The organism is Sphingobacterium athyrii (assembly GCF_003071065.1).
Lineage (GTDB): Bacteria > Bacteroidota > Bacteroidia > Sphingobacteriales > Sphingobacteriaceae > Sphingobacterium > Sphingobacterium athyrii.
In genome coordinates, this window is sequence record NZ_QCXX01000001.1 from 1,371,029 (window position 1) to 1,428,699 (window position 57,671).

The window sequence follows — 57,671 nt, forward strand, 5'->3', positions numbered from 1 at the left end:
GCCTGTTTAAGTTTTGGCCAATTTCGTTTTAAAAAACTGTCATCACGGCTCATCTGATGATCCCGATAGAAACGGAGAATAACACCGGCCTGCCCGTCTATCGCAGGTCGTTTTTCGTATTCGGCACGGAAGATAATTGCACCGGTTTCGGGCTGAAAACCAACACCGAGGTCGGTAACCTCCCTTAAATTACGTTCAAGATCAGGAAATATACGCCCCATGGACTGCCCATATTGCCACACGTGGGTGCAGGTCCCCGCGCAGGCGCCGACACCTTCCCAGCCCCAAAACCTTCCCGAAGCAAAACGCATCGTATTCGCTGTTGCTAAAGTCCCTATATTAACAAAAGTACGGTCCATAAACCAATGGGGTAATGTTGAATCATTCCAGGTCTGTTGCCAAGCAATGGTTTCCCCATCGAGCTTTTCTCGATGTGTCAGATAGTAGTCCAATACTGCTGCAGCATCACCGAATTTGGCGCCGTACCAATAACCATTATGGGCATCTTTCAAATGTGCCCTTAACTTGGGATGTGGATTATTAAAATGCCAGGAGATCGCATACGAAATCTGACTCGTCCCATTTGGCTCTATAATACGCCGAACGGTATAGGCTCCCACTTGTAGATCCGAAAAATCAACGACTGAATCGGTAGTATCAGATTGCAATAAGTGCGGCGCGACAGGCCAATGCTGCACTTTGGTATGCACCTGTGCCTGCGGATCCAAGCATGTAAAAGCCATCGTACCATAGTCGCCGGCCAGCAAAGCACTGTCAGGTACTTGTTCACAACTGTAGTTTAGGACTTTTAGGCCTGCCTGATCTAAAAGGCGGGATACTTTACGGACCATTGTAAGATCTTTACGCCCCTTAAACACACCGTTTTCCATCCAGCCCGTTAGGGTTATTTCGACCGCTGTATTCACTTTACTTCGCAATTCAAGATGAAAAGTCGTTAACGGTAGAGAAGAATTGTCCTGATCTAGCGGAATAAATGGCGAATAGGCTGTCAGCACAACTTCCACAGGGAAGTTGGAGCTGCTATAGGTAACCCGACAGGTCGGATAAGTCGGTTCAAATACAATCTCATCCCAGTGATTTTCCCGAAGTTCTTTGACGACCTGTTTTCCTCCAACGTTGACAGATAGTGCAAAACCTTGCTCCATACTGCGCAGATTGTCCGCAATGGCAGGCTCGATATACGCTGACCCATCACGTGGACGGACTGTCACCAGCTCATTCCCATTATTCCATTGTACATTTTTGGGTTCTATCCCTTCGTATTCACCATCGTAGGCAGTATTAAATATCTGCCATAACCACAGGCGTCCATCGCCACCGATATATACAGTACCGGTGTGTAATCCACCGACGGGCATACCAATATAACGCAGTTCATTTTTACTCTTTCGATAGGCAATTTTCTCGCCCCTATGATACAAAGATGCGAGCCATTGCTTATCTATATCCTTATGCTCAGGGATATTATGTAGAGGATTGTCCCAGGCAAATATTGATTTTGACCATACGTTAAACTGACTTGTCAGTACACCAAGACCAATTAAACTTGTTTTCTTAAAAAAGCTTCTTCTATCCATACGTTTTATATAATGACCATCCCGGGTTTTGCGGAAGTAAATTTTTGTTTCTATCTATTGCATGCTGAGGAACTGGACAGTCGGCAAAACCTTGATCAGACTTGGCATATTCTGTTTCGTTGAATTTAAGATACAAATAACCGGTGACTCCACCACCCTCCCTATTAATTTTTTTGATTTTATTGTAGGCTGGATAGAGCTGATATGCAACTTAAGCCATTTGATTTCCTGATATCCATTGCGCGTTGCTCTTATACCCGATGTGTTTTATGATTAAATTTACCGTAAAAAGCTAAAAGCCCTGGAAAATGGTAACAAAAACGCTAGCCATGGCCTGCTTGAAAATTAAGGCTGGAATAGCCTTAAGAGACCACGAGATAATCATTTGTTGGGGAAATATCATGTATTACGCAAAAACCACTTAATTTTTTTTTCGTATATTATCTCACTATGAAAATAGTAGATATAACTAAAGAGAGATTAAAGGATGCTCAAAATGATGGGTATACTGTATTAATTACAAAGTTCAATTCAGATCCACTATATCCTACATGGATCTTTGACAAGATCGCCGATGAAAAAATAGAATCAAACAAAAAAAAGCTCAACGAGAATTACCAGTTATGTTATTCTATTCGAGAAGCTATTAATACAATCGACAAACGGCCTTTTATCGGAAAATTGCAGTTGACGAATTAGGCCTTAGAAATAATTGATCCAAGATAATGAACATCTTGTTTATTGTCTTTGAAAACTTATCCAGCTAGCGGCTTTAACGACAGAAATATTTGTTCCTGAATACATTTTAAAAATCGGCTAAGATGAGCTGGGCTTTGAGAACCCAGTTCATAGGCCGCTTCTTTCGCTGACTTAATATATGGGGTATTTTGACTGTTGAAAAGGGCGCTTTAATAAGTCCAGCCTGGAAGAAAATTTCGATTCCGTTGCCTGTATGCACTGATAAAATTTGGTCAAAGGTGATGAATGGATACTAGAACCCCATGGTAATTATACCATGGAAATTGATCAGCAAAAAAATAAGTATTAAAAAAGCAAGAAGTTCAATTACAGCCCCAAAGGTCACGCGGAAAAAATACAAAAAACAGTATGTAATAAATTATATAATCAGGATATGAACAGAATTACGAAAGAGGATGTTACCGAAGCGGAAAACCAGCTTTTCTTGGCCCAGCTAGCAGGCGATGCAGATGCTCTTGACCAACTATTGCACGATCAACTTATTGCACTTACACCGGCGGGACAGACGTTAACCAAAGAAATGGACTTAGACGCACATAGATCCAAGGCAATGATTATTGAAGACGCTTCAACTGAGATTGATGCGATTAGGATAATCGAAGATACTGCGCTTTCTGTCGTTACGATGACAGCAAAAGGAAGCGTAATGGGATCACCACTGGCAGGACAATTCAGGTATTTTAGGGTTTGGAAAAACATTGGTGGCACATTAAAAGTCATTGGCGCGAGTTTCATGCAATTACCTGAATAAAACAAATTAAATATTATATCAACGATTCATGCGTGAGATGCTTCGCCAATTCGAACAGGTTTGGCGATATCACCATATCTTGGATTTATTGAAAATCATGTTTTTACTGCTTAGTTTAGTTAAGGCAAATTTTGACAATGTATTACTATCCCAAAAAACGGATTAGTTTTTTTTTAAAAAAATTTAATGAAAAGTAGATACGTAATGATTATAAATCCCAGGGACGTAATAGTCTTCGATAAAGAAAGATCAAAAAACAATGTCTTTATTGCCTGATCCCCATAAACGGGTATTTCTGACAAAACCTGGTCCTTTGAAACGGTACTGTACACCGACAATTTCAGTAGGCGCATTTTTGATCATGGCCATGTATGCCTGTTTGTCATTGATCCAAAATCTAATTTGCTGGTTTTTACAGTCTATTTTCAGCTTGGTCCATTTGGAGAGATCACAGCCAAATCCACTGAGATCATCCTGTTTACTATCCGTATAAAAACCGTCGGCAATAAGAGCGATATCACCGATACATGCGGGGTTTACAAGTGGCACGATAATGATATCATTTTTTGATTGCAAAAGTACTTCCACACGCTGGCAACTATTTGCCCCATTGGCCGTTTCAGTCTTTAACTCTGTTTCAAAGCTAAAATTATTCGTCATCACGCCGGTTATATCCTTTTGGTTGTAAAGCCGGACCGGTGGAGCATCTGCCAATAGGTCGACCTTATATCTTTCTAGAAGCTCTTTGCCAACCGCAATTTCATTCGGCTTAATAATATCAGCTTTTCTAAAATACAGGGGTTCTTTTCCCCAGTCTGCCTCTATCAGCCCCAACCAGCCATCAGTTTTAATCTGTATATCATGTTCACGGACAACTTTATTTCCGACCATCAATTTGGCCCGAAAGTAACCGGGATAATAATATATAGAAGAGTGATGTTTACCATTTCTGTCTACAGCGACCTTACGGCGGGTATCCCAGCTTTGAGCAATGAATATTGTATCTTGCATATTCGTTTCTGAAGCGTCGTAATCAAATACGACTGAATTGGGTAAGCCTTCCGTCAATATAGTCTTTGACGAAAAATGGAAAGCGTTAGTAGGAGATGAATGTTTACTAAGAACAAATTTTTGGGTCAAAAACCCCATCAGGACCAGCCCTAGAACAGGGAAAATAATCTTAAAAAATAAATGTCCATACTTTTTTCGGGCAGTCTTAAAATTTTCAAAAACAGCTTCCTTCGGGACATCCATTTGTGTTGACCGCTTTTGAGTGTATGTATTGCGAAAAGCCCGCCAGTCTTCATAACCGATAAACTGCGACAAGGTATTCAGGGTCGTCAGCGATGGCGCACTTTGATAGTCGGCCCTACCAAAAACCCGTTTTAGCGTAGAGATACTAAGTATTACTCCCGTTCTCTCCTGAATTTTACCCGAAAGCTTTTCAAAATCGACGGTACTCCAAGTGGAAGTTTCGCCCCATTCAAGTTGATTTTGAATTGATTCTTTAAGGTAATGAAATAATTCAGACTGGTTTACATTTATCATAATTCACTGTATACAAACACCTTAAAAACACAACACTACCTTGAACAAACTTGAACAAACTTGATGCAAGGTTGACTTCAGGAAGAAGATGTCTAAGCACTAAATTTATCAAAAAACTTTATTAACATGAAAAAAATAATTTTGATAGTAGCTGCACTTTTGGCGACATTGTTCGAAAGTTATGCCCAAGAAAAGAAAAGTAAAATCCCCGGAACACAAAACATTACACTAAGCGCGGAGAAATGGGAGTTTCAACCCGGAAAAGTTGATTTCTTAGAGTTTAAAGGACGTCATACGATGAAAATAGCGCCAGCATCAGGACCAATAGTCATTAAAGATCTGATATTCACAGACGGCACTATCGAATATGATGTAATTCCGGCAAAAACGGAGTTTGCAAGTGCAATCTATTTCCACCGAAAAAATGAGAAAGAGCAGGAAATCGTCTATCTGCGTGTTCCCAAAATGACTGATCCATTCGCCAATGAAGGCATTCAGTATTGCCCGATTTTAGACGGTGTAAATATGTGGGACATGTATCCACAATATCAGTCTGCTGCGCAGGCCAAAACAGATGAATGGAATCATATTAAGCTGGTCATTTCAAGTATGCAAATGCAGGTCTTTGTCAATAATACCCTTAGGTTAACGATTCCTAAATTAGAAGGTCGTGAACGCTCTGGAAGTATCGCCTTCGATGGTGACTCCTATATTAGCAATATTGAGATAAAACCCGATCAGACCGAAAACCTGGCGCAAACTGAAGGCGCAGACCTGAGTAGACACGAAGCAAATTATATCAGGAACTGGTCGGTAGCTCAACCCGCACTTTTAGCCGAAGGAAGGGAGCCAACCACTGTCAGCGACCTACCGAAAGATGACTCTTTTGTAGAAAAAATAGCAGCCGAAAGATATGGGCTCGTCAACTTAACACGACGCTTTGGCGGCAGTGAAAAACGTAGGATAGTTTGGCTAAAAGCTATAATCAATGCAAAAGAAGCCACTCAGACTAATCTTCAATTGGGATTCTCAGATGAAATATGGGTTTATCTAAATGATCAGATCACTTATACGGACAAAAATATTTTTAGACAGAATATGAAAAAGTATCCGGATGGGAGGATATCGGTACAAAATGGAAGTACTAAATTAAAGCTCAAGAAAGGGGAAAATCAATTATTAATAGGCGTGTCCAATGACTTTTATGGTTGGGGAATAATTGCCCGGTTGGAAAATTTAGAGGGAATTGCAGCAATAGAACCTTACGAAGTAAAAAAACGGGTCATCGAAAATATTGAACGGTATTTAGGTGTGTACACAGCTGAAATATCTCCCACAGTCAAACTGACCTTCATACAAAAGGATGAGAAGCTAATTTTACAGACTTCCGAACAAGATAGCACCCCTCTAGATTATATAGGGAACGATCTTTTCAAAATGGGTCTTGGAATAGAATGGCAATTTAAGCCAGATTTGAAACAGGTGATAAGGCGAGAAAACGGGTTTGAAATGAAGTTTGCAAAAGAACAATAAATTGGATCAATTCTGCATAAAAACCTGTTTAAAATTAAAGGACGAAAGTAAAGTTCAGCTGGAATTCCATTTTCTTCAACCTTGGGTGCCTTTTAAAAGACACCCAAGGAATACCAATCAATCTTCCCTTACGAAAAGCCTTTCAATCCCCCACTGCCACATCGACCTTTTTTCTATTTTTATATTGTCAAGATGTAGACGCCGAAACTTAATGGGAAATCGCAAAGCAGAGTTTACGGTCTAATTTTAAAGTCAATTCTTTATACGTTTAGATCTGTTTGAACATAGCATACTAACGATCAAATCATTTCTCCCAAAGCGATAATACCTTCCTCCAGATCTTTTTCAGAAAGCGATCCATAGCCAAATCTTAAACCATTAACGGTTTCATCAAAACTATAAACATCGGGATTGATGATGTTGATTCCTTTATCTTGCAGCTTTTTGGAAATATCAAACCAATCCACTTGCTTATTGGGTACGACCCAATAAGCTAAACCACCATCGGGAATAGTATATGTTGCTTTATCTTTGATATATTTATTTAACACCATTGCCGTAAAATCTCGCTTAGCTTTATAGTAATTTGTAGCCTTTTTTATATGCCGCTTAATTGTACCTTCTTTGATCAGTTGCAAAACAGCCTGTTCCATAATATTATCACCCTGCACATCAATAATCTTCCGTAAATTCCCTACTTTCTTAACTAGCATTCGGTCGTTGCTCGCCAAATAACCTATACGTAAAGCCGGTGCGACAACCTTGCTCATAGTACCGATATAAACGTAATTTTTCAGTTCAGTAAAACTTGATAACGGTAAGACAGGACGATATCCAAAATGAAACTCATTATCATAATCGTCTTCTATAATGGTAAAACCATGTTCATTAGAAAGCCGTATTAATTCCAATCTTCTTTTCAGGCTCATCGTTACGGTAGTCGGGTATTGGCGGTGTGGTGTAACATAAATTGCCTTGATCTTTTTGCCAGATTGCAAATAAGAAATAACATCCTCAATCAGCAAACCATCCTTGTCCACAGCTGCTGGCAATAGTGTAGCCCCCGCACTTTCAAAGGCTCTCCACGCTGGTGCATACCCCGGGTTTTCAATGATCACATGATCACCATCAGTAAACAACTGTTGTGCTGTCAGGTACATGGCCATTTGACTCCCACGAGTGATACAAATACTTTGCTCATCGACCTGCATCCCTCGTTGATGGTTGAGCATTTGAACGATAGTTCTTCTAAATTCCAGATCGCCCAGCTCATTGCCATAGCCCATCATTTGCCATCTCGCTTTTTGGTTGAATATTTGGCGGTATGCCCTTGCAAGCGCTGTAATGGGTGCAATTTTACTGTCGGGATATCCGTCATCAAACTGTAAGTGACAGTACCTATTTAAAGTACTTTCTGCTAAAGAAGTGACAGGGTTGTTTTTTTGAGTATCGCTGAAATCAGGTAATGTATCTGCGACAAAAGTACCTTGCCTTTCTTTGGATATCAGCCAGCCTTCAATAAGCAGCACATTAAGAGCCTCCACAACCGTATTTCGATTAATTTTCAGCAATTGCGCAAGGTATCTGCTGCCGGGTAGCGCATCGCCCGGTTTTAATCTACCCGAATGAATATCTTTTATTATAGCATCCGCTATTTGCAGATAAATAGCTTTATCCGATTGTTCATCTAACTGTATTTCAAAATTCCAATCCCTTAACATCTGGACTATTCGTTTTTATAAAAACTGTATCATTTTAATAGTCCAAAGATACAATACTTTTGTAATGCAATAGTGCAAAAAAACAGTAAAAAAATCAGTTATGTCAAAATTAGAATCACCAACAGAAGTTAAAAAATCAATTCATGCGGAGCAAAAACAATTCAGCTCTAAAGACTTCCATCAAACATTTGCAAGACCAACGTACATAAAACCCTCGCACCTCATTCACAAAAACGTTGAAAATGCAGGTGTACACAATCAATTTTCAGAAGAAAGAAAGCATCCTGTTTTCTTCGTGGATCTACCCAGTAAAAATGTCAGTCTAACCATCGGCGGTCTGTTGCCGGGACAGAAGACTCACCTACACCGCCATACCTATGAAACTGTATTGTATGTCATTGAAGGCAAAGGCTGGACCAGGGTAGAAGATGAAATTGTGGAATGGGAAGCAGGCGACGCCGTTTATATCCCATCTTGGGCTTGGCATCAGCACCAGAACCGCAGTGAGAACGAACCTGCGAAATACATCGCTTGTGAAAATGCGCCACAACTGCAAAACCTGGGTGTCGCATTGCGTGAAGAAGAAGGCCGAGATTTTTAATGTTTAAAAGCAACAGTATCTATGAATCAAGTACCATTTAAAGGTGTAATCGCTTATCCGGTTACACCATTTGACAACAACGAAAACATCGACATTCCGTTATTCAAAAAACAGTTAGAACGCCTGATCACATCAGGCTCCCATGGGATTGCACCATTGGGAAGCACGGGGGTAATGCCTTATCTTAACGACACAGAAAAAGAAGCGTTGGCCGAAGCCACCATGCAACAGGTGGCCGGCAGAGTCCCTACATTGGTGGGTGTTTCAAATCTGACCACGGAAAGAACTGTTTACCACGCACAATTTGCCGAAAAAGCAGGCGCAACAGCGGTAATGATTATCCCGATGAGCTATTGGAAATTGACCGATGACGAAATTGTAAAACATTACGACACGGTGGCTTCCAAAATTTCGATTCCAATCATGGCTTATAATAATCCCGCCACTGGTGGTGTTGATATGTCGCCAGCCCTGCTGAAACGCTTATTGGAAATTCCGAATGTAACGATGATAAAGGAAAGCACAGGCGATATTCAACGTATGCATTATTTGAGAAAAGAGCTAGGTGAAGGAGTCGCGTTTTTTAATGGTTCTAATCCGCTCGCCCTATCCGCATTTTCGGCCGGTGCTAAAGGCTGGTGTACAGCCGCACCGAACCTGATACCCGAACTTAATATTGCACTTTACGATGCCGTACAGGAAAATGATCTCGAGAAGGCGCAAAGAATATTTTACAAACAGGTCGATTTGTTGAAATTCATCGTAGCAAAAGGTCTTCCGCGTTCTATAAAGGCCGGTTTGGACATACTAGGAGTAGGTGGAGGTGGTTTTAAAAGCCCACTAAAACCACTTGGTGAAAACGAAATAGCGGAACTGGACAGAATACTTTCATCAATACAAAGTGAATTGGCTGTTTAGAATCAATACCAAAGCCCAAAGCAAGATAAGCTTCGGGCTTTGCGCATAAATGTTTCAGCAATAATTTAAAATAAATCCAAAAAACATATGAACATGAAAGAAAAAAATCCCCCCACCGAGGCAGAGAAATTGGACTCTGTGCAAGTGACATTGACATTGAACGGCAATACAAAGCATATCCAATGGAACAAACAGATGCCTCTGCTCGATGCGATACTCAATGCTGGAATTGACGTTCCGTACTCCTGTTGCAGGGGCAACTGCGGCACTTGTGTATGCAAATTAGAGGAAGGAGAAGTAAGGTTAAGAAGGAATTTTGTACTGTCAGAGATTCACCTCCGGCAAGGTTTAATTTTAGCTTGTGTTTCTGCTCCGATAAGTAAAAGCATAAAGATAAACTATGATCAATTGTATTAATTTACCAAACAGAAAAATATGCTTTGCTCTTTTTAAGAAAAGAAAAAGTATATTATTTTTTTGCCGATCCGTTAGCGCTTTCACCGATAAAAACAAGCACTTCACCTAAATAACATCAGGACGAGTTCTAAAAATTATTTAAGTTAGATGCTGAACATAAAATTACAGCAACAGCATTTAAGCACCCTAACTTTGAAAATGGAATCCCGATGAAAAAACATTTTAGTATAGCATATTCTTGCGATAAGTCCGCATATCAACGTGTTAAAGAAAGAATACATATAAAAGCAATTTTGTCATTACTTTTTTTAGTATTTGCGACCAATATAATAGCTCAAACTACGGAATACGCAACAAAAGATATAAAATTTAAAAGTAAAGGGATAGAGTTGGCAGGAACTATTTTTAGCGCTCCAAATTCAAAAATCGGAATTGTATTGGTGCATGGATCCGGACAGGAGCTCAGATTGAATGCATTTGCAACTTTCTTGGCTAAAAATGGAATATCTGTATTAGCTTATGATAAGCGAGGAGTTGGTAAATCCGGGGGGGAATATGCGGGTCCGGAAGTGGGCACAAATAATATTGACTCAGCAAACCTCGATCTCCTGGCGGAGGATGCTAAGGAAGCAGTTTTAACACTCAAAAATTATTTCGGACATCAATTAACACATACTGGTCTCTTGGGGTTCAGCCAAGCCGGATGGATTATTCCTTTGGCATCAAATAAGTCAAAAGAAGTGGATTTTACGGTCATATTTAGTGGGGCAGTGGTTCCAACCAGAGAACAGCTCCGTTTTCAGTTTTTTACTGAAGGAAAGGCAGATTTCTGGACGAATCATACCGAGAAAGAGGTAAGGACGCATATTCTAAATGCCCCAGATAAATATAAATTTATTACAACAGACCCTCAGCTGGCCCTTAGCAAAACAACGGCACCGGGGCTCTGGCTTTTTGGCGGACAAGATGTGCAAGTTCCTGTCGGCTTATCTATAGATCATCTTAATTTACTTAAAATTGAAGGAAAACCGTTTGAATATTGTCTATTTCCTGAAATGGGGCACTTTCTAACATCTTCAGATTCTTCAGCTCCAATTAAAATAGCGATAAATTGGATTAAAAATCAAAGTCAAAAATTTAAAAATCGTTTATGACTATGCTGGCAATCGGCAGTTCACTACAAGCAACCAAACATCAATACAGTATATATCCCGAAATAAGTTTGCCATGACCTATTTTCTCTATGAATTGCGTATCTGTAGGGCATGTTTAGAGTTTATTTCATTCCTGAAAAAGTCAACAACAAATGGAAAGATGCAAAATCTGAGGATAAGGCGATTTACAATTTTACAAGAAAATTCACTTTTTTAAATTTGACCGCGTAAATTTATATACATGCGCGCTATAAAGGATATATCACAACTTCGCCCTGGTATAAAAATGAAAAAATATACTTTTTTTCTGGCTTGTGTTTTACTCAGTTTTTGTATCTCTTGCCGGGATATCGGTAAACTGGTCAATAAACAAAAATCGAGCTCTTATTTTATAGATTCAAAAGGACAAATTGTTTATTGTCAGAATGGGAATTGGTTTAGTCTGGGTGTATCGCAAATGCAGGCCGATGCGGAATCTTTTGAGGTATTGGCAGAGGATATTGCAAAGGACAAAAACGCGGTATACTTTCGTGGGATGACCCAAAAGCTGGTGGACAGGAATTCCTTCTATGTCGATAATCAGATTCCTAAAGATCGTTTTCACGTCTATTATATTGATCAAGTCTTGGGCTTTAATATCATCGATGGAGCGGACCCAAAGACGTATGAACTCATAAAAAATCACACGAACTGGGCTCGGGACAAAGATCATTATTTCTACGCGGATGACATGATACATGTTGATCGACAAACTTTCAGCTTCGTCAATGACTATTTTCTAAAAGATAAAGATTCCGTGTATGTTTCTCCAAATATCGGAGACTTTAAGTCGGTTGTAGCTAATCCGGGAAATGTCGAAGCCATCAACAAGTACTACATGAGAATCGGGAATACAATTTATTACCCTCCTTTTGAACAGGGTTCGGCTAGTATAGCAAAATCATTTAATAGCATACAGACGATTCGGGTACTTGATCTAGATGTTATTTGCGTAAACAATAAAACCATATTAATCCGCGGTAAAAATTTTAAATATGATCACGTCGATGTTCCCTCCTTTCAGCTATTTACTGTTGATGAAAAAACTGATTTTTATGCAGGTAACCCTTATTCAAAGGACAAGAACAATGTATACTTTAATCAGGAGGTAGTTCCGGGCGCTGACGTGAAGACATTTATCCTCATTGGCGATGATTTTGGAAAAGATGCGAAAAATGTCTACTATCAAAAACAGCTACTCAAAGACGTAGATGCGCCAAGTTTTAAAAAAAACGGAGACTTTTATAAAGACAAACGCGGAAATAAATTCAGTGCATTAACAGGAAATAAAGTATAAGCTATTGGTTTTCGTCTCTAACCAGATCCGTTCGACATACTCATCAAATGAGGTCGAATGTTATAAATCAAAACTACTAGAATTATCCCTATTTACAGGTGTAGATTTTGGTCCAATAGGTGGAATAAATGGTATCTGACCCCACCGCTCCTATTGAGGAAGAAACGGATTGTCTTTCCGCTCATGTTTCACCCAGATCAGTTTCGAAGTATTGTAGCCAATCTCCTGCGCAATTTTCAGGTAATTTGTTTTTACATCTTCGGGAATGGTTTTGTCTCTTGATAAGATCCATAGGTAATTTAAATCCTTTCCCGCAACTAAAGCATAGCGATAGTTCGTATCCAGAGCAACGACATTATAACCTGAATAGAAGGGACCAAAAAAACTAACTTTCAGAGCTGCTTCGCTTTGATTGCCTCTGAATTTGGCCAGTCCATCCGCTTTTACCCACTCTTTTTTGACCGTATTATATCCGCTATTCAATACCACAACATTACCATCGGTATTTAAACTATATTGGGCTGAAACATTATTGAGATCTTTTTCAAAACGTGAGTCCAATCGTGCGATCTCATACCATGCACCAAGATAACGATTCAGGTCAAATTTCTTGACAGGGTGAGCATTGGGCGGAATAGAAGAACATGCAGCCACAATCACCAAGGTAAAACCAATCATTATAATGGTTATCCACCATTTATGCATTTTGAACATGAGCGTTGTTTTGAAATTTTTTAAAGAAATAAAGAACCAATAAAAACTGTGTGTATCCATATACCGCATCCTCAATAGGTATGGTAAACACCCGAAAGCCTATAAAATCGGCTGGATTATAATTGACGATAGGCGATTCTAATCCAGTTCCAGTAAGAATGCCATTAACAGGTAAAAATCCCAGCATAAGAACTGTAAAGACTAATGAGGCCTGACTAATCCATTGTACCCGGAGGACAAAATGGAAAACCAACAACGTCAATATCGTAACCAGGGCGGTGACTAATGTATATATGCGATCGCTGTACCGAAGTGCTACAACGGCACAAACGATAATGCTTACAAAAACCACAATATTATTGAACGCACTAAGCGCTTTCAAATCGAAAAATTTATCGATACAGAAATAAGTAAATATGCAGGAAAAAGGAATAAAGATAAAAAACAACCATTCTTCCAAAGGTAATCCTGCAATAACTAATCCCACTGTATACCGAGTATCGAACCACCATACACCACGATGGGTAAACCACACGTCCCAAGCAATAAAAAAAACCGCAACAATTATTGATGCTTTAAAAAAAGGGATAAACGCTCGATCGAATCGGATTCGCCTATCGAATGAAGCTATAAAGCAGATAAATACCGTAAAAAATAGGATCAGGGCGTAGGTATACTGTATCATTATTTTTCTTTTTCACTATACATGTTAAAATATTTGATTGGCACATATAAAAAACCAAAACATTCGCCTTCTTCCTTTCCAAGATGCTTGTGGTGCTGTTTATGTGCTCGTCTGAGCGCCAGGAAATACCGATTTTTTGTTTTGCTCAAAAATTTGAAACGTTGATGTATAAAAATATCATGCACAAAGAAATAAGCCATACCATATAACATAATCCCCAGGCCAATGTAAAATAGATAATTATAATTCTCTAATGAGCCATAATACATTAACGCAATTGTGGGAAGAGCGAATATCACAAAGAAATAATCATTCTTTTCTAAAAACCCATTATTGCTATGATCATGATGATCTCTATGCAGTATCCAAAGAAAGCCATGCATAATATATTTATGAATCAACCAAGTAGCCCCCTCCATGGAAATAAAAACGATTATTACGATTAAAATATTCATGATACCCATTGTTTGATATTTATAAAAATGCTGCTTTGTAGCGCAAATAACTTTTAAATGCGACGTAAGCTTTTTCTGTATTGGCTATCCTGATCCTATTTTCCAAAATATCTTTAGAAGATTTCTTCCTGATTTTTGCAAAAAGAGAAAGGTAATACTTATAGGCCAGATAAACACCAAATCGGGCTGATTTAGGCAGTTTTTTTATACCCAAAAATGCCTCTTTAAATTCTTGATGGATTTCGTCTTCGATTTGGCCTTTTAGCTTATTATCGAACACTTCCATATTCAGATTGGGAAAGTAAGTGCGCCCGAGAATATGATAATCTTCTTTCAGATCACGTAAAAAATTAATCTTTTGAAATGCAGAACCAAGTTTCATGGCATAAGGCTTTAGCTCTTCATAACGTTGTCTATTACCCTCTGTAAATACCTGTAAGCACATCAATCCGACGACCTCTGCGGAACCATATATGTATTCATTGTATAACGCTGAATTATAATCCAACTTTTTCAGGTCCATTGACATACTGTGGAGGAATTGATTAATGAGATCACGGTCAATGGCATATTTATGAACAGTTTCCTGAAATGACTGTAATATGGGGTTCAAAGAAATTCTTTCTTCCAATGCACAATCTGTTTCCAGATGCAAGCGACTTAAAAGTCGTTTTCTATCGTAGCCTTGAAAACTGTCGACTATTTCATCGGCCAATCTCACGTAACCATAGATCGCATAAATACTGTTGCGAATATTAGGTTTCAGGGCCAAAATGCCTAGCGAAAAGCTTGTACTATATTTTTCGGTTGTCTTTCTGCTTACCTCATAAGCAAGTTCATCAAACAGCTTTTTCATGGTTTTATAGATTTAGATCAATGACTTCTTTAGCAACTATTTTTCCAGAGATAATGGATGGTGGTACCCCAGGACCGGGAATGGTCAATTGTCCTGTATAAAATAGATTATGGATTTTTTGATTTTTAATTTTCGGTTTCCAAACAGCAGTTTGCCTTAATGTATTTGCCAGGCCATATGCATTGCCCCCATACGCATTATAATCGTTAACAAAGTCCCTTACACAATAACTTCGCTTATATACGATCTGTTCATAGAGGTTGCCTGCTCCGGTATGCCGTTCAAGACGCTTAAGCATTTTTAATAAGTATTCTTCCCGTGTTTTATCATCATCATTAATACCTGTTGCTACCGGCATCAACAAAAAGAGGTTCTCCTGATTTTCTGGCGCGACATGCGTATCCGTTTTTGACGGACAACACACATAGAACAATGGCTTTTCTGGCCACTTTTTATCACCATATATACTCGCTATATGTTCATCCAGATCAGGTTCAAAGAAAAGTGTATGGTGGGTTAAGTTGGGGATAGTTGATTTCATACCCAAGTAGTAAATAAGACAAGAGGGTGCAAATGTTCTATTTTTCCAATACGAATCAGTATAGTTTTTTAAATCTTCAGGCAGCAGTGTTTCTATATGGTGATAATCGGCCGAAGCAACAACGAAATCAAACGCTATTTTTTTGCCATCAATAATGAGTGAAGTAATGGTTTTATTTTTAATTTCCAGCGCTTCCACATTGTGGTTAAAATGGAAGGTAGCTCCCTGTATTTGCGCTACCTTCTGCATAGCTAATACCAACTGATAAAAACCTCCTTTAGGGTAATGTGTGCCTAGCGCATATCCCCCATAATTCATTAAACTATATAGCGCTGGAATTTCTTTTGGTGAAGCGCCCAAAAAAATCACAGGGAACTCCATCAAAGTGCGTAATCGTTTATCTAAAAAATATCTGGCCACATAGGATCTGAAATTGGAAAGCAAATCTAGTTTAAGAGCACTAAACGCAATTTTGGGCGAAAGAAACTCTCCCCAACTATGACAGGGCTTGTTGACAAAATCACGCATTCCGACTTCATATTTAAATTTCGCGGACTGCATAAATTTATCCAGCTTGGAAGCAGCTCCGGGTTCAATGCTTTCAAATAGCAGTTTTAAGTCTTCATAAGATTCGGGGATACTGAGATTCGCAGAATCAAATACCATCTCAAACTGTGGATTGAGTGATACAAGATCAAAAAAATCCGAAGTACTGCAACCGAAGTCTGAAAAGAACGATTCAATAATATCTGGCATCCAGTACCAACTGGGGCCCATGTCGAAACGAAAGCCTTCGGGAGTCGAAAACTGTCTGGCACGGCCCCCGGCCTGTTCATGCTTTTCAAAGACATGAACCTCATACCCTGCTTTGGATAAATAGGCCGCGGCAGAAAGCCCAGAAAAACCAGCACCAATTACAGCTATCTTTTTTTTCATTTTCTTTGTATCTCTCTTCTTTTATTTTAGTTCATCCAGCAATCTGTCCGGTGCAATATTCTTTTCATAAATAGCTTGATGAAAATCACTTAATTTATTGAGTAATCGTATCAATTCCATTTTCTCGAGATGAGTTAAATCACCTGAAACAATTTGAGTCGCATGACGTATATTTTGCATTTGCCCCTCTAATACTTGCAGTCCCTTTTCTGTAATATTAATTAGCTTACTACGCCTATCCTGTTGCGAATCTTTTTGAGCTATCCATCCCTGCTTGATCAATCGGTTAACAATTGCTATACCGACTGGTTTCTCATGGATATTTCTTTTGATCAATTCCATTTTCGTCATCTCTCCAAATGATTTTAAGGTGATCAGGTAAATAAATTCCTCCTGCGTTGAAAAATCAGAGCCCCAAATAGCAGCTTTCGAATAATTCTTTGCGAATCTATTCATATGTACAATTAAAGTACTAATAACACTTTCTGGGCTACGTCCTTTTTCCTTACCCTCCCAAGTGGGCTCCACAACAGGCTGTACAGCCTGTTGTGCAATCCAAGCCTTAAATCCTTCCACTTGATTGCTGTACATATTTATTGTCGAATTCTCTTCTTCAAATTTTTCTATCAGCACTAAGACCTCTTTTAAAAGTTGATATTTCATACTCTTCGAATTAGAACATAAATATACTTATTTTAGTTTTAAAATTTTTAAAAAACACATAAATAGTATAAAAACATACTAATTAGCGATAGTTTGTTTGATAAAAATGGTCTGAGCGGGACGTTTCTAAAATAAAAAAGCAGGATCTATGTCCTGCTTCTTTATTTTAGAAATGTTCTATATCATTTATATAATTGATCCATTATTTTCATTGTCTCGTAAAATTCATCTAACAGCGTATCTTGACAGGAATATTGTGAGCATATGGTTGGGAACCCGGCAGTAACAGTCCACCTAGGCTCTTTTTATGTATGTACTCTTCCGACGTTACTGTATATCTTACAAACTTGGACATTTTACAAAAACAGGAGGAATTGTTTTTAATTCCTTGGTTTTAATTCCTTGGTTTAGGGAGTTCTTTAATCCAAATATTTTTAAAGTCTACGGGTTGCCCTTCACTCTGCAATGCGATAAACCCACTGCTCAACAACTTACCGTCAATCTTAATTTTTGGATCATATCCATTTGCTACGCCGCCTCCGATCTGTGGTTTGGAATATTCCAGGACAGTATCTCCATTAATAATATGCCTTATTAACGAGTCGCCCAATACGATCAATTCTCCTTTCACCCATTGATCGCCATCATAAGTTTTTGAAATTGAATTTAAACAATGTGAGGATGCCATCTTGCCTTGGTAGACCACATTAGTCCCTGGAGAGCACATATTACCAGTAGGTCGTGGTTGACCATCTCCCAATCCGCCCAAAAGTTGCATTTCTATGGATATTGGCCAATCCTGTTCTTTCAACATAGTTCTGGGATCCTGAGAATGAAACATAACACCGCTATTACGAAGCGTATAAGAAGGCGCACCTTTTTGAAGATCACCGACAAAACGATATTCAAATTTCAAATGATAATAAGAAAAGGGTGTTTTATAATATAAATGTCCAAACTGGTCGTTAAAATCACCGTATTGATCGTATCTAATCTTAATTATTCCATCTTCAACCCTAAAGGTATTGCCAAAATTCACGCCGACATCGTGATGATGAATTTTGACAAACCAGTTTTTAATGTCTTTTCCATTGAACAATGGTTTCCAGCCGTTGTTGTTATCTCGCTGGCCCTTCATTCCGGTACAGCCAGTAAAAATAGAACTAACGGCTAAAATTGCATAGATTAATCGTTTCATTTAAAAGTGAGCTATTGGGTTTAAATTGAAGACCAATATACGATATATTCCTTTAAGCTTTACAGTGAGCACTTATCCAATGACTACCAAACATTTTCAGAAATTAAGGGAAAGCTGTCCAAAGACTAAAACAGCTCCCATTGCAAATGTAGGGTAGCCTTCAAAATGATTTCCGTAAAACAACATCAACGTTTTTAGCTAAACAGTACTTATACAGTTTTATATTTCATCTGTTTCCAACGGATAGTTTTTATCTCAAAACTATTCTTCTTGATAATTTTCAGTTCTTATAAGCTCTCCTTGTTCATCATAAAATTTCCATTCGCCAGACTTTTTGCCATTCTGATAACGACCAAATTCTCTGAGCTTTCCATTTTCATGATAAAACTGGCTTAGACCTTCCGCCATTCCCTTTTCATATCTTATGTTTTGTAGCAAATTGCCTTTATTCCCGTATAATTTCCAGTCCCCAATCTTCTTGCCATCCTCATAGGCACCGATTTCCCATAACTCTCCATTAAGATTATAATGCTTCCATTCACCATTTTCCTTATTGTCTTTGTAGGTTCCGATTTTTTCCAACGTACCATTTTGATAGTACATTTTCCATTCACCCTCGGCGGCATAGCCATTGCGGTTTCCAATTCGTTTCAGCCCGCCATCGTCATAATATTCTCGAAATTCCCCTTTGGGATCTCCATTTTCATAGTTCCAGATTTCATGAAGATTTCCGTTGGTATGATAGACTTTCCATTCGCCTATGGCTTGTCCATCTTTATAATTTCCGATTTCGGCGAGCTTCCCCGTGGATTGGTATGTTTTGGAAGTCCCGCTTTTTTCACCATTTTCATATTGCCAGATTGCACGAAGTTGCCCGTTTTCATGATAGCTCTCCCATATGCCAGTTTTAATTCCATTTTCATATTTCCCCAGTTCTTCTAATTTTCCACTTTCATAATGGGACCTAAATTCACCGGTTTCTTTTCCGTTTCGGAATCTTACCATTGCTTCGGGTTTTCCGCTTTCATAGAACATTTTCCATATACCTGTCTCTTTACCGGTTTCATCGTATTGTCCTGTCGACCTTATCTTTCCACTGGGATAATGACTTTCAAACTTTTTCTGTGCAAAGGAGGAAAGATGAATAAAGAGTACGGCAGCAAGTGTGATTAGTGTTTTCATTAGATTTCCTGTCATTCGTCAAAATATGTTAGCTCTTATTTAAGCACAATAAAAAACAATTTCAATATATTACAGAAGAACTTTTTACAATCCGTTTCAACTATTTTAAATTTGGCAAAAAGCAACGCTTAATATCAAAAAAATCAGATCAAAAGTTGTAAAATCTCTTTTTTAAATTTGATGGGTTAAAAAGAGGAATAAGAGAATGCATTTAATGATAAAAAATCGTATTGAAAATATCTACCTCATAATGTGCGCTGTACATCGAATGTTTGCAGAATACTTGCAAGATATAGCTTAGCTTTATATATTTGCGACATCAAAAGAAATCCTAATGCGGAAGTGGCGTAATTGGTAGCCGCACCAGACTTAGGATCTGGCGCCGCAAGGCGTGGGGGTTCGAGTCCCTTCTTCCGCACATAAAAAAACTCCCGATTTTAAAATCTCGGGAGTTTTTTTTATTCCAAAATACTTTATATTTCGTCCCTCAGGTATGGTTTACATACTATTCGAAGAAAATACAAATGTCGATCAGCCCAAATATCATATTGAGCAAAATAAAAACAGGCTACCGGCTCGTCCCTAGCAAACTTTTCTTAAATAGCTCGACAAACTAAAACTAGTATCATCTTCTAGGCAGACCAGTCAAATGGTTTTGTACAGGGGTCGCACTCAAATTTTAACACCTTACCCAAGCTCTTTGCTTTTTTTCCCTTTTTCACAAATACATAAGCAAGGTCTACAGATTCTTCAACTTCATTGCCATTCTCATCCCTGCCTTTCAATACTACGGAATAATATGTTCCATCCGGATATTTTTTATAAAAGACTTCGTTAATGGTGATCTTTTTAGGTGTTTCATTATCACAGCAGCTGCACCACAAGACAACAACTGTTTCTTTTTTAAGGTATCCAACCGCCTTCTCCGCCTGAGCTTGTGTTAAGGCATGGAGTTGATCTGCTCTTGAAAAAAAAGCAGTACATAGTAATACAAAAAGTAAAATGGTCTTCTTCATCCGTTTAAATTATTTATAAGTGTTGGTCTCATCAATAGAAATGAGTTCGTTTACTCATTACATTGATATTTTAAAGTATTCGTGAACTCAATCGTCCGATTCACCCGGCTCATGCTGCCTTTGGCTGTTTCAGCTATTTAAATTTGTTTTTAGTTATGATAAAAAGTTTTAAATAATTTACTCAGCAAATATTATGCCTTTTCATAATTATTTGCAATGGTTCTTTTCTATGCGATCGTGATCTGATTTATAAATATTACGCGAGCAAACGTTAAATTAACGTCTGAAACTTTATACAAAAAAAATAAATTTTAACTTTGAGTATAAATTATAAATATTTAAATTTGCATCTAACTCGTATAATGAACTAAATACCGCAACTAAACCATCAATATAAATTAACATTTAGTTACCATGCAATCTATTCACATTAAAACTGAGAAAAATTTTTTCATTAAATTTTTCCAACACTTGTTTTTGATCTGTTTGATCTCAACGAGTCATTTTATAATCAGCTGTTCTTCCGACGACGACATCATCCAAGAAGAAATTGAAAACTCGACAGCCTGGATGGACGATCTCGAATCATCATTGGGCGTTGGCACAAAGAGTAAATTAAATACCTGGATTGAAAAAGGGCTCAATGAGGCGATGCTTAAAGAAGCATTTGCAAAAACCGGGAGCAAAGCTGATCTGTTAAAAAATCTTGAAACAGCCCAAAGTATCTACCATCAGCGCGTATATATTGCGGACTGGGACAACATACCCGGGATTGCTAAATCAAATTATGTAGCTAATGGTATGACAACGGGAAAGAAACATCCCCAATGGAATAATCCGGAGCTTGACTTACCAGCAGTTGAAGCAGCCAACTTTGTGAATGCGGAAGCAAAGGAGCTCCCTGCAGGAACGAAAATATATCGCGTGACTGGTGGTAATCCCGCTGGAGGATATTGGACGAAGAAGCAGCCTAAGTCTATTGGAGAAGTCATTGGTGGTACAGCTGTACAACCTGCGTGGAACAACTTTAGCAAATTCTACGTTTACACTGTACCTCAGCAGCAGGTATTAAAAGTTTGGGAGGGAATCACAGCAAGACAACCTATTGGTCAAGATATTGTAAATCCGCATCTTCCCGGAGGGGAAATCCAATTATTCTTACCTATCTTAGTCAGAGATGAAGCATTCAAAACATTGGTTCAAGAAATTCCATTACCATGGTAGATCTTAAAAAAGTACAAGAAGATTACCTATTGCTACTTCAATTAGTACAATCTGAAATGGCAATGAATACTTCCGTAGAATCTTTGTTTAATTACTTAAAATCCAAGGAAGGGCATTTTACCCATTTTGATCAAAATTTTAATAGCAAAGATTTACTTGAATTCATAAGAACTGTAAATCGTTATGCAGATGAATTTTTGTTTTCAGATCAAAACAATGCGCAGATACGTAAGCTAATGAACAGCATATACGAAAATTTGGGTTAGCAACATATAACATTCTATTTGACAACACTTAAATAGGGGGATCCAAAAAAACTGGATCCCCCTGCTTTTATTGAATTTCTCCTAACTTATTTCATCTTCATTTCAATCATGTAATTCTCAAAGGATTGCTTTTACTTTTTGGACATACAACTTACTTGCACCTACAATATAACGCGTGATAGCTATTATTTTTCCCAAACCAATGCACTGGCGCCGAGAATAGCGGCATCAGCTTCTTCCAGCTCGCTGAAAACGAGTTTCACTTTATTTCTAAATAAGGGAAAAAGATTTCTTTCCATATGTAATTTCGCTGGTTTTAAAATAAAATCACCGGCCTTAATCACCCCACCAAACAATAGAATAGCTTCGGGAGAGGAGAACATCACAAAATTTGCCAATGCCTCACCTAATTTTTGCCCGGTATACCTGAATACTTCAATGGCTATGGGATCACCCTTCACTGCACATTCATGGACCGTTTTAGAATTTATCGCGTCTTCAGGATATTGATTCAACATCGACTCAGGAAATTCGGCCCTCATTTTCTTGGCTGTAATTGTAATCCCTGTTGCAGAAGCATAAGCTTCCAAACTCCCTTCAGACCCTGTACTCCAGTGCTTTCTTCCGCCCGGTTTGACAATAGTATGGCCCAATTCTCCAGCAAATCCATCATGCCCATAAATAAGCTTACCTCCGGCCACGATACCGCTTCCTACGCCCGTTCCCAAAGTAATCATAATAAAATCCTTCATTCCTCGCGCAGCTCCAAAAAGCATTTCACCATAGGCCGCAGCGTTTGCGTCGTTGGTGATGGTACAGGGAATTTTGAATTTGGCAGTCATTAAATCACTAAATCGGATCACACCTTTCCAAGGAAGATTCGGAGCATGGTCTATTGTACCTGTATAATAATTCGCATCGGGAGCTCCAACTCCAATTCCGTCGAAGCTATTTTCACCACCGAACTTTTCAATAAAAGGGTGAGCCTTTTCATATAAAGCGTCAATAAATTCTTCAACATGCTCATAATCATCTGTTCGTATGCTTCCTTTTTTAAGAACTTCCCCACGATGATTGACCACCCCGAATTTAGTGTTTGTTCCTCCGATATCTATTCCTAACGCTACACGTTTTGATAAATCTATTAATGACATTGCTATTCCTTGTTTCTAAGTTCAAAATTGTAAAAAAGATAGTATTTTACGGGGAATTAAACAAGAGATTAGTTGAATAGTTACAGAAAAGAACTATTTATCCAATGTTTTTTTCATTACAGGTATCCGGACATCATTTTTCAGCTTCTTTCTTCCTTCCTTCGCTGCCTAATCAAACAACAGAAAACAAAAAAATTTGAGCAACCTAGTCTGAACATATACAATTCCGCCAAGATAATTTGTTATTGAAAGCGGAAAAGATATAATATTTTAATAAAAATCAAATTCAGCAATCCAAGCATCTCAAAAAGTCGTAAATGACAATAAGTACAGAAAATTATAAACTAAAGACTTTTGTTATGGAAAAGATGACAGATAACAATGAACCACTATTGAATCATCGTAGTGAACTAGAAATGAAAGATCTCAGAAGAAGAGATTTTCTAAAATTTGCAGGAGCAGGTGCTGCATCACTCGCTCTTCTCGGGCTATCGAGCTGTAAAAAAGACCATGATGACGACATGGACAATGGCGGGAAAGGCATGTATTTTGGCAGTGGTGACATTGCAATATTGAATTATGCCTATGCTCTGGAGCAGCTCGAAGCCGCCTTTTACATTCAGTTGGTCAACAATCCTTATTCTGGGATCACGGATCTGGAAAAGGCTTTTTTTACTGACATCAGGGACCACGAAATTGCCCATCGCGAGTTTTTCAAAGTAGCATTGGGAGCCAAGGCGATATCCAGTCTTGAATTTAATCTGTCCGGCATTAATTTCGCCAGTCGCGCCAGTGTTTTAGCAACGGCAAAGACATTTGAAGATCTCGGTGTCTCTGCTTACAACGGTGCGGGTTGGTTAATTAAAGATCCGAATTATTTATTATTGGCCGGTAAGATCGTTTCTGTCGAAGCACGACATGCAGCATGGGTTCGCGACATGATAGATAATGGCACTTTTGCCAACCAAGAGGTGGTAGATTCGAACGGACTAGATGTAGCCAAGAGCCCAAGCGTCGTCTTGAGTGCCGCAGCCCCATTTATCAAATCTAAAATCGATGTAAAGGATCTACCAACTTATTAATGTACCTAAAATTTGATTATCATGAATCTTTTAAATGTTTTTGAACAAATAAATACGATAGATCCTGAATTCAGCGATCGTATCAGTCCGCGACGGGAAGCTATTAAAAACCTGGCTTCGATGAGCAAAAAAGTAAGCTTGGCAGCATTACCATTTTTTATTGGTGAGCTCTTCAAAAAGGCTTATGGCGCCACGGCCCCCACAGATGTCAACGGTGTTCTTAATTATGCTTTAACGTTAGAATACCTTGAAGCTGAGTATTATACAATGGGTGTTGCTAAAGCAGGCCTCATTCCATCTGGAAAACCCCTTGGAGCAATTACCACGATCCGTGATCATGAGGTCGCCCACGTTAATTTTCTAAAACAGGTACTGGGCAATAAAGCTGTCTCAAAGCCTACTTTTGACTTTACAGCTGGAGGTACCTTTGGCAATGTCTTTAGTGATTACGACACATTTTTAGCTGTTGCTCAAGCCTTTGAAGACACTGGAGTACGGGCATATAAAGGACAGGCAGGCATATTATTAGGAAATAGAGTGGTGCTGACTGCTGCATTGCAGATCCACTCTGTTGAGGCTAGACATGCGTCACATATTCGTCAGATGCGACGTGCTCGTGGTGGCGGTGCCGCCGATCAGAAACCCTGGATTACAGGAAGCAATGACACTGGAATCGGGGCAGTAGTAAACCCTATATATGCTGGTGAAAACAATGTGATACAGGGAGGAGTCGATATCACAACCTTATCCGGTTCGATGGGAAAAATTTCAACAAGTGCGGCAACACAGTCTTTTGATGAACCACTTTCTGCCGAAGCTGTACTTAATATTGCAGGTTTATTTATTAAAGCTTAACAAGAGTCGTCGTTAACCTGTTTTGAATGCCCTGGTTTATTTAAAAAACCAGGGCTTTTATTTTTGCATCAGCGCTTCCCTAACAATAGATTCTTTATCCGATATTTTCGGCATAATACAGATCAGAAAAAATCTTTGATAGTTTTGAAGGATCCTCCCGCCAGGCATTGTACATCCCTTGCCCCATTTCATCAGGTATAATATCCAAATTTCCTTCGTCTACAGATTTCAATATCTTAATGGCAACACTATCAGGATCAGGCATATCCCAATCACTCCCCTTGTTCATATCCGTATCAATTGCTCCGGGATTGACTGCGTGTACATCGATTCCATCTTTGGCTAATTCGATGCGGACAGACTGTGTTGCAGAATAAAGGGCCGCTTTGGAGGCGGCATACCCAGCAATGGATGGTAAGGGGGAGTACGCTGCAATTGAAACGATGTTAATGATTTTGGCCGGACGATTTTTTTTCAAGATAGATGCAAATGCGCGCATCATCTTTATTGTTCCGAAATAATTCACCTTCATATCATTGTCCATTCCCAACAGATCGCCATCTAAAATATTCCCCGTATTTAAAATACCCGCATTATTAATGAGGATTTCAGTGTCCCCGGCAACAGCAGCAATTGTTTTGATCTGTCCATCGTCTGTAATATCCAGGGATAATGCTATGACTCTATTGTCATCGAACGATGGCAATGTATTCAAGTCTCTACAGGTGGCATATACCTTTTTCACATCATGATCCAAAAGAGCTTTTACCAATGCTCGCCCTATCCCCCTATTCGCCCCCGTGATGAGAATAACTTTATCTTTAAAAATCTTCATATTGTTTTATGTATTAGTTAACACAAAGCTATTTTAAAAGATGCAAGCATAAAATCCGAAACTTGCTACATTTTTGTTCCCCATGATCATGAAGACTCAAAAGCCCAGAAAGTTATTTTTATTCTTGTTTTGAAATTCAGAAATCTCCACATGCGGTAGGCTATCCAATAGCATCTGGTCCTAAAAAATACAATCAGATAAAAACTGTAAAGAACAAGCTACATCATGTAAAAATACACCTACAATTGAAAAATGAGTTTCAATATAAAACTAACGCTACTTTAAAAAAAGTAATATTTGTTGTCGGTATCGTCCCGAAAAATAAGACACATCCCACAAATCAAAATAATGATGAAAACAAAAACTGATGATAAAAATCCAGAGCCAAAGAAAATCAGACTTCAATTAGCAATTTCCGAAATTATGAATGGCTATTTGTTATTGGATGAAGCAGTGGCCAAATATGACGTTCCAGCATCGAGCATTATCCAAGGTCTTAAGAAGATTCAGAAACTAAAGAAAGAGGCTGCACGCCCCAATCAGCAAGAAAGCCAGATCATAAAGCCTACTCCCCCGAAAAATGCGAAATAATGAGTTAATTATAACTCATATGTAAGATCGGATATGATTTTCCTTGTCCATCTAAAGCTGACTTTTTGACAACATTGAACCCCATATACTTATAAAAATCCACCGCCTGGGTATTTTGTTCATTTACATCTACTTTCGTCACATTTAAGCTCCCCATTGCATAAGAAATAAGTATTTTCCCAATACCTTTACCCCGAAAATCATTGTGAACAAATAACATTTCAAGGCTATCTCCCGAAATTCCCATAAAGCCAACTAAAGCTCCATTTTCTTCATATCCTAATAATACCACATGTTCAAAATATACGGGCATTTGTTCTTTGTAATAGCTAAAGTCTTCCTCTTTCAGAAAATCATGGGTGCTCTTTACTGCGCTCTCCCAGATAGCTATCAGATCCGGATAATCTACTACTTCAATTTTTCTAATCATAACGGCAAATTTTATAAGCACAAAAGGCTGGTTTGAGCTGTCGACGAAAAATCATATTACTTATTCAATCTGATATGACAACAAAAAATATTTCTCCCCCATTTAACTACTCCCGTTTAATCGCACAGCGATTTGTATCGCGTAAATCGACCTATGTGTTCTACTTATAGTTTTAAATTAAAATTAATGTAATAAAATTACAATTATTGCTATATTTCATATAATAAATTATTTCTATGACAAGGTCTACCGCATTCTTACTTAAAACAGCTTTGTTTTTCGGTTTTCTATCGAATGTACTTAGCATAAATACATTTGCTCAAAAAGCGCCAAAGATCTACTATGCTACTTTATCCGAGGGAGTAAAACTTTATGCAACTCCTAGTATACAGGCCGATGCCTTAGCGACTGTTGCTTATGGCTCACAAGTTACATTCAGTAATTCGGATATAGACCAACTGGAAATGGTAAACAATTCGTTGGTCATAAATGGCACAATGAAAATACACTTTAAAAACTTTCAATCCGATTTCTTCAAACAAGAAGTAACAAAACCAAACGGCCTGTAACCACTACCGGCAAAAAATTAAATACTTGAGCATATATGATATACAGAAATTGTGGCGTTTTTTCTTTTTTAATCAGTGTTTTAATTTACCTTATCCCAATGAAGGGAATAGCACAAATGGAATCTTTCTATCATGTCACACCGATGGCGATTGCAGGCTATTTCACAAAGACCATATTCCCTTTCAATCCTACGTTTATAAAGGCAAAAAAGGTAAAAAACATAACTGTTAAAAGTCGGGAAAATGGAATTTTTAATTGTTATACATTTAATTCCAATGGTCTTTTAATGAGCATAAGCATGACTCGGTACGATCAAGAGAAAAAGGATACCGTCTTTTACACAACATATAGCTATCAGGCAAATGGCTTTATTGCCAAAGAAGCGCGGATTGATTATCACAGTGGTATCGTAAAAATAAAGGTATACGGCTACGACGAAAAAAATCGTATTGATAACATCAGAATCTTTTCATTGAATGCACAGATGCCTAATCAAACGCAGAATAATGATCGGATGGGCGAACCAGTTGCCGGTATCGATCAGCTTATTCTTAAAGGATCATGGCCAGATGAAAAGCTGTTAAATAACATGATCCGTGAAAATAAGTTCTCTTCATGGCAGTATCGTTATTATACAGAAAACAAATTTGAGGTAGAAGAACGGACAGAGTTTTTCGATTTTATGAAAAATGGGGGGAGTCAAGACACCTGTTATCAAAAAATAACCTATTACCATTTAAATAATCATCCTGTCGCTCAATTCCTTCATTTTGGTTGCGCAGCTAAGACAATACCATCTGAACAATATGAATTCAAAGAAGGCCTCCTATCCGAAATTCATGAAACAGATGCAGACGTTGCACCTAAAAGTGAAAAATACAGTTACGATAAAAACAGAAATCTGCTTTCGATGCAAAATATCCGGAATGGGCAAAAAGTAAGCGAACTAATTATGACATATAATCAAAAGGGCTTTTTAACCACGATACAGCGAAAATCTGAAACTGCCAAAATGGCCCAATATTTTGAAGATCGCATCCTTGATCTGAGCTATACTTTTTATTGAAAATCATACTGATATTAACCATTTTTTTTCACCTGTATAAATTTCTTTTCCAATTGTAATGAAGCAATCAGATTTATTCATTTCCCTGTGTACATCTCTACTTGTATCGCTATATATTTAAATCTTGAAAATGAAGATAATCATGGCTCTAATTCTCAAATTGTAAAAGAAAGATGCCGCTTTGTAAATTCTTCGGATTTATTTTAAAGCAGTCATTAACTTAGGAATACCATATGAAATACGTAGCTATTTTAATTAAACTAGCACTAACGAAAGGGAACGATGTACCCGATTTGAAGAAGTTTATAATTATCCGCATAATTTTAGCCAACTATATAGTTTTGCAAAGAAGTACGGTCCAAAATCATCAAGCATAAATTTCTAATTGGTGCTTAAAAAATAAAAAACTGTACATTAAGACATAGCTATAATTTACACTACGCCAGATTGGGATGTTGCCAAGGCGTTCGATAAGGTCTTTTCAATAATTTGGTCGCTTCTGGATCATCGGTACATATTTTTTTTTCAGGATCATAGCGCAATGGTCTATTTAATTGCATCGAAATATTAGCGAGGATACAACAGGCTGTCGATATATACCCCTCTTCAATGTCAGCCACGGGCGGTCGATCATGTTCTATTGCAGACAATAGATCCAATAGATGTTGTCGTGTAGCTGGAGCTGTATGCAGTTCAATTCGAGGTTCCTCCAAATCTTCCGGAAATTTTTCTTTTTCATAAACAACATCTTTTTTAATGGGAGTGCCCTTACCTACTGGAATAAATTCATATTTCATCACACTTCCCTTTAACGTTCCTTTATCGCCATAGATAATAAACGCCCAAGGGTATTCGGGATCCACAGGACCACCCCAGGTACGATGTTGCCATACACAATTTAGCTCATCATATTCGAATACCGCTGTCTGTGTATCCGCAATAGTCGACTTTCCCTCCTGTTGCACGTAAATCCCTCCTGTCGCGCTAATTTTCTTTGGCCACTTGAGTTGTAACAACCAACGAACCGTGTCAAACATATGCATCCCCATATCGCCCGTAATACCATTACCGTATTCCATAAAAGTTCGCCACCATCCCCCGTGAGGTAAGCCATCGTAAGGACGTAAAGGAGCAGGGCCTGTCCACATCTCATAGTCAAGAAAATCCGGCACCGGTTCCACTGGAGGGTTTCCATTCCTTCGCATATGATAATAACAGCACATCTCCACATGCGATATCTTACCGAGTAATCCTTGGTCTATTACCTGCTTTTTAGCATCAATCAGATGCGCTGTACTTCGTCTTTGCGTTCCTACCTGCACCTTCTTATTATATTTCCGCGCGTATCGAAGTATCGCTTCTCCCTCCAGTACATCTACACTAATGGGCTTTTGTAAATAGATATGCGCTCCTGAACGTATCGCATCTATCGCCTGTCTTGCATGCCAATGATCAGGCGTACCAATCAGAATGAGATCGAATTGATTATCAGCAAGCATTTTCCTGTAATCTTTGTAGAGCTTTGGAATCTGTCCCGAGCGTTGGCGTTCCCCGACCAGTCGTCCCGCCTCCTGCAAATGCCGGCTATCCACATCGCAAATCGCAACTACATTGACATCGCAGACCTGCATCAGTCTAAATAGATCGCTTTTCCCATACCAGCCCGCTCCGATCAGTCCAACCTTGATATTTTTAGGCGGACGTTCAAAAGGCAATCCTTTAGCTTCTAAAGCAGATAAGGTAACAAAAGCACTTGTCCCCAGAATGAATTTTCTTCGGTTCAGTGTGTAATCAACCATAATTTATTGGCATATTGTTTAGTATAAGACAAAACAATAAACTGAACATAATGTTTGTATACAGGACATTCTGGAGAAAAAAGGCCATCAATATACCTATTTCGTCTTCTCGGATAAAAAAACAATGTGATCAACGATATGGATGACACCATTATCCGGTACTAAATTAGATGTACGGATTTGCCATTGGTTATTGGTCCCTTCATTGATAAGCCCGACATAGGTACTGGTATGGGACAAGTACATTATTTCACCTTTTTCAGTCGTATAAGCAATTGGTTTGTTACTCGGAGCCAAGACAGGATCGCTAAAATTCACTACCGCCTTTACAATATGATAACGCAAAATATCCTTCAATATCGGTACCGGAACAGCGGCAATATTGTCGTATTTATTTTCTTTTAGATATGCTGTAAAAGCTTGATTGGTGGGCAGAATAAAGGTCGCTTTTTCTGTACGTTCATACAATGTTTCATCCTTACATTGCAAGATAACTTGTTTCAGTAAGGACAACGAATCCTTCCCCTGAATATATGTCCATGCTGACATATTCAATTTACTATTGTCGTCCGCGTAGTCATATTCAAAGCTTTCTTGTATTTCGCAACTAGAGAACAATGACAGCGTACCAAAACCGCATAGAAAAAAAATAACGATATATTTTATCTTCTTCATAAGATTATCTATAAAATTCATTTTGTTGCAAATTTGGGTTTTTAAGAAGTTCACCTTCGTGTATTGGCCACAGCAAATTTTGTTTATCGGAGAGGCCATTGATCGGTTTCATTGTCGAAATAGCGGTTTCACTTCGCAGGAGATCAAACCAACGATGTCCCTCAAAACAAAGTTCTACAGATCGCTCGTGCAAAATACTAGCAACTAAACTTCCGAATTGGCTTTGCGCCTTATTTTGATCTAAAGCGGGAAGCCCTGCACGGATGCGGATCGGGTTTAGTAAGTCCAATGCTTCGACAGGCTGATTTAAATGGGCATGGGCTTCGGACTTTAGTAATAGGATATCGGCCAATCGTGTTAATACAATATTGCCGGCTGAGGGTTCTGGGCTCTCATCATTAAATCCTTGTCCAAAAAACTTCCATATCTTACGGGGCTGAATCTGAGACACATCGTAAATACGAGGCTTGCGAAGATCGTCGGGTTCGATTGATGCAATAAAACCCGCACTGGGTACATAATCACTATCCGATCCATTGGCATACCACACGCGGAGGTTATTGGGTTGTACTTCATTGTATCCGACCTCAAAAATACTTTCGGTACTACTTCCTTTTACAAAGATGTTATTCCAATCCTCAATTGGCACCAAGGCATATTGCGGGTCTGCGAGTACTTTTTCAGCCATTTCAATCGCCTTCGCATATTTTTTTTGCCACATATAGAGTTGCGTCAGAAAAGCATAAGCTGCTCCTTTGGTAATCAGTACACGGTTTCTGGCGCCCGAATAGTTTGTGGCACAATTCTCCGTTGCCAAAATTAAATCTGCTTCAACCTTGGCTAATACCTCCGCCTCAGTGTTCTTCTTGACAAATAGGTCCTGATCCAATCCCTCATATGGTTCCGTAACCAAAGGTACCTGCCCCCATATTCGAACCAAGTAAAAATAAGCTAGTGCCCTTAAGGCATGAGCCTGGCCAAGTAACTGATTTTTAAGTTCGCTATCTTCAGTTCCGAATGCCTGCGGAATATATTTGATCGCATAGTTCGCCCGGGATATAAGCGTATAAAAATTATCCCAACGTGCCGAATTGATAATCGGAGTCAGTGTGTTCTGTTGCAGAGCAGCAGGATCACCGGCATGACGGGTCATAATATTATCGGCCCGCCCTTCTCCCCAGTAAGCAAAATTCTGGCGAAAAAGAGATTGCAGGCCATTATAGATGCCATTGACACCAGCCTGCGCATCACTGGGCTTTTTATAGTAGCCCTGTCCAGAGACATTACTAATAGGTTCCTTATCCAGCAACGAATTTGAACAACCGATAACGGATAAAAATAGAAGAGAACAAAATGTATATTTTAACAATTTTTTCATCACAATTTATTAAAGTCCAAGGATTAAACCAAACATAAATGTGCGGCTTTGTGGATATGAGCCCTCATCCAACCCTACACGAAGACCAGAATAGGAATTGACGTCCGGATCAAATCCTGTATACTTTGTCCAGGTAATCAGATTTGTAGCAGTAACAAAAGCATCGAGCTTACGCAAACCGATACGTTTGCTCCAGGTGGGGTCAAAAGAATACCTCAAATTGATGTTTTTTAACTTCAGATAAGAACCATCTTCGACCCACCGACTTTGCACCCGACTATCAGATTGTTTTGGATCATCCCGGATCAATCGAGGAAAATCTGTTTGATCTCCCTGTTCCCGCCAGCGATTAAGAGCATCTGTAGACAGATTATTATAACGAACAATTGAATTTCGCTGATGATTCAACTCACTATAAATCTGATTGCCGACTGAATATTGAAAAAACACATTCAAATGAAAATTCTTATAACTAAAATCATTGGAGATCCCGCCGAAATACTTCGGTTCAGCATAGCCGATAATCTCGCGGTCATTTTGATCAATAATATTATCATTGTTCAGATCTTTCCAAATGGGATCTCCACCTTCAAATACAGGTCCATTCGCACCATTTGTTACCCCACTTGTATTGTCTTCATCACGTGCATATACACCAAGAAAACGCCAACCATAAAATACACCGATAGGCAAACCCTCCTGCAGAATATGGAAAGCACCATTTTGAATATGGCCGCCAGTCAGAAGATTCTTAGGCAACGATGTAACTTTATTTCTATTTAAGCTGACGTTTATATTTGTGTTCCAACTAAAAGCTCCCTCCAGATTACGGGTCTGTAGGCTAAACTCTAATCCTCGATTCTCAATAGATCCTATATTTTGTGTAATAAATTCAAATCCCGTAGTCCCAGGCATGGGCACATTATAAAGCAGATCTTTCGTTTTCTTCAAGTAGGCATCGGTAGAAAACAGGATTCTATTTTTTAAAAAGCCAAGCTCTAACCCGAGGTTATATTGACGCGTTGTTTCCCAAGTAAGGCTCGGATTGGGCATTACTGTCGGTGCAGCTCCCGAAAAATCCAAATAGTTCGTTCCTAAAGTAAACTCTCCTCTCGCAGCATAATCACCGATGGCCTCGTTTCCGGTACTTCCAAGGCTAAAACGAAGCTTACCATCGCTAAGCCAACCCAAATTCTTTATCCCTTTTTCTTCTACAAAACGCCAGCCCGCTGACGCAGAGGGAAAGAATCCAAAACGTCTGTTACGACCAAAACGGGAAGAACCGTCTGTACGAAGATTGAACTCCAACAAATATTTACCCTGATAATCATAAGTTACACGACCGAAATAAGAAAGCATGGCATGTTCGGAAGCAATATTTACACCTTGATTTGAAATGACAGATGCACCATTCAATGTACGGATATCATCACTTGGAAAATATTCTCCATCGAGACCTGTCCTGTCATAACGCCATTTCTGAAAACTCATTCCTAATACCGCTCCGATATTGTGTTCATTGGCTACATTTTTGGTATAGGTAAAATAGCTCTCATTGCCCCAGGTAAGGTTTCCGGAAGATCGTACAGCACCTTTATTATACCCCTCGCGGTAATCCAATATGGATGGCATAAATTCATCTTCTTTCATTGAAATATAATCCAGGTTTACATTGCTTCGGAATTTAAGATCTTTATAAAGATCAATTTCCAGATATTGGCTTCCAACGATGCGATTACTCTTGTTCAGGTTTGTTGCAAACAAAGCCATCCCAACGGGATTCCGCTGTCCGATCATATAACCATTCAGTGATCCATTGGGTAGATACATCGACATAATAGGTGGCCGTATCAGTAAACTCCGGATAATACTCAGATTCCCTGAACCCGCAGCATTTGTCCGGTTGTTGACTGCATTTGTATAGGAAATACTCTGCCCTATCCTGATCCGATCGGAAATCGTAAAGTCGACATTCAATCGGGAGGTAAATCGCTTGTAATTGGAATTCAATATCACACCATCCTGATCCAAATATGATGAACTCCAGGCATATTTTGTCCCTTGATTCCCTCCCCGTACAGAGAGATCTAACTTATATTGTTTTGCTGAACGCATCAACTCATCCTGCCAGTCTACATCGCCATTGTTCATGGGATTGAGCGAATCTATAACCGTATAAAATGGTTCCTCAGGATTTGCCATCCCACGATAGGAATCTAGAACAGCTTCTCGATATTGCCTCGCGTTCAAAACACTCAGTTTACGGGTTAGGGCACTCACTCCGGCAGTTGCATTCAAGATTACTTCGGGTCTGCCCTCAGCACCTCGTTTCGTCGTAATCATCACAACTCCATTGGCAGCTCTAGCCCCATAAATCGCAGTGGAAGCAGCATCTTTAAGAATCTCAATCGAAGCGATATCGTTCGGATTGATATCCGTCATCGGATTCAGCCCGGAATTTTCAGTACCGTTTAAAGAAGAAATGGAATTGGATTCCAGTGGAATACCGTCTACAACAAAAAGCGGATTATTACCCGAGTTCAATGAAGAACTCCCCCGAACACGTATGCTCATCTCCCCACCGGGCGCGCCAGAATTGGACGTAACCTGCACGCCCGCGGCCCGTCCCTGTAAAATTGAAATGGGATCCTGCAATGTTGTTTTGGCAATTTCTGAAGCGCCCACGGAAACGATAGATCCGGTTAGATTTCGTTTTTTCTGACGCCCATATCCCACCACAACAGTCTCTTCCATCAAATTGGAAACAGCAACTAGTGCAATCGTGTAACTTGCACGTGAGTCTATTTTTATTGTCTGACTCGAATAGCCCACAAATGAAAAAGTAATAGATTGCCCTATAGCCACATCATCTAATACAAAGCCCCCCCTTTTATCCGTACTCACCGTCACATTTTTTGTATTGCTGAGCTTTAAGGTGACTCCAAGTAAAGGCGACTTTGTGGTCGCATCAATCACGTTACCAGTGATCGTCTTTTGCTGAGCGCCCACAATCCCAGGAAAAATTAAAATACTGCACAAAAAAAATAAGGATAAAACATAATATGGTCCTTGAAGGTTACACTGGTTAGCACTAAATTTCATATGAAAACTTTAAGTTTATATCACATATTAACTATCGATAACGATTAATAAAAAATATTTTAATGAAAACATTTACATTAAAACATTAAGCATTATCAAATAATTAACGTTTATAAAAAAACAATAGTATGTGTAGCGCTAATTTTAGTAACATTTATGTGACGAAGCCACTTTCAAGAAACATTATATTGTCCCACTATCTATTCATGAATACTGTTTTCTTTCCCAACCAAGTCAATAAAAATTCCAAATGGGTTTTTCAAAATTTTGACGAACATCAAACCGCAGACTGCCTTGCTTGCGGAAATTATCATAATTTCGAATAGAAGGTATAAAGCAGGTCATAAAAAAGCCCTAGAGCGGGGAACTCTAGGGTCTTAGCCATATATTAACCTATTTTATGAAAAGTATTTGCATTAATAACGTATTATTTGCACAACTTATTTTGTACGATGTAAAAAAAAACAATAATCATAAAAAATCCCGTTTGTAAATCTACAAACGGGATTTTTTCACGCTAAATATTTTATTATTTAATCGATACCGCAAAGGCGTATTCATCTGGAGGAAGACATTGCGATGCATCACATGCTTGCCATTCTACCGTACCTTTTACTGTTGCTGCTCCTTTTTTCAAAGCAACCTTTTGTTGAAAGATTACTTCATTTGTAAAATATCCTACATCCATTTTAAAAACCTCTTCGTGCTTTACTTTTGGTTTTGGTTCTGCAGTTTTACCTGTTAGGGCGTAATCCGCTGCTTTAACAAAATTAAATGAAGTCGGAATAGGCCCCCCATCTTTTACATTTTGCGAATAGATATGCCAGCCATTTTGAATTGTCGCCTTGACATAGACTATAGCCTCTTTGTTATTTAGTTTTTTACTGGCTACAGTCCATTTTACAGGTTTGTGAATTTGAGCAAAGGCGCCAGTTACCATAAAGATAACCGCAGTCATTAACAATACTAATTTTTTCATTTTTTATATTTATTTTGGTTTATTGCGCAAGATTTCCATATTGGTCTCCAACAACTTTATTTCTTAGGCGCCAATATATTTTACATAGGCTTTATCAATTTCCGACAGAAACATTAAAAGAGTTACATTGAATAAAAAGACAAAAATATCCACAACAATATTCGTTATAAACAATATAAAAGACAATAACATACAGCTAAATCAAAAAATTTTATTGAAAACAGCAGGAAAAACAACATAATCTACACTTCGATACTATTTTTTTAATCTTCTTACCTGATTTTTTTTGTCTTCTAAAAAAGGGAAAGCAATAGCAACTCAGTTATCATTTTACCCAAAGACCTTTATTGCGATTATAAAGTTCGTAACAACAGATTTGTTACGTTATAAGATGCGGGAAAAATAATCTTTGGCACAAAAATCGCAATATTTAAAATTCATAATTTAGGTTAATAATTGGTTAGGTTAAAACGCTTGAAGTTCCCCACTTCAAGCGTTTTTTACATCACACAACCGTAATATACTAACATTCAAAAAAATTAGAACACACTCAAACATAATTCAAATCGCTGCAAACACAGCAGAAAAGAACGTTTTAAACAATTAATTCCCCTTCCCCATGCTGACATAGTGCTGTCAATATCCATGATTATCTTTGTCATAGAATAAAAAAAAACAGAACAATCTTTCATTTGTTCAAATGAGTGGATAAAAATTAAGAGCATCGTATCAAAAAGTATTAAATTAATAGATTCAAAAACAAGATGAATACACTTCAACAACTAAAATCTGAACTTGAAAATGAGTACCAGATCACCAAAAATTTTATCGAACTTTTTCCTGAAGGCAAAAATGACTATGCTCCACATGAAAAAAGCATGAAAATCATGCCCCTTGCTACCCATCTCGTGGAGGTGTTCGAGTGGCCAAGTACAATTTTGAAAACGTCCGAACTGGATTTCGCTGATGGCGGGTATAAGCCTACAATCCTCTCAACACGGGAAGAGTTGCTCAATAAACTAGACCAAGATTTCGAGGCTGGTAAAAAAGCTATAGAAAATGCAACGGAAGAGGATTTAATTCCGACTTGGACGATCAAGAATGCAGGCCATCAATTGGCGAGTTGGACAAAATATGAAGCAATCCGTCATTCTTTAAATCAGATCACACATCACAGGGCGCAATTGGGTGTTTATTATAGGCTGAATAATATTCCCTTACCGTCAAGTTACGGACCTTCTGCTGATTCACAGAACTTTTAGTATAGTCTAACATACTAAAGTTTTTTGAATGAATATGCATAAAAACAGTCCGCGATCGACCTTCACTTATGATCTAAGACTGTTTTTATATAATTTCGCTATGCTCCTGGAAAGAGACAAGTTCGCTATTGGGAGCTTCATCCGAGCATGCGGCGTGCCGTAGTGGGGACAGCGTCAGGATGAATCCGTGGTGTTTCCATAGTGTGTCCGAGGTGAGTCCGTGTTATACTCTCTAAAACCACGTTCACATGATGGCCAGACTATCCTAACACCTGCACTCAGGTATGCTTAAAGCTCGAATCAGACACGAATAATTCTCAAATAGTTACCGAAAATAGTTCAGATACTTGGACTCGCATGCCGGAAACACGGTCTTTTGAGGTTAATAACCGTCCTGTATCCATCAATCACACGAAGCGTCAATATAATGGCATAATTTTTGAAAAAAAATCAATTAACCAATTAGCGAATTATACTAAATAAGCTAGAGGTTCAAAGCAAATATAAGAAGCAGCATATTTAAACCTTGATTATGATTATTTTCGGAACAAGAACAAAGTTACTACAAAACAACTCCAATGCAGCTGTTGGGACTTGCAATTATTGCAACACAGTCGGATCCTTATATGCCTACAAACAGGTAAAATATTTTCACATCTTTTGGATCCCCATTTTTCCATATCGTACAGAGATTATTAGCGTATGTAATCATTGCAAAAAAGTGAATTACCAACGTGAGATTGATCCCCAAACCCTTGCAACAATCCGTTCAAGTGGTATGCCGAAGACACCCGTTGGATATTTTTCCGGATTAATCCTAATCGGCCTTTTCTTCGGATCTGCGGCAGCAGCGGGAATATCCGGATCCATTAAAACAAAAAAATACCTGGAAAGTCCGGCCGCTGGTGATGTATATGAAATCAAACGGAAAGAAAACGGAAAGTCCATGTACACGTTATACCGCGTGGCTAATGTCACGACGGATTCCATTACTTTCGATGTCAATGACTACGAAGCAGAGGGAACAAAAGGTCTTCGTAAATTGAGAGAACAACGCGGTGATAGTTATTCAGAAAAGATTACTTTAGCCCGCACGGAGGTGGTCAAAATGGAAGCTGACAATCAAATATCTACGATAGAAAGAAAATAGAACCGGTGCTTATGCAAAAATCCGTTCTTAAATGAAAAAACTTATTATTCTAGTAAGCCTTATCCTGCTGAAATTTATCATTCAGTATCAATTGATAAGTTCAATATATGACTTACATCGGGATGAGTTTCCATTAATTCCATTACAAACAGCTATGCAAGAGAATTTGGAACTGTGATTTTCACATTCATCAATGCAAAAATCAATATCAACCAACGAGTCAAGAACGAAGTCGAACAAGAACAACGACAACATATGCTGCCCGTTAAATAAAACGTAATATAGGACCATCAAATGAAAACATTATTATGGCAGGGAATCGCTTTCCCCTCTTTAGAGTATTTCAGCATACATGAAAATGAAGATTATCATGTTGTGGCATCAAAAATAATAGGTTCCTATCAGCAAAAAATTTATTCGGCCTCCTATCGACTGATTATAAATAAGCAGTGGGAGATCAAGGAGTTTTTTATTGATTCCGAGGTCAATGCTGTCAAAAACACCCTCACCGGGAGAAAAATAGATACCAATTGGGAAATCAATCATTCCGTCGATCCGAACTTCAAGGGTTTTCAATATATAGATATCTCTTTGACTCCATTTACGAATACGTTGCCAATAAACAATCTACAGCTTGAAATTGGTGATTCAAAAGAAATAGATATCATGTATGTCGACCTGATCAACAGCGATATCAAACCTGTTCGTCAACGTTATACAAGGACAGATTTACACGAGTATCTGTATGAAAATATAGTTAGTGATTTCACCGCTCATATTCAGGTAGATGAGAACGGTTTGGTCCTCACCTATCCCGGTTTATTCGAAAAGATAGCGGAAAACTAGTCTCGATCATCCCAAAGCAGAGCCAACGTAAAAACTTCGCTCAATGTGATTCTGTGCTGTCCGACCGACAAACTGAACAGAACGCTTATAGGCTTTATTATAGTGTTATTAGTATAGCTTTTTTATTACCTTCTTTTACGCAAAATATATCTATATTGGCTCCGAGTTTTTTCATACCAAATAGATAAATTCTATTGGGCAAACTCCTAAACACACAATCTATTAAGAAATCACAAAAAAGAACTTTCATGTTTAAAGCTATTTCACTGATCCTTTTATTATTTGTATGCTATTGGCCGCAAACCAATTTTGCACAAGAAAAAAAACCTATCCCCCAGCTGATCCCTTTTCCCGAACAACTGGAATCATCTGCGGGTTTCTTTCAACTAGCGAAGGGAGAACTCTCCTATACTATTGATCCCGACTTCTCCACAAATTCTTTAGATCATTGGATAGATCGATCGCTGTTCGGAAACATCTCCAAAAAAAAGACAGCGCATGCCAACGCAGCACTGAGATTGATTAAAAAAAGTAAGATTTCCAAGGAAGGTTATGAACTAACAATTGATCAAAGAGGAATTGAAATCTCTGCTTCTACCGATCAAGGGATTTTTTACGGATTACAGACAATACAACAGCTGTATCTTCTAGCTAAACCCAATGGCAGTATTCGTTTGCCATATCTGTCAATTAAGGATCAGCCAGCATTTCAATGGCGCGGTGTGGAACTAGATGTAGCGCGGCACTTCTTTTCAAAAGATTATCTATACAAATTTATTGATCTCCTGTCATTCTACAAATTCAACAAGCTTCATCTGCATCTTACAGATGACCAAGGTTGGCGTATCGAAATAAAAAAATACCCGAAGCTAACATCACAGGGTGCCTGGAGGACATATAACAACCAAGATTCGGCCTGTTTTGTCAAAGCGAAAGAGAATCCGGACTTCAATCTGCCTCAGGAATTCAAACGCATCAACAATGGACGTGAAGAATATGGCGGTTTTTACACCCAGCAAGATATCAAAGATATCGTGGCCTACGCCTCAAGCAGACATATCGAAATTATTCCGGAGATAGACATGCCGGGGCACATGATGATCGCAACCCAAGCCTATCCTGAATTATTGTTGGACAGTCAGACGGCGGGCTGGGGGAAACAATTCTCTGTACCGATCAGTCCCTGGAAAGAAAGCAGTTATACATTTATTGAAAATGTGCTCAGTGAAGTCATTGCGCTTTTTCCATCTCCCTATATTCATATCGGCGCTGACGAGGTAGAAAAAGATTCATGGTCGAACTCAGAAGCGGCCAAGACATTTATGAAAGAACAAGGCATCGCCAATCTCCATGACTTACAAAGCTATTTTGTCAAACGTGTTAATAATTTTATACGTTCGAAAAATAAACGTAGTATAGGTTGGGATGAAATACTTGATGGTAGCTCCGATACATCAATGACGGTCATGTATTGGCGGGGATGGGTTAAAAACGCAGCTCGGGAGGCGGTCAATCGTGGTCATCGAGTAATCATGACACCGACCAATCCCCTGTATTTTGACTACCTGCCTAATAGCAGCAGCCTCGATGCCGTCTATAATATGTCCGTAATCCCCTCAGACATCTTAAAGGAAAAATCAGGTCTAATCCAAGGAGCACAGGCAAATATATGGACGGAAATGATCCCATCGACAGCACGGTTAGAATTTATGATTCTGCCCAGGTTGAGCGCTCTGGCGGAACGGGTCTGGACTAACAAGTCATTATATGAAAGCTATAGAACTAGATTAATCGCCCACTTTGGGCTTTGGAACAAGATGGGACTACGCTACCGTATGCCAGATTTAAAAGGCTTCGCTGATAATCAGGTGATTGTTGATGGACAATCCATCTTGAAAATTGAAAATGAACTTCCGGAAAATGCTATCCATTACACTATTGACGGAAGCTTACCAACTCAGCATAGTCCCGTGTTAACTGATTCACTTATCGTCAAAAAAGAAGGAACCGTACGCTTCGCAACAATATCTTCTTCGGGAGCAAAAAGTGAATTGTATCAAGTAAACTTAAAAAATGACTCCTGGAAACGGGGAGTCTCTGAAGGGATAAAGAATATAAGTCCAGGATTAACCGCAACGTTTTTTAAAGGCACGTTTACAAACACAGCGGCAATAACGGGCGAAACAGTACGCAAAGAAATTATCGAAAATATCCATTTGAGTGATACCATCAAAATGCCTGCCTTTGGCACAAAAATTTGTGGTTATTTATATGTAAAAGAAAAGGGAATTTATAATTTCTATTTCACTTGTGACGACGGCGGTGTCTTGCGCATTCATAATCAGGTGGTCGTAGACAATGACGGACAACATGCACCAATCATGAAAAGTGGACAGATCGCCCTCGAATCCGGATATCATCCGATAACCGTTGACTTTTTAGAAGCCGGCGGAGGCTTTACACTAAAACTTCAATATAGTGTTAACGGTTCTAAAGTCACAGACATACCCAATGATTGCTTCTTTCATAAAAATTAGATAAGGCCGCCCCCAATAGGGCGGCTTTTTTTATATCTTTTGAAAATTTATTTTTTCCTTGTCATCCAGCCCATATAAATAGCTGATTGAAAAAAACGCACCGGAGCCTCAAAGCCTGCTTCAACACATAAGGCGGCAAGCCGGTCCTCAGGCACATGCAAAAGTTCCTTCTGTATCCTATTCAATCGATGATCGATCTGTTCTTCGGTAATATCATCAGGCAATAGGAGTCTTAGAATTTTCAGATTTTCCCTGATCATCCGTTCATCCCCGGTGATATCCAGCATCACAAACAATGCTCCTGAGATTAGCCTATCACCGATTTGCTTCAGCAATTCTAATTTGCTCCCATTATCTTCAAGAAAATGAAGAACCAACAATAGTGTGGCCGCATCGTATTTTCTGTCAACCTCCAAATCACTGACTAACGCTTCAATAAGCCTAACGTTCGTATATCCCTCAAGTTTCTGTCTGGCTTGCTGAATCATTTCCGGCGAAGGATCTATACCTGTTACATTCCATTTCTTTTCCTTAGCTACAAGTTGCTGGATCTCATTACCGGTTCCACAGCCAACAACCAATATTTCGCTCGGGTCCGAATCCCAAAACAACTTGGGTAAAAAATCCAAAAAATACCGGTAATTTGGTATCCAAGCTTCTACAAACTGATCGTAGCCACTTGCTCTTTCATTTTCAAATAATTCTACTTTGCTCACACTTCAAAAATATTACTGAACACAAACTAATTAAACACTGAATTTATTGCTACTATAAAGATAGCTGAATTGAGCCAAAATCTATTTCGATTACAAAAAAGTATATTTAAAAGACAATTCGACCAATGGCCGCTGGCTGTATTCATCGGGAATGGATTACCCGACAAGAATCATTATAATTGAAAAACACATCGTCTTCCATCGAGCACTGTATGGAATCAAAACTTTTACTATCTTTATTATACTTAGCCAGAGTTATGATAACGACAAATCTAGAGCGATCTATTTTAATCAGATGCAATTCAGACAATTTTGTTAAAGTCATACTCGAAAACATATTAACAATACAGTATGAGCTTTTTAAATTTCTTAAAAGGACAGCGTAGATTAAGTCAGATTGACGTCAGTGAAGACCAAGATTTTGTTGATCTACAATTAACCATAACAAAGAGCTGGAATGATGAAAATTTAAATTACATTATTCAGGCAAAGGGTCTTTGGGAAAAAGAAACCGTTGGCATCGAAGTCTCATTTCGACGTGATATGAAACTAGGAATTGTAAATACAGAAGTTGATAAAAAAAGATTTTATCAAGAAGGGGTTAGCTTTTACTCTATGGGGGAATTAAGTGATAATTTTACGAAGGCTTTAAGTGCATTGTTTAAAACTGAAGGTAGCTCTTTCAGGATGAATGAGACCGTAGTCTCTACGGCATTTGTGCTCAGTGGCCAGCCTGAATATTTTGACGAAGAGTATATAAAGACCAAAATTTTCTTCGACGACACAAACAAAAAAGAGAATTATGCAGAATGGTATGTGAATATTGACCTAAAAAATAGAATTCTAGAGTTAAGGGAAAAAGATCCGGAATACCGAAAAAATATCTTGAATATGTTGACGATTATTTAGTTTTCATATCAACACATCTTATGACAACTAATATTCATCGAATAAGCTCCGGATATCCGTGCCCCATCTTTGATCTCTTTTTAATACGCCAAATACTATTTATCCGTTAAAAACCTAGCCGTCATTAAAAGAAGTCGTTTAAATACCCGAATCGCATTCGGTATACAATGACGACTCAACCTTTTGAAATATTTGCTTATATTAACAAAAAGGGTATTTTTTACTCTAAAAAAAACAAGTATTTACCCTCTACCCTGCGTATTTGTTTTTATCTATTTTAGCCCTACCTTTTAAAGCTACCATATGTCCACTAAAACAATACTCATGCTCGATGATGACAAGCATGTTCTTGAAGTATGTACGATTATTCTCGAAACCATAGGTTATCGTATCGAAGTATCCGAGACTTCCCATGATATCATTGAAAAAGTGGAAGAAGTACAACCTGATTTAATTCTAATGGATAATTGGATTCCTAAAATTGGCGGTGTTGAAGCAACACGACTGCTTAAATCTCACCCCTCCTTCCGGGATATCCCAGTCATATATCTCTCAGCAAATACGGATATACAACAATTAGCCAAACAAGCAGGAGCAGACAATTATTTAGCAAAGCCGTTTGACCTTGAAGATTTAGAAAATATGGTGGCAGATTTATTATGTTGTTCTTAAGAATCAATTACGACCCCTATAGTTCTCGCGTTTCCCTCCCTCCCCGCTTCTGCTATCGGTCTCTATTTTTTTGATCTTTATGTTGGTTATAGGTCGTTCAAGATTTTAAATTTATTACGCTCACAGGCAATTTGAAATTAACGTGTTTATGCCTACTTTCGCAGTATACAATTAAAGATTAAAAACAATCATTTTTCCATGCCTGATCAACCATTAATCATTCACTCTAGCTCCTATCATATTCGTCAATTATTAGAGAGCGAATTTGCGTACTATAAATCAATTCGTTTGGAAGCAATTCATACCGAGCCGACCTTATTTCGATGGAGTGACCCTGCAGAGGCAAGCTTCTCTGACATGGACTGGCAAGAACGTATCAAATCACCTCGAATTGTGTTCGGACTTTTCGAAAAAGACAATCTGATCGGAATGACCAGCCTACTTTTACTAAACAATACGGAAGCTTATTTTGGACAATCTTTTATTAGACCAAAACATCGAGGTCAAGGACTATCAAAGCTGCTGTACAGAATTAGAATGACCTGGGTGAGCCTACATCAGCTAAAACAGCTCAGTATTAGCCATCGGGAAACCAATACAATTTCAAAAACAGCGATCCAACGGGCAGGTTTCAAATATAGTCATCGGGAACTGGTACAATGGCTGGATGGTACGAGTGGTTATTCTATGTATTATAGCCTAACGCTTTAATACATAAACGTCCTACTCTCAAATCGGGGCTGATAGGGACAGTCAGATTCCTGATTTTCGTTATAAAAAGGAATATTTCGAGTTGTTCAAGATCCAATAGATTTTTTACCTACTTTCCAAACTCTCCATAAAAGCAATGATATCCTTTTTCTCGCTTTCAGTGAGATGAAGATTTTCATCGGACAGTGTTTGATTGGCTAATTCAATTCCCAGACCTGCTCCGCCACCAGTATTATAGAACTCCATCACTTCATCTAAGTTACGATAAACACCATTATGCATATACGGCGCGGTTTTTTTTATGTTCCTAACAGAAGGAATTTTAAATGCGTATTTATAAGAATCGACACCAATAATATCAAAATATCCTAAATCAGCATCCAGAATAGAATCCTTAAGTGTGCCGGGGACGCCTAGTACCTCGACTTCACTCTGAACATATTTGGGTGGAGTCACACCATTAAATAAAGGAACAAAGTGGCAAGTCGCACATTTTGCTTTTCCTGTAAATAAATTAAAACCGTGTATTTCCTGTTTTGATAGTGCATCATCTTTTCCCCGCATATAATCGTCAAATCGGCTATTCAATTTCGTCAAGCTACGAATATACGACGCAAGCGCATTAGCAATATGATCCGGATTGATTGCACCCCTGTTTTTTGGAAAGGCCCGATCAAATAACAAGCGGTAATGCTTATTCCCTGAAACATATTGACGAATTTGCCCCAGCGCCCCATCCATTTCTTGTTTGTTGACAATCACCTCTTTTATCTGATCTTCAAGTGTCAGTGCACGCATATCATAAAAATAATTCGATTGTAGGGAAGCATTCAGCAATGTTGGGGTATTTCTCTTGAGTAATTGCCCAGAACCGTGGATATCCTCCTGCTTGACCAATCCATCTGTAAATGCCATATCGGGATTATGACAGGAAGCACAGCTCCGTGTTCGCGTACCGGACAATTGCACATCATAAAATAATTTTTCGCCCAATATCACTTTTTCATTGGTCAAATGAAATTCCGGTCCGGGAGAAAATGCATTTGGGTTAAATGCCTGCTCATCAAATAATGTGTTAACTTCTTGACGCAACATCCTGTTATATCTAATTTTATCCCCGGGCAGTCTCTGCCCGATCTGTGCGATGCCCGTACTGATCTTATTTGCAAAATGCCTAATAAATATTGCCCGGTCAAACGTATTGAAATCCCTATAAAGTCGAAGATAAGCTATCCCATCTTTCAAGGCATCAAACAATACACTATCTTTTCTTTTATCACCATACCGCATAAGAACTTCTTGCAAGCTCATTAACGATCTTGACGATTCCGCCATACTATTCAAAGAAAGTGCATTATCAAATCCCGTAATTCCCAAAGAAATGATCCGAAATATTTCCAGCTTGGCGGCATCCAAAATACGCCAATCGTCAAGCTGATGATCAGCAAAGTACGAGATGAGGTAGTCGGTATTTAACAGCAAATGATCAATCTCACTTCTCAGCTTCTGTTGATTGACAGTTTCATAATTTGGAAAAATAAATTCCTCTATCACCTGTAGTCCCATTGGATCTATACCACGAGCTAAGGCAGGGTCTAGCAAATCCGCATTTTCGATCTCCTCTACTGGTGGACCGTTCAGTCTTCTTGTCAAATCGGCTGTAAAATATTCCGCGGCCCATTCGAAGTCCTTAAAAAGCAACCTAGCCTTCAGAAAGACCTGCCGTAGGCGAACAACATCTACTTGCTTCTTCCGTGCCTCAACAGAAAGAGAATCGCTAACATATTGACGGAAAGAAAGCATCTGATCTAGAATTTTCTTCTGGACCTTTCGTTCCCGGGAATTAGGACGCGTCCGGTTTGAATGCCGCGAATGGCTCGTACCAAATCCCAAGGTCAAGACCACTGCTAACAATAACGCAATAACGCCAGCTTTCCTATACATCCCCTCTTGTCAATTATAGAATCTTTTATTTGAACGCAAGCGCATTTTTAAATGGGTTAGCCTTTTTATCCCGTTCAGCGAGCGGCGCTATCCCCCACCGATGTTCGATAAAAGAAAGAATACTCACGGTCTCATATTGTGTATGGTCTACGAATCCCTTTTTTGCAAATGGCCCAATGACAATCGCCGGAATGCGGCTTCCCGGCCCCCAGCGATCAACTACCGGAGGATTAACATGATCGTAAAAACCGCCAAATTCATCGTATGTAAGAATGACTAATGCATCCTTTGCATTAGGTCCTTCCAACACAGCATTGATCAAATTTACCGCAAGCTGTTCTGAAGAATAAACAGCGGAGCTTCCGGGATGTTCGTCATTCCCTCCGCCCGGTTTCACAAAAGACACGCTCGGAAGTGTCCCCTCCTGAGCAGCTTTGATAAAATCATTCTGATCCTTCATATGCTTTCTTCCCTCGGTACCTTCCTCATAGTTGGCAAAATAAAGAAAAGGCTCATGGTTATAGGCAAAATTATTTTTACGTCCTGCAACAGCATCATCCCATCCTTCGGAATACCAAGCCCAAGAAACATTCTTCTCCGTTAAACGGTCGCCTATTGTTACCATGGTTTGAGAAGGTAATAATTTGGATGTATCCGATTTGGCCGGATAGGGCTGATTGCGTGAAAGAACATGGTTAATTGCATATCCATCCGGTGTCACGATACCATCTTTCACCATCTTACCCTGCGCATCCAGTTCCGCTATCAATGATGTTGGCGCATTTGGCCAAGTAGGTATTGCAGCAGAAATCATATACACGTGGTTGAGATAAGAGCCTCCAAAGACACTCTGGAAGAAATTGTCACATAAGGTATATTTTTGTGCAAAGGGAAACAGCGGCAATTTCTCCGTATTATAATACCCCATTGCTAAACCTTTTGAATCATTATATAAGGCAAATTTATCCATCTTTCCGCCATTAATCTGCAATTGATTATGGTAGAAACGGTGTGTCACATCCGGTGTTGCCTTGTCAGCGGGGACAAATTGGTCTATATTAAAAAACGTATTGGGAAGGTTGGTCGGGAATGAATTGTTTCTTGGAATTTCTGGTAGATATTGATAGACTTTCCCATTTTCGTCAACTTGTAAAAAATTACCTTTTTTTGCATTGGCAATCCCATTTGCTCCTTTAAATTCGCCATACAGATTATCAAAACTATGATTTTCCATATAGACCACTACCACGTGTTTAATCTGTTTGATTCCCTCATCAAAGGAAGTCTCCTGCTTTGTCGCATTCTTGGTTATTCCACAACTGCTTATGCTTAATATTCCAAGAGACAAATAAAAAAATCGCTGTAATCGCATCCTGTCTTCTTTTAGTAGGTTAGATCATAAATTCTCTAACAAACATACGATTTATATATTTTTCCAAAATATCAACAGCCAAAAATCAGATCATACGTATCAGGTTCTTTACAGAAAAAAATTCCTAAATCAATATTCCAAATGTCCTTATCATCTAACTAAATTACTGCGCTATAATAAACTTCTAGAATCAACGGGCTACACAAGCGATTCGCTGGTCTCACTTTTATGATAAAGTGTATTTCTATAGGTGATCCCCCATTTTGCGATTTCGTCGATAATAGGACCGAGTGTACGCCCGCAATCAGTCAGTTCATATTCCACCGTCAGTGGCTTGGTATTCAATACGGTTCTTCTAATAAGATGGTTCATTTCCAAATCTTGCAGCTCTTTGGACAACATTTTTGCACCAATGCCATCAACCTCGCGCAATAATTCCATAAAGCGCAGCTTCTCAAATAACATTAACGAACCTATTATGTGAAATTTCCATTTACCAGTCAAAATCTCCATGGTATCTTTTATGGCTAGTATCCTTGTTTTGCAACCACTGGATGAACTTGATAACGCTTCTTTTTTCATTGATCCAATCTCCTTATAGTACAAAAATACGGATTTACAGGATGACAGCATACTATCTTTTTGGAAAGTAGTTTCTTTAAGGAAACTAATACCAAAAATAAACTATCTATGCTATACCTTTGTATTGATAATTGAAATGGCATGATTGATGCCGATTAGATATAATAGTGCAAACATCATATTAAAAAATAAAACGATTAAAAAATGAAAAAACAATTAATCTCGGGTTTAGCCCTTATTTTGTTATTCGCATCTTGTCAGAATACAGGTGGCGACAAAGCTAAGACAACATCAGCACAAGAAGTGACTGAACAAAAAGGACAGACTTATACTGTAGACGCAGACAAAAGCACATTAAAATGGACAGGTTACCACAAAGGTGGCTTGAATCCTAGATATGGTGTCTTAAAAAGCGAGGGTACTCTTGCCGCTGAAAACAATGCGATAACCGGTGGTACTTTTACAATTGACGTCAATTCCATTGTAACCGATAGCGCTTCGGTAGACCCAACAACTGCCGGTGGTAAAAAATCAACAGATTTAGATGCACACTTAAAAAGTGCTGACTTCTTTGATACAGCTAAATACCCAACAGCTAAATTTGAAATCACTAAAGTTGCTCCATTTGATGCTGCTCAAGGAAAAAGTGTCGTTGCTGATGCGACAAATACTGTCAGCGGTAACTTGACAATCAAAGACAAAACAGTAAACGTAACATTTCCTGCAAAAATCACGTTCAACGGTAATGAAGTTACTTTCTATTCTAAATTTACGATTCAAAGACAAGATTGGGGACTTTCCTATGGTACAGAAGGTAATCCACAAGATTGGATGATCGCACAAAATGTTGACATTGAACTTAATGTTGTAGCGAATAATACAAAATAATAGGTTTCTAATAGCTACTACAGCTTCCTAAGACCCCAAATATAAACAAGCAAGCTTTTCTCTGAGCTTGCTTGTTTAATACCTGTATGCTATAGTTATTTTTATCCCTTTTATTTATGGTAACCAAGGTGAAATAGTGCGGTCAACGGAGATTGACTCCTGATCTTGTGCCCCCATTATTTTCTTTAGACGTTGTTTTGCCTTTTTGATGGCTTCCGTTGAAACACAAAGAAGCTCACTCATGCTACTGTTGTTTAGGTCTAATTTTTGAAGAACAAGTATCCGTAAATCGTTATCAGTTATTTTTTATAGTTTTTCTTCATTTGTGACAGGTAACCCGGATAGAGGTCAAAACTTCTCACCATATGCTATGATTTTGGTTTGCATAAGCAAAAGCTGGTGTTCACCATTTTTCAATTTCGCAGTTCCCTTGCCATTTTGGGTATCTACGGTAATTTCCATTTCGGCTGCTATATTTTTATCACGATCAAAAAAAGCATTGAATTTTTTAAAAATATCCGCTTCATCAAATTCAAAATCTACAGCGCAACGATTTTGATTTTCATCATACCATTTGATATATATATGCTGTGGAATTCCCCTTTTTTCAAAGGTTATATTTTGTGTTCTTTCATCAAAAGCAAAACGTTCAGCATTAAAATAAAGGAAACTAGCATCGTATTTTTTGATTTCTGGAGCAATCACAAACTTTGGACACCATGTATAAGCCGCTCCTATTTTGTCCCAGTAATCATCAGAAACAGGTTGGTCTTTTTTTGCTAGCTGTATAGCCAAAGGAACGATCATGGTATCCGTCAGTACCTTGTTGCGCCACTCCTGATTGAATAAATCTCCGTGCACCATTTCCTTATTGTCAGAAATCTTCTGATCTATACTAACTTTTTTCGCCCGATACTGACCGATCTCGATCTGACGATAACCAGTTCCAGCAGCCCATATCACCAACCTCCCCTCCGGGGCAAACCCAAAAATAATCTTATCATAATGCTCTTCAACGTCGCTATTTGCTCGTCGTTCTATATAAGATTGTTTAAAAAGTGTGAGCAATTTATTGTAGTCTATTGTGTCATGGTATTGGTAAAAAGCATTTTCCGAGAATGAGTACCAAGTAATATCAATTGCTCTGGGCAATGACATCATCCTTTTATAGGTCTCGGCTCCTGCCGCACCCCATTTTGCATGATAATTCACGGTATTTCCCTCGCTAAATGTGAATTCATATTTTTCATCTTTCGGGAAGATGAACGTCCCCTTATAAAGTTGTACTGGATAGCCTGCAGGATTACTCATTGCTCCGGCCCATTCAAATCTTCCCTCTTTTAAATTATCGGCCTGGTCTCTCCGCTCCTGTTCAGCTTCCTTAATCTCACGGCCAACAGTTGAAAAAATAGATACGATCACACTGAAAAAAATATAGGCCAAAAATGTTAATATCAAAGCTTTCCACGATCGCAAGCCCCAAACGAATGTGACGCTACTGAATAAGCTCAAAAAAATACTCAGAATTAAAATCAAAGGGAACATTTCCGAAATTACTCCGCCCAGATCAGCATATATCTTGTGTTCATGTTCGTCGCCCAACGTACCGAAAAATAGCAGTACAGGTAACAATGTGGAAAATATAAAGTAAAACAAAAAACTGTAAATACCTTCAAAGACAATACTAGGCTTGTCAAATACATTGAGTTTTTTCCGAAGCTTATTGAAATGAAAATAAATAAGGGTAATTAAAAGAAAATAGGGTGAAACACAAAATGCTGCATAAGCCAAATTCATATCGGCATCTTGTGTGAGCAACATGGCCAATAATCCCAAAAGAGTAATCACAAAGGCTGAAATTGTAGCTTTAAGAACCATATATGGATTTTATTATTTATTGATAAATATATAGCGGCCCCCTGTCTACATGTCGATCCAAATTCCCAATTTGACAAACAAGAACAACTTTCCCCAAAAGTAATAAGAAATGGAATTATATGTACAAAACAATTCATATTCAAGGGAATTCAATACATATTCGTTCTTTTTTTGCAAATCACTTAAAATACCGGCGATCAAAACAGTATTCTCCTTATGTCAGATCGGAATGGATACGTCATAAACTGCATACAGTTTATAACAAACCGGATGCAGTTTAAAACAAACCCAATACAGTTTACGACAAACCCGATGCAGTTTACGACAAACCAGATGCAGTTTATAACAAACCCAATACAGTTTACGACAAACCCGATGCAGTTTACAACAAACCCGATACAGTTTACAACAAACCCGATACAGTTTACAACAAACCCGACACAGTTTACAACAAACCCGACACAGTTTACAACAAACCCGACACAGTTTACAACAAACCCGACACAGTTTACAACAAACCCGACACAGTTTACGACAAACCCGACACAGTTTACGACAAACCCGACACAGTTTACGACAAACCCGACACAGTTTACGACAAACCGGATACAGCTTACGACAAACAGGATACAGTTTACGACAGACCGGATGCAGTTTACAACAAACCCGATGCAGTTTACGACAACCGGTCTGTCGTCACTGGTTGCACTTCTGTAGCGCGCAGCCCAGTCAAGAGCTCACGTTTACGTCGTTCACAATGACAACATTTAAAATGATGATTTGAATGAGCCAAAGAGGCTTCAGCGCTACCGCCATACCCCTTTGCGACAGAGTCCTTTGAAAAGGAGTGCTTCCGGTCAATACAAAGCTGATCCTATCATTTAAAAATCCTTTTGAGCAGAATATCGATAGGATATTTAACAATTACCATCGCCCACCAAGCATTCAATGCGATCGAATGTTATCAGACAGGCGATGGTTACCTGAAAAAATTTGCTGTCAATATATGCGGTGTTAAGCACCGGGAAATTTACTCATATCCATATAAAATATCTCCCAGGTATGGCCATCATAATCTTCCACCTTTCTTAATTGCATAAAGCCATGATCCATCATTGGCATAGGCTCTGTTCCTCCTGCCGCTAGCCCTTTTTCAACAATTTCATTTACCCGCTCCACACTCTCTACGGAGAGAGCAAATAGTGCAGCAATATGACTTTTTGTATCTGCTATCGGTTTATTCGTAAAGGATTTAAATTTATCATGGGTCATGATCATAACAAAAATATGCTCACTCCATACCATACATTTAGAGTCATCATCGCAAAATTGTAGATTTACCTCAAAACCTAATTGAGTATAAAAATTCATTGATTTGTTTACATCCGCCACAGCGAGATTAATAAATACCTGTTTCATCTTTTAAATTTTTAATTGCTATCGATAACACAAAATTGCGCATTATGGTTTACAAAAATCTTAGCATAAGACAATAAAATTCGAGTCTAATTAAAATACCATATCAGCTGGCAGAATGAAGCTACAAAAGCTATATTTGTCTAAATACTAAGTATAATGTTATCCTTTAATTCTTAAACATGATCATCATAAGAACTTTCGGTGTTATTTTGCTCTTGTTAGGTTTATTTCTAGCATACGGGCTATCCAAAGACAGCAGGCTGATGCTCTTTGGTAGCAAAATTAAAGCCGATGTCATTGGGATAGACAGTGTAAAAAACAAGCGTTTCGGATACGTACATTATCCGATCCTCCAATTCAATTATAAACAAAAACAAGTTCGTCTAGTGAAGGATTTAAGTAGTATTAATCCCAAAAAAGTACCTACTCATATGGAAGTATATTATGAGGAAGATATCGGTATAAGTGATGGTTTTACCTATATATATGCCATCTTTTCTATTATGAGTATCATCATGATAATCTTTGGCATCATAGCTATTCGTACCAAATACCCACATTAACCTATATCAACTTATTTGGAAAGCTCGGTAAGTTCTGCTTGGGAGAATATATGCTCCCCTTTGAGATAACTATTCGCATCCTTCAGGTAGATATAAATTATTTTTCTTGCTTCTGGATTAGGCAGCTTATATAGGTTATGTACCAAAAACTGCTTATCCCGCAACCGGTCCTTACTGTAGTTCAAAAAAGATGGCGCATGTGTCTGTACACTCCAACGGATAAAACGTAAATCGATATTATCAGGATATTTGATGATAACCGATTCCAATAATTTCTTACCTTTTTTAAACTGCCCCAACTTTGAAAAGGGATTTCCCATATGCTTTGCCCAAAGAATCTGATAAGCGGCAAGGTACCCTTTTTCTGTTGCGGTATTTGCCATAGCTTCCAATGTTTTCAAATTGGCCTCACAGAGTTTTTTATCTTTAACCGCTGCGGCATAATCAGCCCGCATTTTGTCTACATTTATTTGTCCGAAACAACAAATTGTACTTAATATAAAAGAAACACAAACAAAAAAACGTATTACCATTCCAGATTCGATTAAATAAAATCAGCGTATCATCCAAGTGAATTCAAAAATAAATTGTCTCATCAGATTATTTACGAAGATTGCCGTTCCAATATAAAATTTATCCTGGGGTCTTCAACCCTATTCTAGTTCATAACAATAATTAAAGCATCAGAGTTTTCTTATTTTTCTTTTTCATCAAAAACTGCTTTCTCTCGTTTGCCTGTCAAAGGCCATCGCAAACCAGCTGTCCCCTTCTTCATCTTAAGCTTCAACACGCCTCTATTCTTCAAACATTCTCGCATCATAGCTTTTGATCACAAAACCACCATGCAAGTATCTCGCTTTTCTCGTTATTTTCTTCCCATCCGATTGACGAGAAAAAGAGTAAGAGATTTCCTTATTTTTTGCGTCGAATTTTATGGGTATCGGCGCATAGGACTTTAAGTGATCCTTATGCAATTGATCACTTTCTGGAGAAGGTATGTTCTGCAACAGGCTTTCATCAACATTTGTCCAGCTACACACCGATAAAAAATGATTATTAGAATCAATCAATCCCGAATTATCTTCATACAAGTGAGCCTTATAACAGGAAAAAGATAGCTCATCCATTCTTTTGATGAGTAAATACCTATGCTGATCAAGCGAATAGAGCGCATAGAAGTAATCAAAGGTTCTTTCTTGCTTATGGATCACCTGCTTGTTTTTCAGCACATAATTCCAATGTTCAAAATTATTTCTGAGGGTAAACAGCTCATACTCCCCAGATTTTTTGAAACTAAACGCTGAATTTAAACTATCCAACACCCTTCCAAAGGTTTTAAAACGTACGATATCCTCTTGCTCAAGTGCTTGAATTAATCGTCCCTCAAATGCTTTGGAAAGGGTAGCTTTGGTGTCCGAGTCTTGATTGGAAATCGCTGAGTTAAAATCAAGCAATGCCTGTACAAGCTTTAACTCTTGGTCGCTCTGTCCATAGGACACCTGTTTAGCTTGAAGCAATAACATCAACAGCACTAATTTAAGCAGTCTCATTTGTCCGAGTTTCTACCCTTTGAGATTAGAAAGACGCGATAGCTCATCAAAGTCCGCGGTGATGGTGTCCCTTCCTTTTGTCGCTATAAGCCTTGCTCCCTGTTCCGATATTTTATACCCTTTTTCATCCAGATACCGCTGCAAAGCTATCTTATGATCCATTTCAAATTGGGAAATTAACTGCGGAAAGACAGACAATATCCGCAGATGATCATCTTGACGCTGACGGTCTATAACATCACTTTTGATTGTCACCAGCATTGCCCCCTGTCCATAATCAGCAATATAATAAGCACTTGCATCAAACATTCCCGAAGCGATCAAACCAATGCGATGCAACTCGTCTTTGGAAAAATCAAAGCTACTACTGCTGAACAGATCAATCCCTTGATCTTCACCATATTTTTTCAGTTGAAGAGCCTGCTGCATAATATGTTCAGAAAGACCAGATTTCGTATTTGCCCATGCCCAAAGCCAAGTTTCGGACGAATGCGAAAAAGTCCCTAAGACCTGAATCGGAAAATCAAGGTTTGGTCCAAAACTAATCTCTTCTTTGGTCATATCAATATTCCAATTATTATTACCGATGACCGTTGCAAAATCATACTGTTTATCAAAGGCAATTCCACCAAACCGTTCAATCAATTCCTGTTCTGTGCAACAGGCCAAGCTATCTTCTGGCTCCTTTGTAGACGTAACCTGTTCCACTTTAGCGCCTTGCTCTACCTTAGCTCCTTGTTCTGCTTCGGTACCCTGTCCTATTTTAGTACCCTTTCCAAAAAGTTTGTTTAAAAATCCCATAATTATTTCTCTATTTTTTCAATTCAGCCAGCAATTCTGCCCTTCTAAAACTCTCCCCATTAATTGTCAGTACGATTTCATCGATCTGTTTTAAATCAGCTACTATTTTAAGCAATTCATTTTTTCTATCTATTTTGATTTTCTTATTGATAAAAAATTCATGAATATAAAGTGTGTTCAGTTTCGGAATGGTCTTTAACTCAGCCAGATCTTTCAATTGAAACATATTCGTTAACCGCAATTCAACTAATTGATCCAATTTAGCAAAATCAATTAATTTTTTTGAATTGAGTTCAAACAAAGCAATGCGTTCGAGTCCGGAAAAATCACGCAGGAAAGATAAATGATCCATCTTTGATACCGAGGAAATTTCGAGATTCCGTAACAAGGGCAGATGGGGAATGGTTAAATGATCAATTTTAGAAGTAAAACCTTCCAGACGCAGTGATTCTAGCTCCAGTTCCTGCAAAAAATCCAATGTATTTACAGCTCCCCTATTACTAATATACAATTGCTTAAGTGCCTTACAATTGGCTAGTAGCGATAAATCCTTAACACTTCCCGCAATTAATAAATTGCGCAAATTCCTGATTTTCTCGATAAATTTTAGCGAAATGCTCGTATAAAAAAACAGTTCCAATTTCTCAATCTGTTCGATAGGTTGATCTTTGAGAATATCTAAGTCTTTTGCGCTATTGATCTCAATCGCTAATTCCATAGTACTTATTTTTATGCTTAACTCAAATATACTGAATGCAATAACCAACCTAATTACGCATTTACAATCCGTCAAAATCGTTTATGATTCGTGAAATAACTAAATATAAAATGGACGATCGGTATCGGAAATTGAAAGGAATAGCGCAAATTCTAAATGAATTAGATTTTTTTACCCACAATTATTATTTTTACCGAACAGAAAAGTAAAAAAATGATAACAGTCGCGATAATAGAAGATGAACCCGCTGTCCGTAAGGAAATCAGTTACCTCATACAGGAGGAAACCGACACAGAACTAATTGGTTGGAGTGACAGTGTCAAAACCGCTGTAAAGCTAATTGAAGAAAAGCAACCCGATGTGATTATGATGGATATTCAGCTTAAGGATGGTACAGCTTTCGATCTTCTAAAAAAACTCCATGTTATCCCACAGAACGTCATATTCATCACAGCATATAACCATTTTGCCATCAAAGCGATCAAGTATGGTGCGTTAGACTACTTGTTAAAACCAGTTGACCAAACTGAATTAAGAGAAGCTTTAGAACGCTACCGCCGTCGCA

Annotated in this window: 57 protein-coding genes and 1 tRNA gene (2 of these 58 running past the window's edge); 27 read left to right on the forward strand and 31 right to left on the reverse strand. The window is 38.4% G+C overall.

Features of this window, described 5'->3' with window-relative positions:
* Positions 1–1,598, reverse strand: partial view of a GH116 family glycosyl hydrolase gene (locus DCO56_RS05865; RefSeq protein ID WP_108632760.1) — the 5' portion only. The gene continues 1,117 nt to the left of window position 1, outside the view; the window shows 1,598 of its 2,715 coding nt (coding positions 1–1,598); the start codon lies at positions 1,596–1,598; its stop codon lies off the left edge, out of view.
* Positions 1,599–2,048: 450 nt separating this feature from the next.
* Here DCO56_RS05865 and DCO56_RS05870 point away from each other — a divergent pair, with 450 nt between their 5' ends.
* Together DCO56_RS05870 and DCO56_RS05875 are read left to right on the forward strand one after the other, a co-directional pair.
* Entirely contained in the window at positions 2,049–2,297 is a 249-nt protein-coding gene (locus DCO56_RS05870; protein ID WP_108632761.1) for a hypothetical protein, read from the forward strand.
* A gap of 433 nt (positions 2,298–2,730) precedes the next feature.
* Entirely contained in the window at positions 2,731–3,108 is a 378-nt protein-coding gene (locus DCO56_RS05875) for a nuclear transport factor 2 family protein (RefSeq protein WP_108632762.1), read from the forward strand.
* Between the two features lie 249 nt (positions 3,109–3,357).
* Here DCO56_RS05875 and DCO56_RS05880 read toward each other — a convergent pair whose 3' ends face one another.
* Positions 3,358–4,656 carry a hypothetical protein gene (locus DCO56_RS05880; protein WP_108632763.1) on the reverse strand — a complete coding sequence of 433 codons (1,299 nt, stop codon included), beginning with the start codon at positions 4,654–4,656 and terminating at the stop codon, positions 3,358–3,360.
* Positions 4,657–4,782: 126 nt separating this feature from the next.
* On the opposite strand from DCO56_RS05880, the gene DCO56_RS05885 reads away from it, so the two are divergent.
* Positions 4,783–6,189, forward strand: a complete 1,407-nt coding sequence (locus tag DCO56_RS05885; RefSeq protein WP_108632764.1) for a LamG domain-containing protein — start codon at positions 4,783–4,785, stop codon at positions 6,187–6,189.
* A gap of 299 nt (positions 6,190–6,488) precedes the next feature.
* Here the strand turns inward: DCO56_RS05885 and pdxR are convergent, their stop codons facing one another.
* The gene (gene pdxR / locus DCO56_RS05890) at positions 6,489–7,910 is read right to left on the reverse strand and encodes a MocR-like pyridoxine biosynthesis transcription factor PdxR (protein ID WP_108632765.1); all 1,422 of its coding nucleotides are present in this window, start codon (positions 7,908–7,910) and stop codon (positions 6,489–6,491) included.
* A 100-nt stretch (positions 7,911–8,010) separates the two neighbouring features.
* On the opposite strand from pdxR, the gene DCO56_RS05895 reads away from it, so the two are divergent.
* The 5 genes from DCO56_RS05895 (at position 8,011) to DCO56_RS05915 (ending at position 12,336) form a co-directional block, all read left to right on the forward strand.
* A complete protein-coding gene (locus DCO56_RS05895) occupies positions 8,011–8,511 on the forward strand; it encodes a cupin domain-containing protein (RefSeq protein WP_108632766.1) in 501 nt (166 codons plus the stop codon).
* A 21-nt stretch (positions 8,512–8,532) separates the two neighbouring features.
* Positions 8,533–9,429, forward strand: coding sequence for a dihydrodipicolinate synthase family protein (locus DCO56_RS05900; RefSeq protein ID WP_108632767.1), 897 nt, complete (start codon positions 8,533–8,535; stop codon positions 9,427–9,429).
* Between the two features lie 87 nt (positions 9,430–9,516).
* On the forward strand, positions 9,517–9,846 hold the full coding sequence (locus tag DCO56_RS05905) for a 2Fe-2S iron-sulfur cluster-binding protein (RefSeq protein ID WP_108632768.1): 330 nt from the start codon (positions 9,517–9,519) through the stop codon (positions 9,844–9,846).
* Between the two features lie 209 nt (positions 9,847–10,055).
* The gene (locus tag DCO56_RS05910; protein WP_108632769.1) at positions 10,056–11,000 is read left to right on the forward strand and encodes an alpha/beta hydrolase family protein; all 945 of its coding nucleotides are present in this window, start codon (positions 10,056–10,058) and stop codon (positions 10,998–11,000) included.
* Positions 11,001–11,286: 286 nt separating this feature from the next.
* A complete protein-coding gene (locus tag DCO56_RS05915) occupies positions 11,287–12,336 on the forward strand; it encodes a DKNYY domain-containing protein (protein WP_108632963.1) in 1,050 nt (349 codons plus the stop codon).
* Between the two features lie 150 nt (positions 12,337–12,486).
* Here DCO56_RS05915 and DCO56_RS05920 read toward each other — a convergent pair whose 3' ends face one another.
* The 8 genes from DCO56_RS05920 to DCO56_RS05955 all read right to left on the reverse strand — a co-directional run bounded on the left by DCO56_RS05920 (position 12,487) and on the right by DCO56_RS05955 (position 19,566).
* Positions 12,487–13,050 carry a lipocalin family protein gene (locus tag DCO56_RS05920; RefSeq protein WP_206531879.1) on the reverse strand — a complete coding sequence of 188 codons (564 nt, stop codon included), beginning with the start codon at positions 13,048–13,050 and terminating at the stop codon, positions 12,487–12,489.
* Positions 13,034–13,735 carry a lycopene cyclase domain-containing protein gene (locus DCO56_RS05925; RefSeq protein ID WP_108632770.1) on the reverse strand — a complete coding sequence of 234 codons (702 nt, stop codon included), beginning with the start codon at positions 13,733–13,735 and terminating at the stop codon, positions 13,034–13,036. The genes DCO56_RS05920 and DCO56_RS05925 overlap by 17 nt, the downstream gene beginning before the upstream one ends.
* Complete coding sequence (locus tag DCO56_RS05930; RefSeq protein WP_108632965.1) at positions 13,735–14,190, reverse strand: sterol desaturase family protein; 456 nt, start codon at positions 14,188–14,190, stop codon at positions 13,735–13,737. Before DCO56_RS05930 ends, DCO56_RS05925 begins: the two co-directional genes overlap by 1 nt.
* A gap of 19 nt (positions 14,191–14,209) precedes the next feature.
* The gene (locus DCO56_RS05935; protein ID WP_108632771.1) at positions 14,210–15,046 is read right to left on the reverse strand and encodes a phytoene/squalene synthase family protein; all 837 of its coding nucleotides are present in this window, start codon (positions 15,044–15,046) and stop codon (positions 14,210–14,212) included.
* 4 nt (positions 15,047–15,050) lie between these two features.
* Positions 15,051–16,523 (reverse strand): phytoene desaturase family protein, encoded by a 1,473-nt coding sequence (locus tag DCO56_RS05940; protein WP_108632772.1) that lies wholly within the window; start codon positions 16,521–16,523, stop codon positions 15,051–15,053.
* Positions 16,524–16,544: 21 nt separating this feature from the next.
* Complete coding sequence (locus tag DCO56_RS05945) at positions 16,545–17,186, reverse strand: MarR family winged helix-turn-helix transcriptional regulator (RefSeq protein ID WP_108632773.1); 642 nt, start codon at positions 17,184–17,186, stop codon at positions 16,545–16,547.
* Between the two features lie 394 nt (positions 17,187–17,580).
* Positions 17,581–18,384: a 3-keto-disaccharide hydrolase gene (locus DCO56_RS05950; RefSeq protein WP_108632774.1), complete on the reverse strand. Its 804-nt coding sequence runs from the start codon at positions 18,382–18,384 to the stop codon at positions 17,581–17,583.
* A gap of 261 nt (positions 18,385–18,645) precedes the next feature.
* A complete protein-coding gene (locus tag DCO56_RS05955; protein WP_181390470.1) occupies positions 18,646–19,566 on the reverse strand; it encodes a toxin-antitoxin system YwqK family antitoxin in 921 nt (306 codons plus the stop codon).
* A gap of 336 nt (positions 19,567–19,902) precedes the next feature.
* On the opposite strand from DCO56_RS05955, the gene DCO56_RS05960 reads away from it, so the two are divergent.
* Positions 19,903–19,984 (forward strand) — tRNA-Leu (locus tag DCO56_RS05960).
* 214 nt (positions 19,985–20,198) lie between these two features.
* Here DCO56_RS05960 and DCO56_RS05965 read toward each other — a convergent pair.
* Positions 20,199–20,582 (reverse strand): hypothetical protein, encoded by a 384-nt coding sequence (locus DCO56_RS05965; RefSeq protein WP_108632776.1) that lies wholly within the window; start codon positions 20,580–20,582, stop codon positions 20,199–20,201.
* 414 nt (positions 20,583–20,996) lie between these two features.
* Here DCO56_RS05965 and DCO56_RS05970 point away from each other — a divergent pair, with 414 nt between their 5' ends.
* Positions 20,997–21,806 carry a hypothetical protein gene (locus tag DCO56_RS05970; RefSeq protein ID WP_108632777.1) on the forward strand — a complete coding sequence of 270 codons (810 nt, stop codon included), beginning with the start codon at positions 20,997–20,999 and terminating at the stop codon, positions 21,804–21,806.
* Complete coding sequence (locus tag DCO56_RS05975; RefSeq protein WP_108632778.1) at positions 21,800–22,072, forward strand: hypothetical protein; 273 nt, start codon at positions 21,800–21,802, stop codon at positions 22,070–22,072. Before DCO56_RS05970 ends, DCO56_RS05975 begins: the two co-directional genes overlap by 7 nt.
* 185 nt (positions 22,073–22,257) lie before the next feature.
* On the opposite strand, the gene DCO56_RS05980 is transcribed toward DCO56_RS05975, so the two are convergent.
* A complete protein-coding gene (locus DCO56_RS05980; RefSeq protein WP_108632779.1) occupies positions 22,258–23,226 on the reverse strand; it encodes an ROK family protein in 969 nt (322 codons plus the stop codon).
* Positions 23,227–23,585: 359 nt separating this feature from the next.
* Here DCO56_RS05980 and DCO56_RS05985 point away from each other — a divergent pair, with 359 nt between their 5' ends.
* Positions 23,586–24,308, forward strand: a complete 723-nt coding sequence (locus DCO56_RS05985) for a ferritin-like domain-containing protein (RefSeq protein WP_108632780.1) — start codon at positions 23,586–23,588, stop codon at positions 24,306–24,308.
* Between the two features lie 21 nt (positions 24,309–24,329).
* On the forward strand, positions 24,330–25,163 hold the full coding sequence (locus tag DCO56_RS05990) for a ferritin-like domain-containing protein (RefSeq protein ID WP_108632781.1): 834 nt from the start codon (positions 24,330–24,332) through the stop codon (positions 25,161–25,163).
* A 94-nt stretch (positions 25,164–25,257) separates the two neighbouring features.
* On the opposite strand, the gene DCO56_RS05995 is transcribed toward DCO56_RS05990, so the two are convergent.
* Complete coding sequence (locus DCO56_RS05995) at positions 25,258–25,998, reverse strand: SDR family oxidoreductase (protein WP_108632782.1); 741 nt, start codon at positions 25,996–25,998, stop codon at positions 25,258–25,260.
* A 348-nt stretch (positions 25,999–26,346) separates the two neighbouring features.
* Here DCO56_RS05995 and DCO56_RS06000 point away from each other — a divergent pair, with 348 nt between their 5' ends.
* Positions 26,347–26,589, forward strand: a complete 243-nt coding sequence (locus DCO56_RS06000; protein ID WP_146190988.1) for a hypothetical protein — start codon at positions 26,347–26,349, stop codon at positions 26,587–26,589.
* A 4-nt stretch (positions 26,590–26,593) separates the two neighbouring features.
* Here DCO56_RS06000 and DCO56_RS06005 read toward each other — a convergent pair whose 3' ends face one another.
* Positions 26,594–27,019, reverse strand: coding sequence for a GNAT family N-acetyltransferase (locus tag DCO56_RS06005; protein WP_108632784.1), 426 nt, complete (start codon positions 27,017–27,019; stop codon positions 26,594–26,596).
* Positions 27,020–27,255: 236 nt separating this feature from the next.
* Between DCO56_RS06005 and DCO56_RS06010 the strand changes: the two genes are divergently transcribed.
* Together DCO56_RS06010 and DCO56_RS06015 are read left to right on the forward strand one after the other, a co-directional pair.
* Positions 27,256–27,588 carry a hypothetical protein gene (locus DCO56_RS06010; protein WP_108632785.1) on the forward strand — a complete coding sequence of 111 codons (333 nt, stop codon included), beginning with the start codon at positions 27,256–27,258 and terminating at the stop codon, positions 27,586–27,588.
* Positions 27,589–27,686: 98 nt separating this feature from the next.
* Positions 27,687–28,655, forward strand: a complete 969-nt coding sequence (locus DCO56_RS06015; protein ID WP_108632786.1) for a hypothetical protein — start codon at positions 27,687–27,689, stop codon at positions 28,653–28,655.
* Between the two features lie 437 nt (positions 28,656–29,092).
* Here DCO56_RS06015 and DCO56_RS06020 read toward each other — a convergent pair whose 3' ends face one another.
* The 5 genes from DCO56_RS06020 to DCO56_RS06040 form a co-directional block, all read right to left on the reverse strand.
* A complete protein-coding gene (locus DCO56_RS06020; protein ID WP_108632787.1) occupies positions 29,093–30,454 on the reverse strand; it encodes a Gfo/Idh/MocA family protein in 1,362 nt (453 codons plus the stop codon).
* Positions 30,455–30,550: 96 nt separating this feature from the next.
* Positions 30,551–31,129, reverse strand: coding sequence for a fasciclin domain-containing protein (locus DCO56_RS06025; RefSeq protein WP_245935783.1), 579 nt, complete (start codon positions 31,127–31,129; stop codon positions 30,551–30,553).
* 4 nt (positions 31,130–31,133) lie between these two features.
* Entirely contained in the window at positions 31,134–32,507 is a 1,374-nt protein-coding gene (locus DCO56_RS06030; RefSeq protein WP_108632789.1) for a RagB/SusD family nutrient uptake outer membrane protein, read from the reverse strand.
* A 9-nt stretch (positions 32,508–32,516) separates the two neighbouring features.
* Complete coding sequence (locus DCO56_RS06035; protein WP_245935784.1) at positions 32,517–35,546, reverse strand: SusC/RagA family TonB-linked outer membrane protein; 3,030 nt, start codon at positions 35,544–35,546, stop codon at positions 32,517–32,519.
* Between the two features lie 592 nt (positions 35,547–36,138).
* A complete protein-coding gene (locus DCO56_RS06040) occupies positions 36,139–36,588 on the reverse strand; it encodes a protein-disulfide reductase DsbD N-terminal domain-containing protein (protein WP_108632791.1) in 450 nt (149 codons plus the stop codon).
* A 764-nt stretch (positions 36,589–37,352) separates the two neighbouring features.
* On the opposite strand from DCO56_RS06040, the gene DCO56_RS06045 reads away from it, so the two are divergent.
* The 4 genes from DCO56_RS06045 (at position 37,353) to DCO56_RS06060 (ending at position 42,383) form a co-directional block, all read left to right on the forward strand.
* Positions 37,353–37,850, forward strand: coding sequence for a DinB family protein (locus DCO56_RS06045; protein ID WP_108632792.1), 498 nt, complete (start codon positions 37,353–37,355; stop codon positions 37,848–37,850).
* A gap of 721 nt (positions 37,851–38,571) precedes the next feature.
* Positions 38,572–39,000, forward strand: coding sequence for a hypothetical protein (locus DCO56_RS06050; protein ID WP_241254942.1), 429 nt, complete (start codon positions 38,572–38,574; stop codon positions 38,998–39,000).
* A gap of 294 nt (positions 39,001–39,294) precedes the next feature.
* On the forward strand, positions 39,295–39,846 hold the full coding sequence (locus tag DCO56_RS06055) for a putative glycolipid-binding domain-containing protein (protein WP_108632794.1): 552 nt from the start codon (positions 39,295–39,297) through the stop codon (positions 39,844–39,846).
* Positions 39,847–40,094: 248 nt separating this feature from the next.
* A complete protein-coding gene (locus DCO56_RS06060) occupies positions 40,095–42,383 on the forward strand; it encodes a family 20 glycosylhydrolase (protein WP_108632795.1) in 2,289 nt (762 codons plus the stop codon).
* A 47-nt stretch (positions 42,384–42,430) separates the two neighbouring features.
* On the opposite strand, the gene DCO56_RS06065 is transcribed toward DCO56_RS06060, so the two are convergent.
* Positions 42,431–43,099, reverse strand: coding sequence for a class I SAM-dependent methyltransferase (locus tag DCO56_RS06065; RefSeq protein ID WP_108632796.1), 669 nt, complete (start codon positions 43,097–43,099; stop codon positions 42,431–42,433).
* 351 nt (positions 43,100–43,450) lie between these two features.
* On the opposite strand from DCO56_RS06065, the gene DCO56_RS06070 reads away from it, so the two are divergent.
* From DCO56_RS06070 to DCO56_RS06080, 3 genes are all read left to right on the forward strand, one after another.
* Positions 43,451–44,008, forward strand: coding sequence for a hypothetical protein (locus DCO56_RS06070; RefSeq protein WP_108632797.1), 558 nt, complete (start codon positions 43,451–43,453; stop codon positions 44,006–44,008).
* A gap of 303 nt (positions 44,009–44,311) precedes the next feature.
* On the forward strand, positions 44,312–44,680 hold the full coding sequence (locus DCO56_RS06075; protein WP_108632798.1) for a response regulator: 369 nt from the start codon (positions 44,312–44,314) through the stop codon (positions 44,678–44,680).
* A gap of 198 nt (positions 44,681–44,878) precedes the next feature.
* On the forward strand, positions 44,879–45,391 hold the full coding sequence (locus DCO56_RS06080) for a GNAT family N-acetyltransferase (protein WP_108632799.1): 513 nt from the start codon (positions 44,879–44,881) through the stop codon (positions 45,389–45,391).
* A gap of 105 nt (positions 45,392–45,496) precedes the next feature.
* Here DCO56_RS06080 and DCO56_RS06085 read toward each other — a convergent pair whose 3' ends face one another.
* From DCO56_RS06085 to DCO56_RS06095, 3 genes are all read right to left on the reverse strand, one after another.
* A complete protein-coding gene (locus DCO56_RS06085) occupies positions 45,497–47,335 on the reverse strand; it encodes a cytochrome-c peroxidase (RefSeq protein WP_108632800.1) in 1,839 nt (612 codons plus the stop codon).
* Between the two features lie 25 nt (positions 47,336–47,360).
* Complete coding sequence (locus tag DCO56_RS06090; RefSeq protein ID WP_108632801.1) at positions 47,361–48,707, reverse strand: alkaline phosphatase family protein; 1,347 nt, start codon at positions 48,705–48,707, stop codon at positions 47,361–47,363.
* 198 nt (positions 48,708–48,905) lie between these two features.
* Entirely contained in the window at positions 48,906–49,340 is a 435-nt protein-coding gene (locus DCO56_RS06095) for a winged helix-turn-helix transcriptional regulator (protein WP_342749291.1), read from the reverse strand.
* Between the two features lie 153 nt (positions 49,341–49,493).
* Here DCO56_RS06095 and DCO56_RS06100 point away from each other — a divergent pair, with 153 nt between their 5' ends.
* Entirely contained in the window at positions 49,494–50,177 is a 684-nt protein-coding gene (locus DCO56_RS06100; protein WP_108632803.1) for a YceI family protein, read from the forward strand.
* 114 nt (positions 50,178–50,291) lie between these two features.
* On the opposite strand, the gene DCO56_RS29845 is transcribed toward DCO56_RS06100, so the two are convergent.
* Together DCO56_RS29845 and DCO56_RS06105 are read right to left on the reverse strand one after the other, a co-directional pair.
* Entirely contained in the window at positions 50,292–50,420 is a 129-nt protein-coding gene (locus tag DCO56_RS29845; protein WP_281259352.1) for a hypothetical protein, read from the reverse strand.
* 105 nt (positions 50,421–50,525) lie between these two features.
* On the reverse strand, positions 50,526–52,055 hold the full coding sequence (locus tag DCO56_RS06105; RefSeq protein ID WP_108632804.1) for a DUF2931 family protein: 1,530 nt from the start codon (positions 52,053–52,055) through the stop codon (positions 50,526–50,528).
* 270 nt (positions 52,056–52,325) lie between these two features.
* Here DCO56_RS06105 and DCO56_RS29205 point away from each other — a divergent pair, with 270 nt between their 5' ends.
* Positions 52,326–52,772 (forward strand): hypothetical protein, encoded by a 447-nt coding sequence (locus DCO56_RS29205; RefSeq protein WP_181390472.1) that lies wholly within the window; start codon positions 52,326–52,328, stop codon positions 52,770–52,772.
* A 297-nt stretch (positions 52,773–53,069) separates the two neighbouring features.
* Here the strand turns inward: DCO56_RS29205 and DCO56_RS06115 are convergent, their stop codons facing one another.
* Positions 53,070–53,474: a VOC family protein gene (locus DCO56_RS06115; protein ID WP_108632805.1), complete on the reverse strand. Its 405-nt coding sequence runs from the start codon at positions 53,472–53,474 to the stop codon at positions 53,070–53,072.
* Positions 53,475–53,653: 179 nt separating this feature from the next.
* Here DCO56_RS06115 and DCO56_RS06120 point away from each other — a divergent pair, with 179 nt between their 5' ends.
* Positions 53,654–54,037: a hypothetical protein gene (locus tag DCO56_RS06120; RefSeq protein WP_108632806.1), complete on the forward strand. Its 384-nt coding sequence runs from the start codon at positions 53,654–53,656 to the stop codon at positions 54,035–54,037.
* A gap of 11 nt (positions 54,038–54,048) precedes the next feature.
* On the opposite strand, the gene DCO56_RS06125 is transcribed toward DCO56_RS06120, so the two are convergent.
* From DCO56_RS06125 to DCO56_RS06140, 4 genes are all read right to left on the reverse strand, one after another.
* On the reverse strand, positions 54,049–54,492 hold the full coding sequence (locus DCO56_RS06125; protein ID WP_108632807.1) for a hypothetical protein: 444 nt from the start codon (positions 54,490–54,492) through the stop codon (positions 54,049–54,051).
* 339 nt (positions 54,493–54,831) lie between these two features.
* Positions 54,832–55,587, reverse strand: coding sequence for a hypothetical protein (locus DCO56_RS06130; protein WP_108632808.1), 756 nt, complete (start codon positions 55,585–55,587; stop codon positions 54,832–54,834).
* Between the two features lie 12 nt (positions 55,588–55,599).
* Positions 55,600–56,388: a DUF6882 domain-containing protein gene (locus DCO56_RS06135; RefSeq protein ID WP_108632809.1), complete on the reverse strand. Its 789-nt coding sequence runs from the start codon at positions 56,386–56,388 to the stop codon at positions 55,600–55,602.
* A gap of 10 nt (positions 56,389–56,398) precedes the next feature.
* Positions 56,399–57,106 carry a hypothetical protein gene (locus DCO56_RS06140; RefSeq protein WP_108632810.1) on the reverse strand — a complete coding sequence of 236 codons (708 nt, stop codon included), beginning with the start codon at positions 57,104–57,106 and terminating at the stop codon, positions 56,399–56,401.
* Between the two features lie 213 nt (positions 57,107–57,319).
* Here DCO56_RS06140 and DCO56_RS06145 point away from each other — a divergent pair, with 213 nt between their 5' ends.
* Positions 57,320–57,671, forward strand: partial view of a LytR/AlgR family response regulator transcription factor gene (locus tag DCO56_RS06145; protein WP_108632811.1) — the beginning only. Its footprint extends 392 nt past the window's final position; 352 of the gene's 744 nt are visible here — the first part of the coding sequence; the start codon lies at positions 57,320–57,322; the stop codon falls past the right edge of the window.

Excerpts from the sequence above, each read along its gene's own strand:
- DCO56_RS05870 (WP_108632761.1), top strand. The coding sequence starts at position 2,049 with ATGAAAATAGTAGATATAACTAAAGAGAGATTAAAGGATGCTCAAAAT.
- DCO56_RS05875 (WP_108632762.1), top strand. The coding sequence starts at position 2,731 with ATGAACAGAATTACGAAAGAGGATGTTACCGAAGCGGAAAACCAGCTT.
- DCO56_RS05880 (WP_108632763.1), bottom strand. The coding sequence starts at position 4,656 with ATGATAAATGTAAACCAGTCTGAATTATTTCATTACCTTAAAGAATCA.
- DCO56_RS05885 (WP_108632764.1), top strand. The coding sequence starts at position 4,783 with ATGAAAAAAATAATTTTGATAGTAGCTGCACTTTTGGCGACATTGTTC.
- pdxR (WP_108632765.1), bottom strand. The coding sequence starts at position 7,910 with ATGTTAAGGGATTGGAATTTTGAAATACAGTTAGATGAACAATCGGAT.
- DCO56_RS05895 (WP_108632766.1), top strand. The coding sequence starts at position 8,011 with ATGTCAAAATTAGAATCACCAACAGAAGTTAAAAAATCAATTCATGCG.
- DCO56_RS05900 (WP_108632767.1), top strand. The coding sequence starts at position 8,533 with ATGAATCAAGTACCATTTAAAGGTGTAATCGCTTATCCGGTTACACCA.
- DCO56_RS05905 (WP_108632768.1), top strand. The coding sequence starts at position 9,517 with ATGAACATGAAAGAAAAAAATCCCCCCACCGAGGCAGAGAAATTGGAC.
- DCO56_RS05910 (WP_108632769.1), top strand. The coding sequence starts at position 10,056 with ATGAAAAAACATTTTAGTATAGCATATTCTTGCGATAAGTCCGCATAT.
- DCO56_RS05915 (WP_108632963.1), top strand. The coding sequence starts at position 11,287 with ATGAAAAAATATACTTTTTTTCTGGCTTGTGTTTTACTCAGTTTTTGT.
- DCO56_RS05920 (WP_206531879.1), bottom strand. The coding sequence starts at position 13,050 with ATGTTCAAAATGCATAAATGGTGGATAACCATTATAATGATTGGTTTT.
- DCO56_RS05925 (WP_108632770.1), bottom strand. The coding sequence starts at position 13,735 with ATGATACAGTATACCTACGCCCTGATCCTATTTTTTACGGTATTTATC.
- DCO56_RS05930 (WP_108632965.1), bottom strand. The coding sequence starts at position 14,190 with ATGAATATTTTAATCGTAATAATCGTTTTTATTTCCATGGAGGGGGCT.
- DCO56_RS05935 (WP_108632771.1), bottom strand. The coding sequence starts at position 15,046 with ATGAAAAAGCTGTTTGATGAACTTGCTTATGAGGTAAGCAGAAAGACA.
- DCO56_RS05940 (WP_108632772.1), bottom strand. The coding sequence starts at position 16,523 with ATGAAAAAAAAGATAGCTGTAATTGGTGCTGGTTTTTCTGGGCTTTCT.
- DCO56_RS05945 (WP_108632773.1), bottom strand. The coding sequence starts at position 17,186 with ATGAAATATCAACTTTTAAAAGAGGTCTTAGTGCTGATAGAAAAATTT.
- DCO56_RS05950 (WP_108632774.1), bottom strand. The coding sequence starts at position 18,384 with ATGAAACGATTAATCTATGCAATTTTAGCCGTTAGTTCTATTTTTACT.
- DCO56_RS05955 (WP_181390470.1), bottom strand. The coding sequence starts at position 19,566 with ATGAAAACACTAATCACACTTGCTGCCGTACTCTTTATTCATCTTTCC.
- DCO56_RS05965 (WP_108632776.1), bottom strand. The coding sequence starts at position 20,582 with ATGAAGAAGACCATTTTACTTTTTGTATTACTATGTACTGCTTTTTTT.
- DCO56_RS05970 (WP_108632777.1), top strand. The coding sequence starts at position 20,997 with ATGCAATCTATTCACATTAAAACTGAGAAAAATTTTTTCATTAAATTT.
- DCO56_RS05975 (WP_108632778.1), top strand. The coding sequence starts at position 21,800 with ATGGTAGATCTTAAAAAAGTACAAGAAGATTACCTATTGCTACTTCAA.
- DCO56_RS05980 (WP_108632779.1), bottom strand. The coding sequence starts at position 23,226 with ATGTCATTAATAGATTTATCAAAACGTGTAGCGTTAGGAATAGATATC.
- DCO56_RS05985 (WP_108632780.1), top strand. The coding sequence starts at position 23,586 with ATGGAAAAGATGACAGATAACAATGAACCACTATTGAATCATCGTAGT.
- DCO56_RS05990 (WP_108632781.1), top strand. The coding sequence starts at position 24,330 with ATGAATCTTTTAAATGTTTTTGAACAAATAAATACGATAGATCCTGAA.
- DCO56_RS05995 (WP_108632782.1), bottom strand. The coding sequence starts at position 25,998 with ATGAAGATTTTTAAAGATAAAGTTATTCTCATCACGGGGGCGAATAGG.
- DCO56_RS06000 (WP_146190988.1), top strand. The coding sequence starts at position 26,347 with ATGATGAAAACAAAAACTGATGATAAAAATCCAGAGCCAAAGAAAATC.
- DCO56_RS06005 (WP_108632784.1), bottom strand. The coding sequence starts at position 27,019 with ATGATTAGAAAAATTGAAGTAGTAGATTATCCGGATCTGATAGCTATC.
- DCO56_RS06010 (WP_108632785.1), top strand. The coding sequence starts at position 27,256 with ATGACAAGGTCTACCGCATTCTTACTTAAAACAGCTTTGTTTTTCGGT.
- DCO56_RS06015 (WP_108632786.1), top strand. The coding sequence starts at position 27,687 with ATGAAGGGAATAGCACAAATGGAATCTTTCTATCATGTCACACCGATG.
- DCO56_RS06020 (WP_108632787.1), bottom strand. The coding sequence starts at position 30,454 with ATGGTTGATTACACACTGAACCGAAGAAAATTCATTCTGGGGACAAGT.
- DCO56_RS06025 (WP_245935783.1), bottom strand. The coding sequence starts at position 31,129 with ATGAAGAAGATAAAATATATCGTTATTTTTTTTCTATGCGGTTTTGGT.
- DCO56_RS06030 (WP_108632789.1), bottom strand. The coding sequence starts at position 32,507 with ATGAAAAAATTGTTAAAATATACATTTTGTTCTCTTCTATTTTTATCC.
- DCO56_RS06040 (WP_108632791.1), bottom strand. The coding sequence starts at position 36,588 with ATGAAAAAATTAGTATTGTTAATGACTGCGGTTATCTTTATGGTAACT.
- DCO56_RS06045 (WP_108632792.1), top strand. The coding sequence starts at position 37,353 with ATGAATACACTTCAACAACTAAAATCTGAACTTGAAAATGAGTACCAG.
- DCO56_RS06055 (WP_108632794.1), top strand. The coding sequence starts at position 39,295 with ATGAAAACATTATTATGGCAGGGAATCGCTTTCCCCTCTTTAGAGTAT.
- DCO56_RS06060 (WP_108632795.1), top strand. The coding sequence starts at position 40,095 with ATGTTTAAAGCTATTTCACTGATCCTTTTATTATTTGTATGCTATTGG.
- DCO56_RS06070 (WP_108632797.1), top strand. The coding sequence starts at position 43,451 with ATGAGCTTTTTAAATTTCTTAAAAGGACAGCGTAGATTAAGTCAGATT.
- DCO56_RS06075 (WP_108632798.1), top strand. The coding sequence starts at position 44,312 with ATGTCCACTAAAACAATACTCATGCTCGATGATGACAAGCATGTTCTT.
- DCO56_RS06080 (WP_108632799.1), top strand. The coding sequence starts at position 44,879 with ATGCCTGATCAACCATTAATCATTCACTCTAGCTCCTATCATATTCGT.
- DCO56_RS06085 (WP_108632800.1), bottom strand. The coding sequence starts at position 47,335 with ATGTATAGGAAAGCTGGCGTTATTGCGTTATTGTTAGCAGTGGTCTTG.
- DCO56_RS06090 (WP_108632801.1), bottom strand. The coding sequence starts at position 48,707 with ATGCGATTACAGCGATTTTTTTATTTGTCTCTTGGAATATTAAGCATA.
- DCO56_RS06095 (WP_342749291.1), bottom strand. The coding sequence starts at position 49,340 with ATGCTGTCATCCTGTAAATCCGTATTTTTGTACTATAAGGAGATTGGA.
- DCO56_RS06100 (WP_108632803.1), top strand. The coding sequence starts at position 49,494 with ATGAAAAAACAATTAATCTCGGGTTTAGCCCTTATTTTGTTATTCGCA.
- DCO56_RS29845 (WP_281259352.1), bottom strand. The coding sequence starts at position 50,420 with ATGAGTGAGCTTCTTTGTGTTTCAACGGAAGCCATCAAAAAGGCAAAA.
- DCO56_RS06105 (WP_108632804.1), bottom strand. The coding sequence starts at position 52,055 with ATGGTTCTTAAAGCTACAATTTCAGCCTTTGTGATTACTCTTTTGGGA.
- DCO56_RS29205 (WP_181390472.1), top strand. The coding sequence starts at position 52,326 with ATGCAGTTTAAAACAAACCCAATACAGTTTACGACAAACCCGATGCAG.
- DCO56_RS06115 (WP_108632805.1), bottom strand. The coding sequence starts at position 53,474 with ATGAAACAGGTATTTATTAATCTCGCTGTGGCGGATGTAAACAAATCA.
- DCO56_RS06120 (WP_108632806.1), top strand. The coding sequence starts at position 53,654 with ATGATCATCATAAGAACTTTCGGTGTTATTTTGCTCTTGTTAGGTTTA.
- DCO56_RS06125 (WP_108632807.1), bottom strand. The coding sequence starts at position 54,492 with ATGCGGGCTGATTATGCCGCAGCGGTTAAAGATAAAAAACTCTGTGAG.
- DCO56_RS06130 (WP_108632808.1), bottom strand. The coding sequence starts at position 55,587 with ATGAGACTGCTTAAATTAGTGCTGTTGATGTTATTGCTTCAAGCTAAA.
- DCO56_RS06135 (WP_108632809.1), bottom strand. The coding sequence starts at position 56,388 with ATGGGATTTTTAAACAAACTTTTTGGAAAGGGTACTAAAATAGGACAG.
- DCO56_RS06140 (WP_108632810.1), bottom strand. The coding sequence starts at position 57,106 with ATGGAATTAGCGATTGAGATCAATAGCGCAAAAGACTTAGATATTCTC.